The 49,432-nt window shown below is 61.7% G+C and carries 73 protein-coding genes and 1 tRNA gene (1 of these 74 cut by a window edge); 38 read left to right on the top strand and 36 right to left on the bottom strand.

What is annotated here, in order from left to right; translation table 11 throughout:
- Window positions 1–22: 22 nt before the first annotated feature.
- From ACSQ3E_RS20770 to ACSQ3E_RS20750, 5 genes are read left to right on the top strand one after another with little or no spacing between them, the layout of a single operon-like run.
- Window positions 23–703, top strand: coding sequence for a hypothetical protein (locus ACSQ3E_RS20770; RefSeq protein ID WP_436124130.1), 681 nt, complete (start codon window positions 23–25; stop codon window positions 701–703).
- A 13-nt stretch (window positions 704–716) separates the two neighbouring features.
- Window positions 717–1,163: a DUF5681 domain-containing protein gene (locus ACSQ3E_RS20765; RefSeq protein WP_436124129.1), complete on the top strand. Its 447-nt coding sequence runs from the start codon at window positions 717–719 to the stop codon at window positions 1,161–1,163.
- Window positions 1,160–1,387, top strand: coding sequence for a hypothetical protein (locus tag ACSQ3E_RS20760; RefSeq protein WP_436124128.1), 228 nt, complete (start codon window positions 1,160–1,162; stop codon window positions 1,385–1,387). The genes ACSQ3E_RS20765 and ACSQ3E_RS20760 overlap by 4 nt, the downstream gene beginning before the upstream one ends.
- Window positions 1,387–1,656, top strand: a complete 270-nt coding sequence (locus ACSQ3E_RS20755; protein ID WP_436124127.1) for a hypothetical protein — start codon at window positions 1,387–1,389, stop codon at window positions 1,654–1,656. Before ACSQ3E_RS20760 ends, ACSQ3E_RS20755 begins: the two co-directional genes overlap by 1 nt.
- 21 nt (window positions 1,657–1,677) lie before the next feature.
- Window positions 1,678–1,932 (top strand): hypothetical protein, encoded by a 255-nt coding sequence (locus ACSQ3E_RS20750; protein WP_436124126.1) that lies wholly within the window; start codon window positions 1,678–1,680, stop codon window positions 1,930–1,932.
- Window positions 1,933–1,945: 13 nt separating this feature from the next.
- Here ACSQ3E_RS20750 and ACSQ3E_RS20745 read toward each other — a convergent pair whose 3' ends face one another.
- Window positions 1,946–2,686, bottom strand: coding sequence for a hypothetical protein (locus ACSQ3E_RS20745; protein WP_436124125.1), 741 nt, complete (start codon window positions 2,684–2,686; stop codon window positions 1,946–1,948).
- Window positions 2,687–3,225: 539 nt separating this feature from the next.
- Between ACSQ3E_RS20745 and ACSQ3E_RS20740 the strand changes: the two genes are divergently transcribed.
- The gene (locus tag ACSQ3E_RS20740; RefSeq protein ID WP_436124124.1) at window positions 3,226–3,507 is read left to right on the top strand and encodes a helix-turn-helix transcriptional regulator; all 282 of its coding nucleotides are present in this window, start codon (window positions 3,226–3,228) and stop codon (window positions 3,505–3,507) included.
- A gap of 370 nt (window positions 3,508–3,877) precedes the next feature.
- Here ACSQ3E_RS20740 and ACSQ3E_RS20735 read toward each other — a convergent pair whose 3' ends face one another.
- Window positions 3,878–4,390, bottom strand: coding sequence for a hypothetical protein (locus tag ACSQ3E_RS20735; RefSeq protein ID WP_436124123.1), 513 nt, complete (start codon window positions 4,388–4,390; stop codon window positions 3,878–3,880).
- Window positions 4,391–4,901: 511 nt separating this feature from the next.
- Between ACSQ3E_RS20735 and ACSQ3E_RS20730 the strand changes: the two genes are divergently transcribed.
- The gene (locus ACSQ3E_RS20730; RefSeq protein ID WP_436124122.1) at window positions 4,902–5,294 is read left to right on the top strand and encodes a hypothetical protein; all 393 of its coding nucleotides are present in this window, start codon (window positions 4,902–4,904) and stop codon (window positions 5,292–5,294) included.
- A 694-nt stretch (window positions 5,295–5,988) separates the two neighbouring features.
- On the opposite strand, the gene ACSQ3E_RS20725 is transcribed toward ACSQ3E_RS20730, so the two are convergent.
- The 6 genes from ACSQ3E_RS20725 to ACSQ3E_RS20700 all read right to left on the bottom strand — a co-directional run bounded on the left by ACSQ3E_RS20725 (window position 5,989) and on the right by ACSQ3E_RS20700 (window position 9,386).
- Entirely contained in the window at window positions 5,989–6,483 is a 495-nt protein-coding gene (locus ACSQ3E_RS20725) for a hypothetical protein (RefSeq protein ID WP_436124121.1), read from the bottom strand.
- A 164-nt stretch (window positions 6,484–6,647) separates the two neighbouring features.
- Window positions 6,648–7,415, bottom strand: coding sequence for a hypothetical protein (locus ACSQ3E_RS20720; protein ID WP_436124120.1), 768 nt, complete (start codon window positions 7,413–7,415; stop codon window positions 6,648–6,650).
- Between the two features lie 265 nt (window positions 7,416–7,680).
- Window positions 7,681–8,166, bottom strand: a complete 486-nt coding sequence (locus ACSQ3E_RS20715; protein ID WP_436124119.1) for a thermonuclease family protein — start codon at window positions 8,164–8,166, stop codon at window positions 7,681–7,683.
- The gene (locus tag ACSQ3E_RS20710; RefSeq protein WP_436124118.1) at window positions 8,167–8,358 is read right to left on the bottom strand and encodes a hypothetical protein; all 192 of its coding nucleotides are present in this window, start codon (window positions 8,356–8,358) and stop codon (window positions 8,167–8,169) included. It abuts the gene before it with no gap.
- The gene (locus ACSQ3E_RS20705) at window positions 8,355–9,095 is read right to left on the bottom strand and encodes a helix-turn-helix domain-containing protein (protein ID WP_436124117.1); all 741 of its coding nucleotides are present in this window, start codon (window positions 9,093–9,095) and stop codon (window positions 8,355–8,357) included. Before ACSQ3E_RS20705 ends, ACSQ3E_RS20710 begins: the two co-directional genes overlap by 4 nt.
- 48 nt (window positions 9,096–9,143) lie before the next feature.
- The gene (locus tag ACSQ3E_RS20700) at window positions 9,144–9,386 is read right to left on the bottom strand and encodes a helix-turn-helix domain-containing protein (RefSeq protein ID WP_436124116.1); all 243 of its coding nucleotides are present in this window, start codon (window positions 9,384–9,386) and stop codon (window positions 9,144–9,146) included.
- A 143-nt stretch (window positions 9,387–9,529) separates the two neighbouring features.
- Between ACSQ3E_RS20700 and ACSQ3E_RS20695 the strand changes: the two genes are divergently transcribed.
- From ACSQ3E_RS20695 to ACSQ3E_RS20665, 7 genes are read left to right on the top strand one after another with little or no spacing between them, the layout of a single operon-like run.
- A complete protein-coding gene (locus tag ACSQ3E_RS20695) occupies window positions 9,530–9,808 on the top strand; it encodes a hypothetical protein (RefSeq protein WP_436124115.1) in 279 nt (92 codons plus the stop codon).
- 49 nt (window positions 9,809–9,857) lie between these two features.
- Window positions 9,858–10,289 carry a hypothetical protein gene (locus tag ACSQ3E_RS20690; protein WP_436124114.1) on the top strand — a complete coding sequence of 144 codons (432 nt, stop codon included), beginning with the start codon at window positions 9,858–9,860 and terminating at the stop codon, window positions 10,287–10,289.
- Window positions 10,290–10,291: 2 nt separating this feature from the next.
- Window positions 10,292–10,729, top strand: coding sequence for a hypothetical protein (locus ACSQ3E_RS20685; RefSeq protein ID WP_436124113.1), 438 nt, complete (start codon window positions 10,292–10,294; stop codon window positions 10,727–10,729).
- Entirely contained in the window at window positions 10,726–10,953 is a 228-nt protein-coding gene (locus ACSQ3E_RS20680) for a hypothetical protein (RefSeq protein ID WP_436124112.1), read from the top strand. The genes ACSQ3E_RS20685 and ACSQ3E_RS20680 overlap by 4 nt, the downstream gene beginning before the upstream one ends.
- Window positions 10,950–11,162: a hypothetical protein gene (locus ACSQ3E_RS20675; protein WP_436124111.1), complete on the top strand. Its 213-nt coding sequence runs from the start codon at window positions 10,950–10,952 to the stop codon at window positions 11,160–11,162. Before ACSQ3E_RS20680 ends, ACSQ3E_RS20675 begins: the two co-directional genes overlap by 4 nt.
- Complete coding sequence (locus tag ACSQ3E_RS20670; protein ID WP_436124110.1) at window positions 11,159–11,464, top strand: twin-arginine translocation signal domain-containing protein; 306 nt, start codon at window positions 11,159–11,161, stop codon at window positions 11,462–11,464. The genes ACSQ3E_RS20675 and ACSQ3E_RS20670 overlap by 4 nt, the downstream gene beginning before the upstream one ends.
- Window positions 11,461–11,670: a hypothetical protein gene (locus tag ACSQ3E_RS20665; protein ID WP_436124109.1), complete on the top strand. Its 210-nt coding sequence runs from the start codon at window positions 11,461–11,463 to the stop codon at window positions 11,668–11,670. The genes ACSQ3E_RS20670 and ACSQ3E_RS20665 overlap by 4 nt, the downstream gene beginning before the upstream one ends.
- A gap of 77 nt (window positions 11,671–11,747) precedes the next feature.
- Here ACSQ3E_RS20665 and ACSQ3E_RS20660 read toward each other — a convergent pair whose 3' ends face one another.
- From ACSQ3E_RS20660 to ACSQ3E_RS20640, 5 genes are all read right to left on the bottom strand, one after another.
- Entirely contained in the window at window positions 11,748–12,617 is an 870-nt protein-coding gene (locus ACSQ3E_RS20660) for a hypothetical protein (protein WP_436124108.1), read from the bottom strand.
- Between the two features lie 407 nt (window positions 12,618–13,024).
- Entirely contained in the window at window positions 13,025–14,614 is a 1,590-nt protein-coding gene (locus ACSQ3E_RS20655) for an SH3 domain-containing protein (RefSeq protein WP_067957202.1), read from the bottom strand.
- Between the two features lie 266 nt (window positions 14,615–14,880).
- Window positions 14,881–14,955, bottom strand: a tRNA-Glu gene (locus ACSQ3E_RS20650).
- Between the two features lie 89 nt (window positions 14,956–15,044).
- Window positions 15,045–15,449 (bottom strand): VOC family protein, encoded by a 405-nt coding sequence (locus ACSQ3E_RS20645; protein ID WP_436124107.1) that lies wholly within the window; start codon window positions 15,447–15,449, stop codon window positions 15,045–15,047.
- Complete coding sequence (locus tag ACSQ3E_RS20640) at window positions 15,446–15,826, bottom strand: fimbrial protein (protein ID WP_436124106.1); 381 nt, start codon at window positions 15,824–15,826, stop codon at window positions 15,446–15,448. Before ACSQ3E_RS20640 ends, ACSQ3E_RS20645 begins: the two co-directional genes overlap by 4 nt.
- Before the next feature lie 24 nt (window positions 15,827–15,850).
- Here ACSQ3E_RS20640 and ACSQ3E_RS20635 point away from each other — a divergent pair, with 24 nt between their 5' ends.
- Together ACSQ3E_RS20635 and rpoH are read left to right on the top strand one after the other, a co-directional pair.
- A complete protein-coding gene (locus tag ACSQ3E_RS20635) occupies window positions 15,851–16,879 on the top strand; it encodes an RluA family pseudouridine synthase (protein WP_310321341.1) in 1,029 nt (342 codons plus the stop codon).
- A gap of 186 nt (window positions 16,880–17,065) precedes the next feature.
- Window positions 17,066–17,965, top strand: coding sequence for an RNA polymerase sigma factor RpoH (gene rpoH, locus ACSQ3E_RS20630; protein ID WP_310321339.1), 900 nt, complete (start codon window positions 17,066–17,068; stop codon window positions 17,963–17,965).
- 104 nt (window positions 17,966–18,069) lie between these two features.
- Here the strand turns inward: rpoH and ACSQ3E_RS20625 are convergent, their stop codons facing one another.
- Both ACSQ3E_RS20625 and ACSQ3E_RS20620 read right to left on the bottom strand, forming a co-directional pair.
- Complete coding sequence (locus tag ACSQ3E_RS20625; RefSeq protein WP_067966084.1) at window positions 18,070–18,432, bottom strand: cell division protein ZapA; 363 nt, start codon at window positions 18,430–18,432, stop codon at window positions 18,070–18,072.
- Window positions 18,433–18,439: 7 nt separating this feature from the next.
- Complete coding sequence (locus ACSQ3E_RS20620) at window positions 18,440–18,712, bottom strand: DUF4164 domain-containing protein (protein ID WP_310321336.1); 273 nt, start codon at window positions 18,710–18,712, stop codon at window positions 18,440–18,442.
- Between the two features lie 283 nt (window positions 18,713–18,995).
- Here ACSQ3E_RS20620 and tkt point away from each other — a divergent pair, with 283 nt between their 5' ends.
- The 3 genes from tkt (at window position 18,996) to ACSQ3E_RS20605 (ending at window position 24,068) form a co-directional block, all read left to right on the top strand.
- Window positions 18,996–20,984 carry a transketolase gene (gene tkt / locus ACSQ3E_RS20615; RefSeq protein WP_436124105.1) on the top strand — a complete coding sequence of 663 codons (1,989 nt, stop codon included), beginning with the start codon at window positions 18,996–18,998 and terminating at the stop codon, window positions 20,982–20,984.
- Between the two features lie 22 nt (window positions 20,985–21,006).
- Window positions 21,007–22,017: a type I glyceraldehyde-3-phosphate dehydrogenase gene (gene gap, locus ACSQ3E_RS20610; RefSeq protein ID WP_436124104.1), complete on the top strand. Its 1,011-nt coding sequence runs from the start codon at window positions 21,007–21,009 to the stop codon at window positions 22,015–22,017.
- Between the two features lie 191 nt (window positions 22,018–22,208).
- Window positions 22,209–24,068, top strand: coding sequence for a potassium/proton antiporter (locus ACSQ3E_RS20605; protein ID WP_436124103.1), 1,860 nt, complete (start codon window positions 22,209–22,211; stop codon window positions 24,066–24,068).
- A gap of 152 nt (window positions 24,069–24,220) precedes the next feature.
- Here ACSQ3E_RS20605 and ACSQ3E_RS20600 read toward each other — a convergent pair whose 3' ends face one another.
- From ACSQ3E_RS20600 to ACSQ3E_RS20590, 3 genes are all read right to left on the bottom strand, one after another.
- Window positions 24,221–24,496, bottom strand: a complete 276-nt coding sequence (locus ACSQ3E_RS20600) for a hypothetical protein (protein WP_436124102.1) — start codon at window positions 24,494–24,496, stop codon at window positions 24,221–24,223.
- Between the two features lie 134 nt (window positions 24,497–24,630).
- Window positions 24,631–25,014, bottom strand: coding sequence for a VOC family protein (locus ACSQ3E_RS20595; protein WP_436124101.1), 384 nt, complete (start codon window positions 25,012–25,014; stop codon window positions 24,631–24,633).
- Window positions 25,015–25,145: 131 nt separating this feature from the next.
- Window positions 25,146–25,697: an AAA family ATPase gene (locus ACSQ3E_RS20590; protein WP_436124100.1), complete on the bottom strand. Its 552-nt coding sequence runs from the start codon at window positions 25,695–25,697 to the stop codon at window positions 25,146–25,148.
- Between the two features lie 152 nt (window positions 25,698–25,849).
- On the opposite strand from ACSQ3E_RS20590, the gene ACSQ3E_RS20585 reads away from it, so the two are divergent.
- The gene (locus tag ACSQ3E_RS20585) at window positions 25,850–27,046 is read left to right on the top strand and encodes a phosphoglycerate kinase (RefSeq protein ID WP_436124099.1); all 1,197 of its coding nucleotides are present in this window, start codon (window positions 25,850–25,852) and stop codon (window positions 27,044–27,046) included.
- A gap of 292 nt (window positions 27,047–27,338) precedes the next feature.
- Here ACSQ3E_RS20585 and ACSQ3E_RS20580 read toward each other — a convergent pair whose 3' ends face one another.
- Window positions 27,339–27,587 (bottom strand): cupin domain-containing protein, encoded by a 249-nt coding sequence (locus tag ACSQ3E_RS20580; protein WP_436124098.1) that lies wholly within the window; start codon window positions 27,585–27,587, stop codon window positions 27,339–27,341.
- Window positions 27,588–28,046: 459 nt separating this feature from the next.
- Between ACSQ3E_RS20580 and ACSQ3E_RS20575 the strand changes: the two genes are divergently transcribed.
- Complete coding sequence (locus ACSQ3E_RS20575; RefSeq protein ID WP_310321319.1) at window positions 28,047–29,072, top strand: class I fructose-bisphosphate aldolase; 1,026 nt, start codon at window positions 28,047–28,049, stop codon at window positions 29,070–29,072.
- Between the two features lie 76 nt (window positions 29,073–29,148).
- Here the strand turns inward: ACSQ3E_RS20575 and ACSQ3E_RS20570 are convergent, their stop codons facing one another.
- On the bottom strand, window positions 29,149–29,355 hold the full coding sequence (locus tag ACSQ3E_RS20570) for a sunset domain-containing protein (protein WP_436124155.1): 207 nt from the start codon (window positions 29,353–29,355) through the stop codon (window positions 29,149–29,151).
- A 240-nt stretch (window positions 29,356–29,595) separates the two neighbouring features.
- Entirely contained in the window at window positions 29,596–29,988 is a 393-nt protein-coding gene (locus tag ACSQ3E_RS20565) for a hypothetical protein (RefSeq protein WP_436124097.1), read from the bottom strand.
- Window positions 29,989–30,219: 231 nt separating this feature from the next.
- On the opposite strand from ACSQ3E_RS20565, the gene ACSQ3E_RS20560 reads away from it, so the two are divergent.
- Window positions 30,220–30,474, top strand: a complete 255-nt coding sequence (locus ACSQ3E_RS20560) for a DUF982 domain-containing protein (protein WP_184772527.1) — start codon at window positions 30,220–30,222, stop codon at window positions 30,472–30,474.
- 159 nt (window positions 30,475–30,633) lie between these two features.
- Here ACSQ3E_RS20560 and ACSQ3E_RS20555 read toward each other — a convergent pair whose 3' ends face one another.
- The 6 genes from ACSQ3E_RS20555 to ACSQ3E_RS20530 all read right to left on the bottom strand — a co-directional run bounded on the left by ACSQ3E_RS20555 (window position 30,634) and on the right by ACSQ3E_RS20530 (window position 32,784).
- Window positions 30,634–30,798 (bottom strand): hypothetical protein, encoded by a 165-nt coding sequence (locus ACSQ3E_RS20555; protein WP_436124096.1) that lies wholly within the window; start codon window positions 30,796–30,798, stop codon window positions 30,634–30,636.
- Between the two features lie 104 nt (window positions 30,799–30,902).
- Window positions 30,903–31,619: a type 1 glutamine amidotransferase gene (locus tag ACSQ3E_RS20550; RefSeq protein ID WP_436124095.1), complete on the bottom strand. Its 717-nt coding sequence runs from the start codon at window positions 31,617–31,619 to the stop codon at window positions 30,903–30,905.
- A gap of 90 nt (window positions 31,620–31,709) precedes the next feature.
- Window positions 31,710–32,015: a hypothetical protein gene (locus tag ACSQ3E_RS20545; RefSeq protein ID WP_310321308.1), complete on the bottom strand. Its 306-nt coding sequence runs from the start codon at window positions 32,013–32,015 to the stop codon at window positions 31,710–31,712.
- A complete protein-coding gene (locus ACSQ3E_RS20540) occupies window positions 32,012–32,245 on the bottom strand; it encodes a hypothetical protein (protein WP_436124094.1) in 234 nt (77 codons plus the stop codon). The genes ACSQ3E_RS20545 and ACSQ3E_RS20540 overlap by 4 nt, the downstream gene beginning before the upstream one ends.
- 68 nt (window positions 32,246–32,313) lie before the next feature.
- Complete coding sequence (locus tag ACSQ3E_RS20535) at window positions 32,314–32,490, bottom strand: hypothetical protein (RefSeq protein ID WP_436124093.1); 177 nt, start codon at window positions 32,488–32,490, stop codon at window positions 32,314–32,316.
- Window positions 32,491–32,589: 99 nt separating this feature from the next.
- A complete protein-coding gene (locus ACSQ3E_RS20530) occupies window positions 32,590–32,784 on the bottom strand; it encodes a hypothetical protein (protein ID WP_184772537.1) in 195 nt (64 codons plus the stop codon).
- A gap of 150 nt (window positions 32,785–32,934) precedes the next feature.
- Here ACSQ3E_RS20530 and ACSQ3E_RS20525 point away from each other — a divergent pair, with 150 nt between their 5' ends.
- Complete coding sequence (locus tag ACSQ3E_RS20525; protein ID WP_436124092.1) at window positions 32,935–33,408, top strand: ferritin-like domain-containing protein; 474 nt, start codon at window positions 32,935–32,937, stop codon at window positions 33,406–33,408.
- Window positions 33,409–33,425: 17 nt separating this feature from the next.
- On the opposite strand, the gene ACSQ3E_RS20520 is transcribed toward ACSQ3E_RS20525, so the two are convergent.
- The 3 genes from ACSQ3E_RS20520 to ACSQ3E_RS20510 all read right to left on the bottom strand — a co-directional run bounded on the left by ACSQ3E_RS20520 (window position 33,426) and on the right by ACSQ3E_RS20510 (window position 34,582).
- On the bottom strand, window positions 33,426–33,572 hold the full coding sequence (locus tag ACSQ3E_RS20520; protein ID WP_310321302.1) for a hypothetical protein: 147 nt from the start codon (window positions 33,570–33,572) through the stop codon (window positions 33,426–33,428).
- A 104-nt stretch (window positions 33,573–33,676) separates the two neighbouring features.
- The gene (locus ACSQ3E_RS20515) at window positions 33,677–34,147 is read right to left on the bottom strand and encodes a hypothetical protein (protein ID WP_310321299.1); all 471 of its coding nucleotides are present in this window, start codon (window positions 34,145–34,147) and stop codon (window positions 33,677–33,679) included.
- Window positions 34,148–34,183: 36 nt separating this feature from the next.
- A complete protein-coding gene (locus ACSQ3E_RS20510; protein WP_310321295.1) occupies window positions 34,184–34,582 on the bottom strand; it encodes a hypothetical protein in 399 nt (132 codons plus the stop codon).
- Between the two features lie 308 nt (window positions 34,583–34,890).
- On the opposite strand from ACSQ3E_RS20510, the gene ACSQ3E_RS20505 reads away from it, so the two are divergent.
- The gene (locus ACSQ3E_RS20505) at window positions 34,891–35,646 is read left to right on the top strand and encodes a sulfite exporter TauE/SafE family protein (protein WP_436124091.1); all 756 of its coding nucleotides are present in this window, start codon (window positions 34,891–34,893) and stop codon (window positions 35,644–35,646) included.
- 9 nt (window positions 35,647–35,655) lie between these two features.
- Here ACSQ3E_RS20505 and ACSQ3E_RS20500 read toward each other — a convergent pair whose 3' ends face one another.
- Window positions 35,656–35,826, bottom strand: coding sequence for a hypothetical protein (locus tag ACSQ3E_RS20500; protein WP_436124157.1), 171 nt, complete (start codon window positions 35,824–35,826; stop codon window positions 35,656–35,658).
- A 217-nt stretch (window positions 35,827–36,043) separates the two neighbouring features.
- Here ACSQ3E_RS20500 and ACSQ3E_RS20495 point away from each other — a divergent pair, with 217 nt between their 5' ends.
- Together ACSQ3E_RS20495 and ACSQ3E_RS20490 are read left to right on the top strand one after the other, a co-directional pair.
- A complete protein-coding gene (locus tag ACSQ3E_RS20495; protein ID WP_436124090.1) occupies window positions 36,044–37,954 on the top strand; it encodes a propionyl-CoA synthetase in 1,911 nt (636 codons plus the stop codon).
- 255 nt (window positions 37,955–38,209) lie between these two features.
- Entirely contained in the window at window positions 38,210–39,862 is a 1,653-nt protein-coding gene (locus tag ACSQ3E_RS20490; protein WP_436124089.1) for an alpha/beta hydrolase, read from the top strand.
- Window positions 39,863–39,982: 120 nt separating this feature from the next.
- Here the strand turns inward: ACSQ3E_RS20490 and ybaK are convergent, their stop codons facing one another.
- A complete protein-coding gene (gene ybaK / locus ACSQ3E_RS20485) occupies window positions 39,983–40,456 on the bottom strand; it encodes a Cys-tRNA(Pro) deacylase (protein WP_436124088.1) in 474 nt (157 codons plus the stop codon).
- 129 nt (window positions 40,457–40,585) lie between these two features.
- On the opposite strand from ybaK, the gene ACSQ3E_RS20480 reads away from it, so the two are divergent.
- Genes ACSQ3E_RS20480 through ACSQ3E_RS20460 form a run of 5 tightly spaced genes read left to right on the top strand, consistent with a single transcriptional unit; the run spans window position 40,586 to window position 42,469 of the window.
- Window positions 40,586–40,909 (top strand): ArsR/SmtB family transcription factor, encoded by a 324-nt coding sequence (locus tag ACSQ3E_RS20480; RefSeq protein ID WP_436124087.1) that lies wholly within the window; start codon window positions 40,586–40,588, stop codon window positions 40,907–40,909.
- Complete coding sequence (locus ACSQ3E_RS20475; protein WP_310321278.1) at window positions 40,906–41,316, top strand: SRPBCC family protein; 411 nt, start codon at window positions 40,906–40,908, stop codon at window positions 41,314–41,316. Before ACSQ3E_RS20480 ends, ACSQ3E_RS20475 begins: the two co-directional genes overlap by 4 nt.
- Before the next feature lie 35 nt (window positions 41,317–41,351).
- A complete protein-coding gene (locus ACSQ3E_RS20470; protein WP_310321275.1) occupies window positions 41,352–41,567 on the top strand; it encodes a hypothetical protein in 216 nt (71 codons plus the stop codon).
- Window positions 41,567–41,983, top strand: a complete 417-nt coding sequence (locus ACSQ3E_RS20465; protein WP_436124086.1) for a DUF1801 domain-containing protein — start codon at window positions 41,567–41,569, stop codon at window positions 41,981–41,983. Before ACSQ3E_RS20470 ends, ACSQ3E_RS20465 begins: the two co-directional genes overlap by 1 nt.
- A gap of 12 nt (window positions 41,984–41,995) precedes the next feature.
- The gene (locus ACSQ3E_RS20460; RefSeq protein WP_436124154.1) at window positions 41,996–42,469 is read left to right on the top strand and encodes a barstar family protein; all 474 of its coding nucleotides are present in this window, start codon (window positions 41,996–41,998) and stop codon (window positions 42,467–42,469) included.
- Window positions 42,470–42,543: 74 nt separating this feature from the next.
- On the opposite strand, the gene ACSQ3E_RS20455 is transcribed toward ACSQ3E_RS20460, so the two are convergent.
- Together ACSQ3E_RS20455 and ACSQ3E_RS20450 are read right to left on the bottom strand one after the other, a co-directional pair.
- On the bottom strand, window positions 42,544–42,864 hold the full coding sequence (locus ACSQ3E_RS20455; RefSeq protein ID WP_310321265.1) for a hypothetical protein: 321 nt from the start codon (window positions 42,862–42,864) through the stop codon (window positions 42,544–42,546).
- 266 nt (window positions 42,865–43,130) lie between these two features.
- Entirely contained in the window at window positions 43,131–43,514 is a 384-nt protein-coding gene (locus ACSQ3E_RS20450) for a hypothetical protein (RefSeq protein WP_436124085.1), read from the bottom strand.
- 12 nt (window positions 43,515–43,526) lie between these two features.
- Here ACSQ3E_RS20450 and ACSQ3E_RS20445 point away from each other — a divergent pair, with 12 nt between their 5' ends.
- A complete protein-coding gene (locus tag ACSQ3E_RS20445) occupies window positions 43,527–43,976 on the top strand; it encodes a GNAT family N-acetyltransferase (RefSeq protein ID WP_310321258.1) in 450 nt (149 codons plus the stop codon).
- 52 nt (window positions 43,977–44,028) lie between these two features.
- Here the strand turns inward: ACSQ3E_RS20445 and ACSQ3E_RS20440 are convergent, their stop codons facing one another.
- A complete protein-coding gene (locus tag ACSQ3E_RS20440) occupies window positions 44,029–44,508 on the bottom strand; it encodes a VOC family protein (RefSeq protein WP_310321255.1) in 480 nt (159 codons plus the stop codon).
- A 280-nt stretch (window positions 44,509–44,788) separates the two neighbouring features.
- Here ACSQ3E_RS20440 and ACSQ3E_RS20435 point away from each other — a divergent pair, with 280 nt between their 5' ends.
- The 6 genes from ACSQ3E_RS20435 (at window position 44,789) to ACSQ3E_RS20410 (ending at window position 48,701) form a co-directional block, all read left to right on the top strand.
- Window positions 44,789–45,439 (top strand): glutathione S-transferase family protein, encoded by a 651-nt coding sequence (locus tag ACSQ3E_RS20435; protein ID WP_436124084.1) that lies wholly within the window; start codon window positions 44,789–44,791, stop codon window positions 45,437–45,439.
- 102 nt (window positions 45,440–45,541) lie between these two features.
- The gene (locus tag ACSQ3E_RS20430) at window positions 45,542–46,327 is read left to right on the top strand and encodes an SDR family NAD(P)-dependent oxidoreductase (protein WP_436124083.1); all 786 of its coding nucleotides are present in this window, start codon (window positions 45,542–45,544) and stop codon (window positions 46,325–46,327) included.
- 95 nt (window positions 46,328–46,422) lie between these two features.
- Complete coding sequence (locus ACSQ3E_RS20425) at window positions 46,423–46,596, top strand: hypothetical protein (RefSeq protein WP_182573752.1); 174 nt, start codon at window positions 46,423–46,425, stop codon at window positions 46,594–46,596.
- Window positions 46,597–46,624: 28 nt separating this feature from the next.
- On the top strand, window positions 46,625–47,215 hold the full coding sequence (locus tag ACSQ3E_RS20420) for a DJ-1/PfpI family protein (RefSeq protein WP_436124082.1): 591 nt from the start codon (window positions 46,625–46,627) through the stop codon (window positions 47,213–47,215).
- A 205-nt stretch (window positions 47,216–47,420) separates the two neighbouring features.
- Window positions 47,421–48,137, top strand: coding sequence for a helix-turn-helix transcriptional regulator (locus ACSQ3E_RS20415; protein WP_310321246.1), 717 nt, complete (start codon window positions 47,421–47,423; stop codon window positions 48,135–48,137).
- Window positions 48,138–48,266: 129 nt separating this feature from the next.
- Window positions 48,267–48,701 carry a GFA family protein gene (locus ACSQ3E_RS20410; protein WP_436124081.1) on the top strand — a complete coding sequence of 145 codons (435 nt, stop codon included), beginning with the start codon at window positions 48,267–48,269 and terminating at the stop codon, window positions 48,699–48,701.
- Window positions 48,702–48,738: 37 nt separating this feature from the next.
- On the opposite strand, the gene ACSQ3E_RS20405 is transcribed toward ACSQ3E_RS20410, so the two are convergent.
- On the bottom strand, window positions 48,739–49,432 hold the 3' portion of the coding sequence (locus ACSQ3E_RS20405) for a class I SAM-dependent methyltransferase (protein ID WP_310321242.1). 110 nt of this gene lie beyond the right edge of the window; the window shows 694 of its 804 coding nt (coding positions 111–804); the start codon falls outside the window, past its right edge; its stop codon occupies window positions 48,739–48,741.

Below are 49,432 nucleotides of genomic sequence, written 5' to 3'. Positions count from 1 at the left end.
GTTGCCTGGAATGTGCGGGATAATGGCGGGCATCTCACCGCCAAAAATCGAGCTAGTAGCTCAGGCCGTCGACAACACCGACCGCTCGGGCTCTTACACTTTCGCCGGCCTAAGCTTCGGCCCGGAATTTACGAACCGCGCCATCATCGCTGTGGCAATGCTCGCCAACTCGGCAAACGCTGTCGTCAACCAGAGCGGGGCAACGATTGGCGGTGTGGCGGCCTCTGGGAACGATTCCGGCGATGCTGGCACTTCGCCCACGGGCGGCGCCAGTTGTGGCGTATGGGCTGCCAGGCCTTCGGGAACCTCGGGAAGCGTCAGCGTAAGTTTTGGCGCCACCTCTCAAGCATGCGCCGTGTTCGTATTTGCGGCAGAAATACTGTCAACGACCCGTTTCGCGGAATCTGTCGGCAGCGGCGGCGCCGGGGGCATAACAAGCGACCCAACATTCCCAGCGAGTGCCAGCGGGACCATCAACATTCCGCACGATGGAGTGTTGATCGGCGGAATAGCCAGAGCCAACACCACGGCCCCCATAACCCTTACTGGCTTCCATGGTCAGAGGGAAATGGCACTCGATACGGGCCACCGCATAGCGGTCGGCTGGAAGTGGAGCATGCCGGCTCAAACGGCTTACCCCGTTGGCTACACCACGAGTACGGGCGGCGTCATCTACGGCATGGAAGCGCACTCATTCGCCTAGAGGCTCTGAAGCATTGACCACTGATAAAACAGCAGAAGAACAGCGCGGGCGCCCATTCCAGCCTGGCCAGTCTGGCAATCCGAACGGCAGGCCTTCCGGCTCGCGTTCGAAGGTGCTGGTAGCGCTCGACGCTTTGGCAGAGGGCGAAGTGGAGGAGATTGCGCGAGCAATGATAACCAAGGCCAAGGACGGGGACGCAATCGCTGCACGAACAATCTTTGACCGTGTCTGGCCGCCTCGCAGGGGCGCTAGAATTCAATTCGATCTGCCAGAGGTCAACAAGGCCGAGGATCTGCCTGGCGCGCTCGCTGTGGTCAATCGCCAAGTCGCGGACGGCGAGATATCACCCGATGAGGCGGCGGTGGTTGTTGGCCTGCTGGAGGCCCAGCGAAAGGCTATCGAGACCAATGATCTAGCGGCGCGCATCGCAGCACTTGAGGAAAGGCAGGCGAAGAAATGACCCTTTCGGCTCGCTTGTCGCGGCTGGAGGTGCTTGCTGGCGGCGCTACGCAGCGGGCGACCATCATTGCGACCGACCAAGCAGATTACGAATACCAGCTCGAAGGTGTCCTGTTGCGGTCGCATCCCGGCGCAATGGAGGTTTCGGGCGCCATCGGCGGCGAACCCTTCAATCTATCTGTCGTCCTAAAGTCCCACGAGGAAAGCCTCGGGGAGTTAGGCTGATGGCCCTGCTATCTCGCCTGGAGCGTCTGGAGCAGCGAGCGCAGCCGGACCCCTACGCCCACCTGTCAGATTCGGACCTGGAAACAACCATCGCGTTGCTCAGGGCAAACATCGAATCGGCATCGGGAATGAGCGAGCCTGCCTTGGCGGCCGATTTTTCGCAGCGGTTGGTGGATGGCACGTTGCCACCCGACTTAGACCCCATAGCGGTCAGCAAGTTCATCCAGCTCATCCTCTCGGAAGTGAACGGCAAAACCCGGTCGGTATGACCACGATGGAGCGTTGATGCGATGCCAAACATACTCTCCCGCTTAGAGCGCCTGGAGCGCAGTTCGCCCGACACCAAGAAGCAGTGCCGGGTCATCAGGCTTGTTGCTAGCGATGAAGAGGAAGCGGAAGCCGAGCGCCTGCTGGAGGCAGAAGGCTTTGACCCCGCTAGTGGCGACATCGCCATAATCCGGCTCATTTGCGGGCTGAGTGGTAGCGAAAGGGAGCGCTACAACAAGCCTCCATACATTCTCAGCGACACGTCGCGCGCGAATTAAGATGGCCGGCGCCTCAGTTGTCACTAACGCGCATAGAGGACCAGAGCCGCTCCCGTAGTGATGTCAGCGTTAGTTCTTCGGCTATCCAGTCATTCATACCCTTCAATTCGCCGTCAATTTTTTCGTCCGGAGGGACATTCAAAGTCCCGTAAATATCAAGCTTTCCCGTCTCCTTTCGGTGTCTAGTTATCAATCGAACATATCTGTCTATAGTATCAGCAACTTCATCAAGCCAATTTTCAATATCAGTGCTAAATACAAAAGATGCCTTGTTTCGAATTGTGTCAAACTCTGAATACGATTTGTGGCCGTAATCTGAATTCGAATATTTTTTTCCAAAATCGCGTAATTCTTCGTATATATGGAATCTTCTCTCAAACAGCGACAACCTATAGGAGCGCTTTGCACTTTCTTCTGCTTGTTGATGCTGAATGTGGAGAAGATTGTTCTGTGCAGTAATGAATTCCATCTGTTTTCGAGTGATGGCTTGGCTTTCCGTGAACTGCTCGCGGGCTTCAGTTAGTTCTTGCCGCTGGGTTAAGACTGCGGCGATCAACCAGAAAACCGCGAGCGGAGCAAAAACCCCAGCAAGGAAGTCGCCCACTTCATTGAGATGGTTGTCGCTGACACGTAGGCCCAAATCGTCATAGGCCGTCCAAATTACGAGGCCTCCAACGTACACAGCCGAGGCGACCAGTGAGACCCAGAGCCAATTCCACGGCTTCTTGCCCTCGGCAGGTTTGCCATCGCCCATTGCTTTTGCCCCTCAATTGTAGCCGCCGCCCATGGCGGTGAGTCTCATACGAGCGAGAAAGCAGCGTAGGATCAATCGCCTTTGGTAGTTTTCCCGCCTCTAGGACGCCTTGCCTATGGTTTGGGGAATGGATGCCTCCATCCGTTACAATGGCCGCGTTCGTGGCGAAGGATAGCGCTGGGCGTTGCCCGCTTGTACGTCTCTGACGAGACAATCACCAGACAGTAGGATTTCGACACCGGGCGCGAGCAGCCGCGCAAGTCGAACAGGCGCCGAAGCCTCGGCCCGATCCGGTGGCATTCCTTCACGACCAGATGCTGTGGGAAGTACCGCACCTCCATCTTGCCAGGGAACGGATAATCGAACTCCGGGGGCGGATTCCAAGTCGGATCCTCCCGGCCAGCTAACGCATTAGAGGGGATAAACGACGCTGCAATGACAAGCGCAGCGATCAATTTGCCCGCCATAACCATCTGGATGTCTCCCATCGGAACCATTCAGTGTTATATAGGACGCAAATAAGTTCAGAAACAGACAAAATGTCAGGTATCGTTGCCAGATTGACTGCCGCTGAATACAACCCGGTTATGGAAGGCCGTCACATCAAAGCTGCCCGCGCCATGCTGGGCCTAAGCCAAACCGACCTGTGCAAACTGGCCGGGGTGAGCCGTGCGACGTTGAACGACCTGGAGAACGACACGGGCGATCCGCGCCGGTCCTCGGCCCTGGCTGTCGAAATGGCTTTGCGGGAGAAGGGCGCCAACTTCATAGACGACGGCGAGAAAATCGGGGTGACGATGCCCAAGGCACCCTTGTTGTAGAGAGGCCCCTTAGGGTTTAACGCTCGAAGCCTTTTTTGCCTCGCTTCGGCTTTCGAAGGTCAGCCGACATAGCGTCTAGCCTCGCCTGCATCATCTTCGAAATGCCCCCAGATGGCACTGCGGATGCGGCCTGCCTATCCCTCCAGACCCGATATTGTTCGAAGGTCTCAAAGGTTTCGGGATTATCTGGGTCGAACCCAATCCCTTGTTTCTGCGCCATTCCAGCAGGCATCAGACGCACAAAAACGTCTCCTATCTTTACCTCCGCGACGAACCCAGCCTTTGCGGCGCCCTTGCATATGGCTGTGACTTGCCGAGCGGTTAGGGCGAGCGTTCGGGTCAATGTTGGCGTCCTGTTTTTCGTCGATTGTCAACCGTCGGGGTCGAGTTCGGATTTGAAGTAGTACCCGATAATCGAGCTCTCCAGACGCGCTTCCTTATGGCAGGAGAACTCCAGATAGCGCCAGCTTTTGGTTGAGAGCATGGTGGCCGCAATCGGCAGCACATCATCTGGCATGATGATAACGCCTTCATATCCGCCATGTATCCTTGAGAGGGAGCCGACCGAGTCGAACTCTCGCTTGTCGTCGATCCTCTCGTCTTCCCTGAAACTCGGCCTTACGATGACGCGGATACTGACTGGTAGACCGGCCTTTGCCGGCCCGTCTGATTTGTGGACGCGGCATTTGATTTCTAGTGTCCGCGACTCCGAAAGGGGGTCCGAGGTCACCCTTGACCGGTCCCACGCCAAGGAAAGGGAATAATCCCATGACCAGCTCTCAATCGTCATGAAGAGCCAGAAGTCATGGCGATCAATCGGCGTGACAGGCTTAGCCTCAGACTGCGTTTCGCGCCTCCCCGGCAATTCGATGCGGCGTTTCAAGCGACACCTCAGTTATTGCAAATGGCGTCCAACATCATCGACATGAGCTTGTCACGCGCCTTAGCCTGTAGAGGTTCGGGTGGCTCTGAGGCGAGCAACTCGTCGATCGACAATCGCCGATAAGGCGGGCGTCCCGTGCCGACGTAAATCTGCCCTCGATCCCAATTTAAAACCAGCTTCCACTTTGCGGCCTCATCTTCGGCTAGGACGCACGTAAGCGGCTTCATCTAGATGCTCCCTTGAAAAGGAGAGACTGCCAAAGGCCTGAGAGTTCCGCTATCGCAAGATTTGACTATTGACAGTCAGCAATGGGAACCTCGGCGTCCTAATAGAGTTAGGCATACGACGTAGCTTTTCCCCTTTGGCATTAAATTAGAGAACTCTAAAACGCAGATCGGAGCAATTCGATCCTCTCGGTATGCGGGCCGTCACTCGTCTACTGTGTCAATGGCCGTCAGTCCGCGCACAATGTGAATTGACTCCCCAGGGCAGATGTTCCTATTTTGTTCTCATGACGTCCGCGAAGAAACGTGAAAACTCGAAGCGCTGGCATATCCGCAAGAACCTGCCGCACGCGGTGGCGCTGCCGAACGACCTGTGCTGCATGGAGAACTACGACCTGATAGCCGCCTTCTGCCGCCGCTTCGAAACGAAGCCCATGATGCAGCATGTCATGGCAAAGTGGCCGAACGGCAAAAGCGAGGATTTCCGGCTCTACTGCTTTGCGACCCGCGAGGATGCCGAGGTATTCGCCACCCATTTTGAGGGCGCCCATTTCGATCAGGTCAAGGACCGCGAAAAAGGGCGGATCAACGGCGCCTGGCTACGGACGGACGAATGGAAGCCTATCGAGCGCTGCGGCCCGTTGGAGTTGCCACGGTTCTTCCGTGAGTATGGGCGATAGGCACGGCGCCAGGAGGCGCGCGCCGTAGTGAGGCCAGAAATTCACACACAGGCCCGCCAGCGCGCGTTTGGACGGCGGAGTTGCTCGGCATCCCCAATGACCTTCCAGCATGGCGGAAAAAGAAGCGGGCCGTTTGGACGAACGCAACCGGCCGAGGGTTGCCGCTAGATAACGTCTTGCCTCCGGAGCGGATCTGATTGCAGTAGATGGGACAAATCCCTGCAGATTTGGATGAAATCTTCGGATTCGCCGTTGAAACTCGGTTGGGATCTTATCGATTGACAGATAGCTATGTGTGCGTGTGCCGGATGCTTTCCTCCGACTTGGTCGCATGTACATTCGTCAAGCAGGCAAAGAGCTCGACTTCCGTCGCTGGGACGTTGCAATTTTCGTATCTGACTGGCCTCGGCCCACACCACCGCAAAGAGCCTTCGGTCGCCTTGCTCTGCAATCATCCGATCGATCAGGTCGCTTAATGGGATTAGCGGCGATACACCCGCCAAACGCCAGACTGAAAGTTGATCTGCGAACAAGTCGCGGCGGGCGACAAGTCCCGTTCTGATCTTACGCTTTTGGGCTTCGCCTGCGCTCGGACTGAAAGCGGCTCTAGCGATGAGCTCTCCGGCCCCTACCGGACCAGGTGACGCCGTATCTCGTGTCGCTTGTTCAAGCGGGCAGATATCCGGACAAGTCATCATCTTCCGATGAAAGCAGAAATCGACTCAGTTTCAAGCTTTTCAGCAATTGCAATTTCGTCTTTCACGTTTGCCCGCCACGGTGGTTCCGCTGCATTCCACGGCGAAATAGTTCCAACCACCGTACCATTGCCGGTGAATGTCAGGCAGAACGAGCGTCCGCCGTTCTTCCATTCGAAAACAACAGTGCCATCCTCATCCACCTCAATGTCCGGCGCAACAAGAACTTTCTCCATAGAAACGGCGGCGAGGGAGATATCTCTAACAATCTCCTTCGATGGCGCTATGCTTTGTGGGCCGGCCCATCCGTTCCTGAGGCGCTCTAAATGTACGACAAAAGAATCAAAAAGGCTGTCGTTCGTAGTCTCGATAACTTCGTGCGTGCCGCCGAATACCGACACTTCCCACGCAGCCCTGTCAATCGCGGATTGCAGGTCTTCAAGGGGGTTACTGATTGCAACATTTGCAAATAGCTCTCGTCCCGGCAAATCCATTTGCGTCCATTGGGAGTACCAGATGGTGTCAACAGGCTTTAGGTTCCCTCCCGACTGTGAGGGTATACGTCGTTGAGTTTCTCGCCTCGGCGCCGCGGACTTAGGCAAAGCGTGGCGGAGCGCGCCAGCAAATTCGGTTGTCGTGTCGGCAAACAGAGTGGTTGTCATTGCGTTAGGCCTATTGTTCCCTGCATCTCATCGACGAGGATTCGACCGAGTAGGTCCTTATTCCTCTGATGTAATGTGGAGAAAATCCTATCCAAGTTTGCCGTAGCCTCTGCATACCCCACCGCCTGCGGTGGTCTAAATTGCTGGAAATGCTCCACCACAACATATTCAGCCTCGACGGCACGTAAAGTTGAGCGTTCGAATGCTGAGTCCCGCCGCCCCTGGACGTTAAGCGTATTCAACACCAGATCTGGACCAAGGTTGTCAAACCAGCCGACGTTTGAATGAAACACTGGGCCCAATTCAAAGGCGGCCTCAGCTATATATGGGTCATGGCGCAGGAGCGTCACCAGCTTTGCATTTTCCTTGGCCGCCCTGAACCGGTCGGTAACCCGCAGGGTTGGCGTGCCAAACAGTAGATCAGGGCCAATCGCTTCGCTACAACAGGCCATAGCATGGAGCAGCAGCGTACGCGTTGAATTCCACACTTTCTCCCAACGCGTGTATCGACGGCATTCTACCGTTATGCTGTTTCCACTGCCGCATCGGAGCAGCCAAGACGCCGATCCGTCAGGCCGCCGATAGGCAAATTCGGCTGTTGGCATATGAGACTCTGGCAGGGAAAGCGCGGGCAAATCTCCACGAATCTTATTGTGCCTTTCAACGAGCAATTGGATCGCATCTGGATCGATCATCGTTCCGGTCAGTACAGTGAAAATTACTGACTCTATTGCGTGGTCCTCGTTGACTGGTTGAAAGTCCATCGAATGCTGGAACTCCTGTGCCGCGAGGCGGTCTTACCGCGATTTCCGCGCATACTACAACACTACAGAAGCCGCGCCTGCAAGAATTTCAGATCCAGCAGTAGGCGCGCCTCCTCGGCGAAATCTCTCGACGATCCACGCAGGGCTCCACCCGGTCGCAGTCCCAGTATTGTCCGCGATAGCCTCGTCGGCCGCTTTGTCCCTAATGGGGCACGGTTGCGTCATTCAATGCTGAGAACAGCAGGGTAACAGCAGGAGCGCGCTGCTATCGTAGGCGGCGGGCTTCCCACGGTTCAAGAAAATCACCCTGCCACATGCCGCGCCGATCTGCCTTGGCCTCGGCCTGCTCTCCCGCATAGGCACCCCGGCTGTAGCGCGGCCAATCCAGCGCATAGCCGTTGCGAACAAGCCAGCGGGCAACGCTCTCGCCATCTGCCCGGTAGCAGTCCCCCACAAAGCGCTTGTAACGGTCGCGGCTATGGTATTCGCACCTTGTCGGGCGAGACGCAGCCAGGAATTCGTCCAGGGCGTTGGCTGCGGCTTGTCCGCACCGGTAGGCCTTACCGTTGCCATCGTGGCAAACCTGCCAGCTTTCAGGAGCATCAACGCCATTGAACCGGATACGCTCGCCGGCAATCTCTACCGTGTCGCCATCCACAACAGACGCCCGCCCGACGACGGGGCTTTGCGCCGCTGCCGGGGCGAGGCCCAGCAATACCGCCAGCAAGGCCAATGATGTCTGAGACATCATTCAAATATGCCGAGTGGCTGCTGCATTATCGGTGGCCTGCGCCGGAGACTTAGCAGGGGCCGGAGGCTCCATTTGCTGCGCCGCCATGTTTTCTTCCAGCTGCTTCCGAAGCCGAAGAGCCCAACGAGCCAGTGCAGCCTTGGAATTGCGCGTCTCTCGCCAATCTACCAGTGAAACAATCTCAGCGCTCATGCGGTGGTTTCCCTAGCAAGCTCAGTCTCCAAGAGTCTGCAAGCTCGTCCTGCGATAGGGTCGCCGTGAACGCGCTCTCCGTCACCGCAGAGTGGTTCCAACCGTTCATAAAATCGTTCTGCGTCTTCGGGGCTAAAACGCCGGCCTTTTTGGACCTCGCGGTCCAGCGCCGCGAGGAATGCATGGTCGGCTCCAATGTTCAGGAGTTTCCTTGCCACCGTTTCGTCAGACTCATCACCGTTTTCCTCTTCGAAAATGGTGCCCACCGGGAACACGGGTTCTTTCACCGAGTTCGTTACCGAGAGTTTGGGCGCAGGCTCTTGCGCCTCAGAGGCGCACGCTTTTGCACCGGAGAGGCGCACGCTCTTGCGCCCTCTCAGGTCACGTTCGGCGGGTGTAACCGGGGCGACACCCTCTTTCAAACGTTCTTCGTAGGTTCGTACTAGATCGCTCAGCTGTTGCCAATTTACCTGATAGGAAGTGCTTTCGTTCCCTCGCAGGCGGCGCTTGATTATCTGCTTCTTTTCCAACTCTTGCACGGCATATTGAACCGCGCGCCGTGAAAGCCCGGTTTCTGCCTGGAGCCGAGTTTGGCCGGGGTCGCACCGCCCCGAAGAGGCGTTCGCGTGCCACACTAGCCAGGCGCCGACCATCCGAGAACTGGGCTTCAGGTTCGGAATCCAATGCAAAGCGTAAAGCGCTTGCGTCTTTTGTCCCTTACCCGGTGCCTTGGACATTCCTTTTAGTCCTCGTGGTTCGATCCTGCCCGAAAACTGGGCGAGCCCCTAGTCTGGATTCTTCAATCGCACCCCTGATCCACCGCCATTCTTGGGAATGAAGACGATGCCGGCTGTTTCCAAGGCCGTTTGCACTGCCTGGACGTTGGCAGCCGAGCTGCGGGCGGGACCGATGTCATTGTCTTCCATGCGCCGAATTGTGGTCAGTGACAGGCCGGTGGCCTCCACTAGATCCGGCTGGGACCATTCCAAAAGAGCCCGTGCGGCCCTGATCTGTCTGGCGTCAAGCATGTCCGTTTCCCTCTACAATTGAGCGGTTAGGGTGCATATGTAAACATTTACATATCACGAATGAATGAAAACTGTTGACGCCATGCGGTGTAGATGCTTAGATATAGACAGAAAGTGTTTATGGAGCAAGGGGCGTACCGGTTATGTTCTCGCGTTCGGAAATCATGTCAGCCGCATGGGCCATGTATCGCCGCCACTTCGCCGCCCGGCCTAGCCTGACTTTCAAACTCAACCGCTCTGACTTCGGGTTCTACCTCGCCACCGCGTGGCGCAATGCCAAGGCCGCCGCCATGACGATTGCAGAGCGCCGCAAGGAAGCCGTGACCAACCAGATCGAAGCCTTGAGCTTCAAGACGCTCCGGTATGACACCGGCCCGATGCGCCGGGCTTTAGAAAGCCAGATGTCCGCGTTTTCAGCCTAGGCGCACAGCGCCCAACCTTAACTAAACTCAACATCAGGGAGACAAAACAATGTCCACGCGCAAGGTGGCAGCCGCCGAAGGCATGCCCGAAATCAGCCGCCGCACCGCTCTTGTTGCTGGTGCAAACCTCGCCCTCTCCACCGCCGTCCTTGGGGCGACTGCTTCCCCTTCCGAGGCCGCCGAGCCAGAACAGCCTTGGGTGAAGGCCCGTAGGTTGGCCCGCGAGCTCTCCGACACCCTGGCTCAATGCGATGACGGGCACACCATGGCCTACATCTACCCGGCGTCGGCAGGGTTTCACAGCAATATACTTTTTGGAGACATGGAGGGCTCTGCCGAGCACCGGCTAGAGTTTCACGCCAAGGCCTACGCTATGGCGGCCCGCGATATCGACCCCACTGCAACGTCGCTGTGGATGGGCCGCGCTGTCGATGACAGCAACCCGCAGCGCTTCAACGTCATCGTTGTGCAGGAGAGCTAACCATGGGCAACGTTGTGGCTCTGGCCGACTATATTGACCGCCCCCGCGCCGAGGTGCTTGCGGACTACGTTAAGCCGGTTGAGGCGTGGGAAGAAGGATGGGCGCGCTTCAAGATGTGCGACCATCAACGCGAAGTGGCTTGGTGGGCCTACCGGCTGGCAATGGCCATCCACGGCAAGAACAGTCTGGAGGTGATACAGGCCCGCCGTTACCGCGTGTCCGTCGAACGGGCTTGGGAGCTTGAGGCCGTCAAGCTTCTGTACGTCGCAGCTCCCGCCGTGCGCTTCCTCCGCTGGAAAGAGCGGATTGCGAGGGGAAACCGCTGGTGCCCCGAAGTCGAGGCCGCACTAGAGCGCGACCGGAAGGCGTTCGCGTGCCGCATCGAGGGGCAACGCAAGGCCGCTGCAACGCGCCGTGGCAGGAAGGCGGTGCAATCATGAGCCGCTTTGTTCCCCAAGAGGACATGACCGCCGACCAAGTGATGCAATGCAGCTACGAAGCTGCGGCCATCATCCGCCTGTGCGAGAGCGCGGCCTGGGCTATCCAGAACGGCGGCGACTCCACAGAGCTGTCCGACGCCATCGGCGCTGGACTGCGCACTGTGCAGGAACTGATTGGCGTGATGCACGACGCCCTAACGCGGCACGAAGGGAACGCGTCATGACCATCCACGCCCCCGAAGCCATCACCAAGAAATCAACCGAGTTGCATGCGCTCTTGGTTGTTTGCGAACAGGCCGCTCGCTCGCTGAATGACGTGGGCGACGGTGCCTACCGCGACAACCTCACGGCCAGCCTTGCCGATACGATGGAGCACGCCGCCGCCCTTACTCACGAGATCCACATAGCCCTTGAGCGGAGTGCGTTGAAATGAGCATCACCCGCCGCCTATTCCTGCGAAACACCGCCGCCGCGTCGGCTGCCGTTGCGACCGTTGCCGCCCCTGCTGTTGTGGAGGCCGCCACCATCCCGCCCGTGTCGGGCATGGACCGTATCAAGCTGGCGCTTGATGAACTTCGGGCGGCGATGGACGACCATGTATCGCCCCAACAAGGCGCGTGGGATGTGTTCTTGAATTGTGACCGTCGCCGGAAGGTCACGGCCATTTTGGTCGGTGGCAAGGTGTTTTTCCAAAGCGTCGATGCAGGGGATGCCTTAAGGGGCGGTGCGATATGACCGCCCGCCGCGCGCACATCGTGCCTACTCGCCGCAGCATCGAAGATGAGATTGAGCGGCTGATTGCCATGCTCGACGCATTCGACCCCGACCCCGATCTAGAGCCCTATTTGGGATGGACGGCGGGAGAGGCCGCGACCGAAACCCACTCGCCGGAAGGCGGGGCGGATCTGGAAGAACAGCACGACTTGGAAATGAACGAGTAAGACGGCGAAACGGAGCAACGGGCCGCCCTACGCCCACTCGTCTCACAGGTCAGCCCTTGTTGGCGCGGCCAACGCCATTAGGGGGTGCCCTGACGCGCCCTTCTATTGGTTCCCGAAAACACATCCAATTCTTCAATGAAGCGCATGCCGAGGTCGATCACCGTTCGATAATTGGCGATAATCATTGCATGGACAATTACGGGCCGCGAGCGTGGGTCGTGCAGCATCAGTGGACTTATTATGCCTAGCGCTCGTTGTTCCCCTGAGAGTTGGTCGAACGCCAGATCATCGCCGTTCAGCACCGCAGCATCGGCTGCAAGTTGCAGCGCATTGTGCCTTTCGACGTCGGCATGCTGGACGAAGTAAGGTGGAAGATAGGGTGGAATTCGATGCGCCAAGCTATGGCGGTAATCCTCCTGTTGTCTAAACCAACCGTCTATGCTCCGCAGGTGACCCAGCAGTTCAGTGGGCAATGACTCCCTAAATTCTGAATATCCAGGACCTAGCCCAATGCGTGAATTAGCGAAGGGCTTTCCTTTACTTGTGAGCAACCCGTTTTCATGGACCCAAATCCACGCTAAGTTGTCAAGAGACCCGGCGGTGTTAAAAATGAAACTCTGCAAATTTATCTCGGCATTTTCGAGATTTGTAGAGGAAAGCGGCTTACTTTGAGTTGGTGGGAAAAGGGCGAATACATTCTCCAGCGCAAGCTTAAGTAGACGAAGCCTTCGCAAGAACCCATTGTAAGCGTGCTCCCGTGCTAACGAATGGTGAAAATGATACTTTACTACCCGCAATCGAAGGGCGGTAGACTCACCTTCCGCCGCGCCCAAGGCATCTTCGATGTCAGATAGCTGCTGGGCAGAGTACATTGCCATAAGGAGACTCGCGCGTTGACGTTTGGCTCGACTAGGTGCGCCGTTCTTATATTTTTCAAATGAAATCAACTCATTTCGGCACCGTAACGATTGGTGCTGAGTTAATTGGCGGCATTGGCTCGATACACATATCGTGCACCCTGACGAGCTATCGGAGATGGCGTCAATGCCAAATGCCACAGCCCCCGGACACTCGCGCTGGAATGGCAGTGCTCTGAGCGGCACATACGGAACCTAATCGAGCGCGGTGAACTCAAAGCGTTTCACCTAGGCGGCAAGAGGATCGAGGCAGCAGAGGCCGAGGCTTTCAAGGCGCGAAACGCTACAATCCAAGAACCCGAACCATCCGAGACCGCACCGAAAATGGATGACGCCCCTGCTCAGCCGCAAAGGAGCCGGGCAGCTCGGCTCGATTACCCGTTGCGCCAACTCAAGGCTCAGGAACGCGGAGCCGAGGAGCCAGCAGAGTGAGGGGCTTATTGGCAGCAGACTTTGCGTGCGTAAGTGTTGCCATAGGTCATGTAGGCGTCGTCAGGAATTGTCCCGTTTTCCTTCATCACTTTGACAAGTTTTGAAGCCATTTGCTGGTCGTACGTGTCGTTCAGAGTCACCGCAAACCACCCATTCGTCGCTAGGTACGCGGAAAGCGGAATCTGGGATGCTTGAACGTAAGATTGAGCGTCCGCGAAGTTATCGAAACTCTTGACCTGAATGTGGCGTTCGCCAAAAGGCCCACTTTCATACTGGTCAACGTACACCCACGTGTCGTGCATATAGCCCATTCGGTCCCCCTGCCTGACACGGTACCACCGCTCCTTTTTCTCTAGGATGCTTACCGGCGTTCCGTTGCGTACGTTAGCAATCGTGGCCGATTTTCCTTCCGGAAGCGCTTTGATCGGGGCGGCACCTTGCGGGCGGCGAACACGCCCAGACCGTGGATCGGGCAAGCTGAGCTGGACGGACTGCGTACCTCCGCCCCCCAAGCTCGTTAGCCAGATATCAAATCGGTAGTTGTCATCGTCAGGTCGACCCAGCGTGATTGTTTGAGGGTCTTGATTGCGGTCAACGGGACCGACGATTGCTGTCAATTCGGATTCCGCCGTTTGGTAGGCGTAGTTCCTACGAGAAGGCGCTAAGCGGCTGTAGAATTTCATCTTGTTCACGCCGCTACATTCCGGGGCCCCCGACGCGTCGAAGTACCCAATCTGGGCCGGAACAAGGCGCATGCCGCTAAATGATTGACGTTCGATCCGTTGGCGCAGTTCTTCTGCCATCGGGTTGGGGTGCGAGCATGAGTTAATGTAGACCCAAGCAACCTCGCGCTTGTCGCCCGCCAGCGCAAACACTGGGACCTTCCGGCCCGCAGTTTCTACAGGCCTTGGCCCTACCGGCGGAGTCGTAGTCGGGAGTGTAGCCGGGACGGTCGGAGCAGTCGGGACCACAGAAGTTGAAGGCGGCATGGTTGGGACCGCTGCGGTCGGTGATGATTGCTCGCCCGTCGTAACGACTTTGAACTTTACCATCTCGCTCATCGAAAGGTAGCGAATGTCGGTGCTCTCATACTGGAGGGACAGCTGCAGCAGAGCAGGATCCACTCCCATCTCCACCATGTAGACGATGACGTCGGCCGTCATTTGCTGAACGGCTGAAACCGCGTCCGGGGCACTGAGGGGCATTTCGCCCGAGAACGACGCTTTATGAACTCCTATTGCGCCAGGCTCTGCATACCGAATTACGCCACCGAGGAACGCAAGTGAGCAGGCTGAAGCACACTCCGACTGTCGAGGCTGAACTGTGTTGAGCCCCATGCGGCGGAGAAGCCTTCCAAACTCCATTGCCTTCACGACATTTCCACCAGGCGAAAAGAACGTCACAGCAACGGCGCGGTTTGCGCGCGCTGCCTCCTCGAATGCCCTGAGGTCGTCACTAAAGGCAAACTCGCCTGAGACGGAGATGTAATTTAGGCCACCTGGAGTTTGGCCGGGATCGAACTTAAGTTCTGCTCGCGCGATAGGCGCGCCGAGAACAAACATCGCCAACAAGCAGACTACGCGCACTACAAGCATTGGAGACAACCCGACCCATCGAAAGATTACAGCCGAAGCGAGAATCTGTCGAATCGTCTCCCAAGTGCGTTGAGCTTAGATTGCTTCGAAAAAGCCGGACCTTTCCTTACGCCGGGGAAAAGCACCAACAGTCCCACATAGGCGCTTGGCCCCCGCCAGCGACAAGACAGGCCCGAATCTGGGGTTAATTCCGAGGGCCCCCGGAGCACATATTTGACTGATATTTGATGAGTTTTGGCGCAGGCCAGCTAAGTACCTGAAATCGTTGGTACGCCCAAGGGGAATCGAACCCCTGTTCCCGCCGTGAGAGGGCGGTGTCCTGACCGCTAGACGATGGGCGCAGCCGAGATCGGCGATATAGGCTGGCGTTTTCGAAAAAGCAACAGCCCGGCACGCGTTATTTGCGCTTGTGCCAGCTGCCGCAGGGGCATCAACGCTTCGGCTCGATCAGATCCCACAGATTGCCGCTGAGATCGGCGAACACGGCGACGGTGCCGTAAGCCTCGTGACGCGGCGCCTCGCGGAATTCGACGCCGTTGGCCAGCATCGTCGCGTGATCGCGGGCGAAATCGTCGGTCTCGAGGAACAGGAACACGCGGCCGCCGGTCTGGTTGCCGATTGCCGCCACCTGCCTGTCACCGTCCGCTTTGGCGAGCAGCAGCCTTGCACCCTGCCCGCTGCCCGGCTCGACGGTCACCCAGCGCTTGCCGCCGCCGAGGTCGACGTCCTCGGCAAGCGTGAAGCCCAGCTTGCCGACATACCAGGCGATCGCCTGGTCGTAGTCGGTGACGACCACCGAGACGGTGGCGACGCGGCGCCCGGCCAAGCCGCTCACTTGTTGCGGACCTGGAACTCGCCGATCAGGCGCCGCTCTGACATGTCGTAGAGGAAGATGGTCCGGCTGCCGTCGACGAGCTCGGCGTCGATCGAGATGCGGTTGCCTGACAGTGCCTGCGACATGATCTTGGCGCCCACCGGCAGGATGATCTCGCCGCTGATCTGGCCGCCCGCGGGCACCTGGATGTCGCCGCTCGCCACCGGGGCAACTGCCTCCGGCGTCCGCGATTTGTAGACAACGCCGCCAAGGACGGCCATAAGGGCGATGAACAACAGCCCTATATTGATGATGAAGAAGCGGACCAGTTTCCTGCGGACGCGCTCAACCGATGGGTCGAGCGGCTTGTCTTCTTCTTCGATTGCGGGCCGAGACATGGCAAAACTTCCGGAACAATTGTTATGAGCGCATCAGATAGCGAAGCGACAGGCACTTTGATAGTGCTCGAAGCCGACGCCGATGCCGCAGGTGTGCGGCTCGACCAGTGGCTGGCCGGGCGCCTCGCGCCCGATCTGTCGCGCAGCCGCGTCCAGGCGCTGATCAAGCAAGGTGCGGTCAGCATCGGCGGCAAGGTCGTCGAGGAGGCCAAGCGCAAGCTCGCCGCTGGCGACGAAGTGGCCATCGACATGCCCGAGGCCGAGCCGGCCGAGCCTGAAGGCGAGGCCATCCCGCTCGACATCCTTTATGAGGACGACGAGCTGATCGTCATCAACAAGCCGTCCGGCCTTGTCGTCCATCCCGGTGCCGGCAACTGGACCGGAACGCTGGTCAACGCGCTGATCCATCATTGCGGCGACAGCCTGTCGGGCATCGGCGGCGTCAAGCGGCCTGGTATCGTCCATCGCCTCGACAAGGAAACGTCAGGCGTCATGGTTGTCGCCAAGACCGACCGCGCCCACAAGTCGCTGTCCGAGGCCTTTGCCGACCATGGACGCACCGGCGACCTTGAACGCGCCTATGACGCGCTCGTCTGGGGCTTCCCGCAGCGCATGACCGGCACCATCGACGCGCCGCTCGGCCGCCATGCCGACCGCGTCCGCCGCGCCGTGGTGCCGGAACACCGTGACGACGCCCGCCACGCCATCACCCACTTCACCGTGCTGGAGCGTTTCGGCGCCGAGCAGGCGGAATTCACCACGGCAAGCCTCGTCGAGTGCCGGCTCGAGACGGGGCGCACCCACCAGATCCGCGTCCACATGGCCCATATCGGCCACCCTGTCGTCGGCGATCCCGATTACGGCCAGGCTTTCCGCACCAAATCGAACCGGCTGCCCGAGCCGCTGAAGTCTGCCGTCAAGGCATTCCCGCGCCAGGCTTTGCACGCCCGCCTCCTTGCATTTCGCCACCCGGCTTCCCATCTAATCATGCGGTTCGAGGCACCCTTGCCTCGCGACATGGGGGAGTTGGTCGAAGGCTTTCGCAATCTCTGAACCTTCGATCAGAAAACCTGACTCGTATTGTTCACTTAGGCGTGACACTCTGTTTCGCGTTGAACAAATCGTGTCTTTTCTGGTTTTGTTCCTGTATAAGACCCCATGGCGCGACAGGCATTCGGCAGCCGCGCCACATGCTCGCCTGGATCAGGGAGCATTTCTCGTGAAGAGGGAGGGCGCTTTATGGCCCAGTCACTACCCAGTATCGTTTCCGGCGAAGGCGGCCTCAGCCGCTACCTGGAAGAAATCCGTCGCTTTCCAATGCTCCAGCCGCAGGAAGAGTACATGCTCGCCAAGCGGTACAACGAGCATGAAGACACCACTGCTGCCCACAAGCTGGTCACCAGCCATCTGCGTCTCGTGGCCAAGATCGCCATGGGCTATCGCGGTTATGGCCTGCCCATCGGCGAGGTGATCTCGGAAGGCAATGTCGGCCTGATGCAGGCCGTCAAGAAATTCGAGCCGGAGCGTGGTTTCCGTCTCGCCACCTATGCCATGTGGTGGATCAAGGCCTCGATCCAGGAATACATCCTGCGCTCGTGGTCGCTGGTCAAGATGGGTACCACCGCCAACCAGAAGCGTCTGTTCTTCAACCTGCGCAAGGTCAAGGGCAAGATCCAGGCGCTTGACGATGGCGACCTGAAGCCCGAGCACATCACCGAGATCGCCACGCGCCTCAACGTCTCCGAGGCCGAGGTGGTGTCGATGAACCGCCGCCTGTCGGGCGACGCATCGCTCAATGCGCCGATCCGCGCCAGCGAAGGCGAGTCGGGCGAATGGCAGGACTGGCTTGTCGACGACCATGACAGCCAGGAAACCATGCTCATCGAGCAGGACGAGCTCGACAATCGCCGCGGCATGCTGGCGAGCGCCATGTCGGTGCTCAACGATCGCGAAAAGCGCATCTTCGAGGCGCGCCGTCTGTCCGACGAGCCGCTGACGCTGGAAGAGCTTTCGGCCGAGTTCGACATCTCCCGCGAGCGCGTCCGCCAGATCGAGGTTCGCGCCTTTGAAAAGGTCCAGGATGCGGTCAAGGCCGCCGCCAAGAGACAGGCCCAGGCGCTGCGCACCATCGACGCCTGAGCTCAGGCTTTCGCTTGAAACAAAAAACGCGCCGGCATGCCGGCGCGTTTTTCTTTTCGGTCTCCATCTTCCCCCGAAGGTGGAAGCCCGTCCCTAAACTTTCCCTAAGCCTTCTTCGTCAGGCTCAGCGCCAGCTGCTCCATGCGCTCGGCCAGCGAGCCCAGCGCACCCGTCAGCGCCGCATCGTTCTTGTCGGCCTTGGTCAAGGCGTCGTCGCGCGTCTTGCGCAGCGTCAGCACCTCGGTTTCCATGCCCTTGACGCGCTTCTGCAGCTCCGACAGCTCGTCCATCACCATGATGCCGGCCATCACGGTCAGGCGCTGGTCGCCGATCTCGCCGAACGAGTCCTTGAGATGCAGCACGTAGCGGTCGAAACGATTGGCGAGGTCGATGAGGTGCTCTTCCTGCCCCTCGTCGCAGGCCATGCGGTATTGCTTGCCATCGATGGTAACGGTGACTTGCGCCATCTCCACCCTACCTGTCCAGCACGGCGCGGATTGTCTCCATCGCCGTCACGAGTCGCCGCGAGACTTCCTTGTTGGCTTCTTCCAGCCGTTCGGCCCGGGCTTCGGAATTGTCGAGCTCCTGCGCCAGCCGCGCTCGGTCGGCATTCATGCGCTGGACCTCGGCTTCGGCTTCGCCGTAATCCTGATCATGCTCGAGCCGCGCGGCAACCGCGCCCTCAAGCGTATCGATCGCCTTGCCTAGCCGGCCAATGACTTCCCTGAGTGTCGTATCCCCGGTCATGGCTCTCGTAGACCCCCGCCCATCACCGAATCGCGCACGTTTCAGAACGCGTTATCAAGGAAACATTAGGCACCGGTTGAAGGAGGCGTCAACAAAGCTGTTTTGTCTTTCCCCCACTAAGCGTGTCCAGTCCGACACAGCAAAGTGGGTGGGGCGTGACTTCGCGCCGCAATGAGGGTGCGAAAACGCACCGATTTATTGACTCAAGCCCTGTGCCTGCTATGTGTCGCGCACTTTTCCGGGGCTCCCATCGCCCCAGTTTCCACGGCTTATGGGAGGGACGATGTCCTCGCGCGAAAAACACGACCGGATGGCCAATGCGATCCGTTTTCTGTCCATGGATGCGGTCGAGAAGGCCAACTCCGGCCATCCCGGCCTGCCGATGGGCGCCGCCGACATCGCCACCGTGCTCTACACCCGCTTCCTGAAGCATGACCCGGCCAATCCGCATTGGCACGACCGCGACCGCTTCGTGCTGTCGGCCGGCCATGGCTCGATGCTGCTCTACTCGCTGCTCTATTTGTCGGGCTACGAGGACATGACCATCGAGCAGATCAAGAATTTCCGCCAGCTCGGCTCCAAGACCGCCGGCCACCCGGAATACGGCCACGCCTCGGGCATCGAGACGACCACCGGCCCGCTCGGCCAGGGTCTCGCCAACGCCGTCGGCATGGCGCTCGCCGAACGCATCATGAATGCCCAGTTCGGCGACAAGCTCGTCGATCACTACACCTACGTGCTCGCCGGCGACGGCTGCCTGATGGAAGGCATCTCGCAGGAGGCGCTGTCGCTTGCCGGCCACCTCAAGCTCAACAAGCTCGTCGTCTTCTGGGACGACAACAACATCTCCATCGACGGTCCGATCTCGATGTCGGATTCGACCGACCAGTTGGCGCGCTTCGCTGCCTCGGGCTGGAACACGCTGGCCATCGACGGCCATGATCCGGAAGCCATTGCCGGCGCCATCGAGGCCGCCAAGCGCTCCGACCGCCCGACCCTGATCGCCGCCAAGACCACCATCGGCTTCGGCTCGCCCTCCAAGGCCGGCACCAACAAGGTCCACGGCTCGCCGCTCGGTGCTGCCGAAATCGAGGCGACGCGCAAGGCGCTCGGCTGGGAATACCCGGCCTTCGAAATCCCCTCCGACATCCTCGACGCTTGGCGCCTCGCCGGCCTCAACTCGGCCAAGAGGCGCAATGACTGGGAAAAGCGCCTCGCCGAGGCCGGCACGGAAGTCCGTGGCGAGTTCGAGCGCCGCATGCGCGGCGACCTGCCCGCCGGCTTCGATGCCGCGATCGCCGACTACAAGAAGAAGCTCGCTGCCGACAAGCCGAAGGTCGCCACCCGCAAGTCGTCGGAAATGGCGCTCGAGGTCATCAACGGCGTGGTGCCGGAGACCATCGGCGGCTCGGCCGACCTGACCGGCTCCAACAACACCAAGACCAGCCAGACCAAGAACATCACGGCCGACGACTACGGCCAGCGCTTCGTCCACTACGGCATCCGCGAACTCGGCATGTGCGCTGCGATGAACGGCATGGCGCTGCATGGCGGCGTCATCCCCTACTCCGGCACCTTCCTGTGCTTCTCCGACTATGCCCGCCCGGCCATGCGCCTGGCGTCGCTGATGGGCATCCGCGTCGGCTTCGTCATGACCCACGATTCGATCGGTCTCGGCGAAGACGGCCCGACCCACCAGCCGGTCGAGCACCTGGCGGCACTGCGCGCCATCCCCAACCACATCGTCTTCCGTCCGGCCGACGCCACCGAGGCGGCCGAGTGCTGGCAGCTGACGCTTGAGAACCACAATACCCCGTCGACGCTGGCGCTCACCCGCCAGAACCTGCCGGCGGTGCGCACCGAATATGTCGAGGAAAACCTCTGCGGCTATGGCGCCTATGAACTCGCCACCGCCGAAGGCGATGCCGAAGTCACCATCTTCGCCACCGGCTCCGAGATCGAGATCGCGCTCGACGCCCGCAAGCTGCTGCAGGCCGCCGGCCACCCGACCCGCGTCGTTTCGGTTCCTGCCTTCGAGCTGTTTGAAAAGCAGAGCCCCGAATACCGCAAGGCGATGATCGGCAACGCCAAGGTCAAGGTCGCCATCGAGGCCGGCATCCGCATGGGCTGGGACAGCTTCATCGGCACCGACGGCATCTTCATCGGCATGCACGGCTTCGGCGCCAGCGCCCCGATCGAAGAGCTCTACAAGCATTTCGGCATCACCGCCGAGGCCGCCGCCAAGGCTGCCACGGCACGGCTTCAGGCATAAGACGTCCCCCAGGAGAACCAACATGACCGTTAGAGTTGCCATCAATGGTTTCGGCCGCATCGGCCGCAACATCGTACGTGCCATCTATGAGTCGGGCCGCAAGGACATCGACGTCGTCGCCGTCAACGATCTCGGCCCGGTCGAGACCAACGCCCACCTGCTGCGCTATGACAGCGTCCATGGCCGCTTCCCGCACGAAGTGAAGGTCGAGGGCGACTCGATCAACATCGGCACCGACAAGTTCAAGGTCACGGCGATCAAGGATCCGTCGCAGCTGCCGTGGAAGGAACTCGGCGTCGACATCGCACTCGAATGCACCGGTATCTTCACCTCGAAGGACAAGGCCTCGGCGCACCTGACCGCCGGCGCCAAGCGCGTCATCGTCTCGGCGCCTGCCGACGGTGCCGACCTGACCGTTGTCTACGGTGTCAACCACGACAAGATCACCAGGGACCATATCGTCATTTCGAATGCGTCCTGCACCACCAACTGCCTGGCACCCGTCGCCATGGTCCTCAACAATGCCTTCGGCATCGAAAAGGGCTTCATGACCACGATCCATGCCTACACCGGTGACCAGCCGACGCTCGACACCATGCACAAGGACCTCTACCGCGCCCGCGCCGCGGCGATGTCGATGATCCCGACCTCGACCGGTGCCGCCAAGGCCGTCGGCCTGGTGCTGCCGGAACTCAAGGGCAAACTCGACGGCGTTTCGATCCGCGTGCCGACCCCGAACGTCTCGTGCATCGACTTCAAGTTCGTGGCCAAGAAGAACGTCACGGTCGAAGAGGTCAACGCGGTGCTCGTCGCTGCCGCCAACGGCCCGCTCAAGGGCGTGCTTGCCTACACCGACGAGCCGCTGGTCTCCATCGACATGAACCACAACCCGGCCTCGTCGACCTTCGCGCTCGACCAGACCAAGGTCATCGAGGGCAACCTCGTCCGCGTCATGTCCTGGTACGACAACGAGTGGGGCTTCTCCAACCGCATGGCCGATACCGCCGTCACCATGGGCCGCACCATCGGCTGATTGCCGCGCCCCGTTGGGGCAATAAGCTAACCTATTGGCAACGCCCGGCTTCGGCCGGGCGTTTTCATTTTGCCGCAATGCAAAAAACTTTGGTCCAAGCCGGCAAAAATCCATTCTTGCTTGGACATGGCCTTTTCTTCGCCGCACTCTCAACCGACGCAGCTTACAGGTGGTTCGCAGACGGGTCGGGGATGGAACAGGCGGTATATCTCATCACGCTGGTAGGCACCGCGCTGGTCGTGGCGGCGGCGTTTTCGAGCCTGATCGCCTTCCGCTTCGGCGCCCCGCTGCTGCTGTTGTTCCTGGGCATCGGTCTCGCCAGCGGCGTCGATGGCCTCGGCATCGTCTTCGACAATGCCCACATCGCCTATTTCGTCGGCTCGATCGCGCTCGCCGTCATCCTGTTCGATTCCGGCTTCGGCACGCCGCTCGGCGTGCTGCGCCAGGCCGGCATGCCGGCACTCACGCTCGCCACCATCGGCGTCGCCATTACCACCGTCATCTTCGGCATCGCCACCTACTATCTGACCGGCTTCACCTGGCTGGAATCCTTCCTGCTCGGTGCTGCCGTCGCTTCCACCGACGCCGCGGCCGTGTTCTTCCTGCTGCGCGCCGGCAACATCAATCTGCGCGAGCGCGTCCGCTCGACGCTCGAAATCGAATCCGGCACCAACGACCCCATCGCCATCTTCCTGACCATTACCCTGGTCGAGATCATCGCGCTCGGCGCCAAGCCCGACGCCGACCTTTTGCTCGTCGATCTCGCCATCGGCTTCTTCGTCCAGATGATCCTCGGCGCGGCAATGGGGCTGCTTGGTGGCTTCCTGATCGTCAAGCTTGTCGAGCGGCTCAACCTCGACCGTGGCCTGTTGCCGATTTTCGTTTTGACGCTGTCGCTGCTGGTCTTCGCAGCAGCCGGTGCGGTCGGCGGCTCGGGCTTCCTCGCCGTCTATCTCGCTGGCCTCGTCGCCGGCAACTCCGACATCCGCGCGGTGTCCACCCTCAAGCGTTTCCAGGACGGCATGTCCTGGCTCGCCCAGATCATCATGTTCCTGGTGCTCGGCCTGTTCGCCACGCCCTCGCAGTTCCCCGAAATCCTGGTCGCGGCACTGGTGCTTGGCCTGTTCCTGATGTTCGTCGCCCGCCCCGTTGCGGTCTGGCTCTGCCTCATCCCGTTCAACATCCCGCGCCAGGAAACGGCATTCATCTCCTGGGTCGGCCTGCGCGGCGCCGTCTCGATCCTGCTCGCCATCACGCCCGTGCTCGGCGGGCTGGAGAACGGCAGGGACATCTTCAACATCGCCTTCATCATCGTGCTGACCTCGCTCGTCATCCAGGGCTGGACGGTCGGCCCGCTCGCCCGTCGCCTCGGCCTGATCGTGCCGCAGCGCTTCGGGCCGCTCGACAAGGTCGAGCTCGAGCTGCCGGGCTCCGCTCACCACGAACTGCTCGCCTATCGTGTCGTGCCGGGTTCGCCGGTCGCCAGGGGCCAGCGCATCCCGCGCTGGGCGCGCCCGTCGCTGGTCGTGCGCGATGGCCGCTCGATGCGCTTCCAGGACATGGGCCGCCTGCAGGCCGGCGACAACGTCTACATCTTCGTGCCCGACCGCTACCCGCGCCTGCTCGACCGGCTGTTCGCCAGCCGCGCCGAGGTCGATGCCGAGGATGAGGATTTCTTCGGCGCCTTCACCGTCGACCAGACCCATCTCGCCGGCGAGCTGGAAGCCGCCTATGGCGCGACCGTCAAGGAAGAGGAGCGCAAGCTCACCATCGCCGCGCTGATCACGCAGCGCCTGCGCGGCCATGTCGAATATGCCGACCGCGTCTCGCTTGGCCTGATCGACCTGATCGTCCGCGACGTCGACGAAAAGGGCCGCATCGTCTCGGTCGGCCTGTCGATCGAACCCGCCCCGCCCCCGCCACCGGTGCCTGTCTTCCTCAGCGGCGGCGAAATCGGCGACCGCATCAAGCGCTTCTTCGCCAAGCGGCCCAAGAAGCAGGCAAAGACGGAGACGTCGACGACCTCGGAAGGGTTGTCAGAGGACGCGTGAGCGCGCCAAGGTTCCCCTCCCCCTTGTGGGGAGGGGTTAGGGGTGGGGGTATCGTCACTCGACGCCCGCAGACACCCCCACCCTGTATCCCTCCCCACAAGGGGGAGGGAGGGCGACGTCGCGCCTGTCAGGGTCCCAGCCGCACCTTTACGCTAGGCCGCCGGCTCTTGAACGGCTTCGTGAGCGGCTTGCTCCAGCACTACGTGGATCGATATGTTGGCAGCGGAGTAATCTGTGGCAGCCGCATGGATGACGTCCTGAACTCGATACCTTCCAGCACGGTAAACATCATCGGCATCCCGCTTGCGGCTAGGCACAAGAGCAACAGACTCGCCAATTCTTGGAACCTCCAAGAATGAAAATACCGGAGTCCAACCCGGCGAGTTTCCCTCTTCATCACCAACGAACTTGACATAGCAGTCTGTCATTTATGCCTCCAATGCTATTGAGGCGAATTTACATGACATATACCTAAAAATGACTTCCTGCAGACAGCAACCGATTCCTCGGCAAGCCTTGCTCTGACGAAGAACATTTCAGTGCGACGCTGCGCCTTGCAGCCTCACCCGTTGTAAACCACCGCAAGCTTGTTTCCCGCGGGATCGCGGACATAGGCGGAATACCAGTCCGGGCCGTAATGCGGACGCGGGTTCGGCCCGCCTTCATCGGTTCCGCCATAGCGTATGGCTGCCGCGTAGAACGCGTCCACTTCGGCGGTGGACTTGACCATGAAGCCGACCATCGAGCCGTTGCCGCCGCTGGCAGTTTCCCCGTCGAACGGCTTGCAGACCCAGAGCACGAAGCCATCCCCCTTGCCGCCCTCCGAATAGGCGCGCCAACCTGGGAACTCGGTGTGCTTGCTCCAGCCGATCGTCGCCAAGGTCGCGTCATAGAAGGCGTTCGACTTGGCATCGTCGTTCGCACCAACAGTGATGTAAGCAGTCATCGTCGTTCTCCAGATTTTGTGAAGCAACGTATCAATAACTTAAGAACATATAAAGAACAAACGAGGTTGAGCAACGCACAGGTTCAGCATCCAGAAACCTGCAGTCGGCGCAGCAAGCTCTGCAGCCGTTCTCACCCCGCCACGATGCCTCCAAGCCGCGCCAGCCGCTCCGCCCGCGTGCCGCGCAGTTCGAGAACTTTGGGACCGCCTTCGAGCAAGCCGAGCTCGTCATTACGGATGATCGCCTTCAGTCGTGCATCTACCTTGCTGCGCAGCCGGGGAAGCTCGATCGTCACGTCGATCTCGTCCGGCCGCAACAGCGGCAGGAAGACCACAAGCCCGAGCGAGGCAAGCGCCTTCTCGATCCTGCCGAGCAGCTTGCCGCTCGGCGTCCACTCGAACCCCTCCTGTGCTGCAACCACCTCCAGATAGGCTATGAAATCGAGCGGGCAGCGGTCATAGACGATGTCGGGTGAAGCAACCGACGCCAGGATCATCGCGCAGCTCTGCTCCAACTGCTCCTCGAGATCGGCCGATGTGGCACCGTCGGCGAATGGCGTGCCTTGCTGCGCCAGCGCCCAATAGGGCTCCTGCTCGTGCTCATAGCCGGGATATGCCGCGATGAAGTCGTCGACGAGGGTCGTCTTGCCGCTGCCGTGCGTGCCGGTGACCGCGATGCGCATGCTTCCCCCTCGTTTCCCCGGCGATAGCCACTCATAGCCGCAACCGGAAGAGCCCTCAGCATCAAAATTTCGCCCGCGCGGCCGCGCAAACCTTGCATCCGCGCCCGCGATTTGTATGGTCCGCGCCATCTCTCCAAGCGAAAGGCAACCCCATGGCCGCTTTCAAGACCCTCGACACCATCGGCAACGTCAGCGGCAAGCGGGTTCTCGTCCGCGTCGACCTCAACGTGCCTGTCGCCGACGGCAAGGTGACGGACGCCACCCGCATCGAGCGCGTCGCGCCCACCATCCTTGAACTCGCCGACAAGGGTGCCAGGGTTATCCTGCTCGCCCATTTCGGTCGCCCCAAGGAAGGCCCCGATCCGGCCCTGTCACTGGCGCCGATCGCCACCGCCACCGCTGAAGTCATCGGCCGTCCGGTCGGCTTCGCCGCCGACTGCATCGGCGACAAGGCGGCGGCTGCCGTCGGCGCCATGAAGGACGGCGACATCCTGCTTCTCGAAAACACCCGCTTCTACAAGGCCGAGGAAAAGAACGATCCGGCCTTCGTCGAACAGCTCGCCGCCAATGGCGACATCTTCGTCAACGACGCTTTCTCCGCCGCCCACCGGGCGCACGCCTCGACCGAAGGCCTCGCCCACAAGCTGCCGGCCTATGCCGGCCGCACCATGCAGGCCGAGCTCGAGGCACTCGAAAAGGGCCTCGGCAACCCGGTCAAGCCGGTCGTCGCCATCGTCGGCGGCGCCAAGGTGTCGAGCAAGATCGACCTGCTCATGAACCTGGTGAAGAAGGTTGACGCACTCGTCATCGGCGGCGGCATGGCCAACACCTTCCTCGCCGCGCGCGGCACCGATGTCGGCAAATCACTGTGCGAGCACGACCTCGCCCCCACCGCCAAGCAGATCATGATCGAGGCAGCCCAATCGGGCTGCGCCATCATCCTGCCGTCGGACGGCGTCATCGCCCGCGAGTTCAAGGCGGGTGCCGCCAATGAGGTCGTCGCCATCGACGCGGTGCCGGCCGATGCCATGATCCTCGACGTCGGCCCCAAGACGGTCGCTTCCGTCAACGACTGGATCGACCGCGCCAACACGCTGGTCTGGAACGGTCCGCTCGGCGCCTTCGAGATCGAACCTTTCGACAAGGCAACCGTGTCGGCAGCCCGGCATGCGGCCGCGCGCACCAAGGCCGGCAAGCTCGTCTCCGTCGCCGGCGGCGGCGACACGGTCGCCGCGCTCAACCATGCCGGCGTGGCCGACGATTTCACCTATGTCTCCACCGCCGGCGGCGCCTTCCTCGAATGGATGGAAGGCAAGGAACTGCCGGGCGTCGAAGTGCTCAAGGCCTGACGCTCTGCGATCGTCCTCCCTCGCATGGCGAGGGAGGACTTCTTTCTCCACGACAATCAGCTTGGCTTGCGCCAGGCCCCCCTCTCCGCCTCGCTGCGCTCGGCACCTCTCCCCAAAGGGGCGAGGAAGCCGGTCCTGCAACCGCGGCTCACCGGCGGTCGAAATTGGGCGCGAGGCGCCTCCAGCCCGTTCCTCGCCCCTCTGGGGAGAGGTGGCCCGAAGGGCCGGAGAGGGGTCTCCTCTCGACGTTACCATCCCTTTCTAGACGCAGAACGACCGCGCCAAAGCTCCCCTACGCCGGCTTGGCATACTGCTCGGCGCTCATCACCTCGATGCAGGTGAAACGTTCGTTGCCTTCGACCCAGGCGTCGTGGCCGGGCGGGATGGTGTAGGAGCTACCCTTGGTCAGCGTCTTCTGGGTCCCGTCATTCAACCGCACCGTCAGCGTTCCCGAGACGACATAGCCGACATGCGAGACCTGGCAGCTGTCGGTCTTGACCACCGGCTTCACGCATTCCGACCAGCGCCATCCCGGCTCCATGTTGAGCCGGCCGAGCGTGAAGCCTGTCAGCCACTTCGACGCGGGTCTTGTCGGGCGAGCGGACCTCGTCCGGCTCGTTGTGGGACTTGAACTCGAATTTCGAGACGTTCATTGCGCCATCAGCCATGGCAGCCTCCCATCATCGTCATGCGCAAAGGCGCACGCGGCGGGGTAATATTTTAGCACGCACTTATATAATAGATAGGCGAGCGACGAGACCGCCCCCGGGCGACCGATGCCACCCGATCGCGTGAGTCGATCTGGTCACATCAGGAGCTTCAAAAGTGTACTTTTACCTAGCTGCAAATCTATAAGTTCAAACCCACAACAACCGTTCGTTGATCTTGCCCGCGAGCTAAAACGATTGAAATAATTTCAATCGGTTATAGGCTTGTTGCCGGCATTCCGTTCGGGAAAACCATCTGCTATGCGCGCCGCATCTGACCAGGAGGTAATTGTATGAGCGAACGTCTCGAAGACATCGCCGTCGCCATGGTGGCGAACGGCAAGGGCATTCTGGCTGCGGACGAAAGCTCCGGCACCATCAAGAAGCGTTTCGACGTCATCGGCGTCGAGTCGACGGCCGACAGCCGCCGCGACTATCGCGAGATGATGTTCCGCACCAAGGAGGCGATGACCAAGTACATCTCCGGCGTCATCCTCTACGACGAGACCATTCGCCAGTCCGCCGCCGACGGCACCCCGCTGGTCGAGCTCATCAAGGCATCAGGCGCCATTCCCGGCATCAAGGTCGACGCTGGTGCCAAGGGCATCGTCAACTTCCCCGGCGACACCATCACCGAAGGCCTCGACGGCCTGCGCGAGCGCATGGCCGAGTATTACAAGCTCGGTGCCCGCTTCGCCAAATGGCGCGCCGTGATCGACATCGACACCACGAGGAACGTGCCTTCGGCCTATTCGCTCTCGGCCAACACCCAGGCTCTCGCCCGCTATGCGGCGCTGTGCCAGGAAGCCGGCATCGTGCCGATCGTCGAGCCGGAAGTGCTGATGGACGGCGCCCACGACATCGACACCTGCTACGACGTCACCAAGGCGACGCTGGTCAAGCTTTATGACGAGCTCTACGCCGCCCGCGTCGTGCTCGAAGGCACCATCCTGAAGCCGAACATGGTCATCTCCGGCAAGAAAGCCGCCAGGCAGGCAAGCGCCGAGGAGATCGCCGAAAAGACCATCAAGCTGTTCCGCGAGACGGTTCCGGCGGCGGTCCCGGGCATCGCCTTCCTGTCGGGCGGCCAGTCCGACGAGGAGGCAACCGCCAACCTCAACGCCATCAACGCCATCGGCCCACATCCGTGGAAGCTGACCTTCTCCTACGGCCGCGCGCTGCAGGCAGCCCCGCAGAAGGCATGGTCGGGCAAGGTCGAGAACCTCGCCGCCGGCCAGGCCGCCTTCACCCACCGCGCCCACATGAACCACCTGGCCGCACTCGGCCAGTGGAAGTCGGCGCTGGAAAAGGCTGCGTAAGGCGAGCGTTCAGGCACGAAATGAAAAAAGCCCCGGAACGATCCGGGGCTTTTTTTTGTTTGGCGAGGGATCGGCTTCAAGACTTGGATTTGCGCCAACCAGCCGCGCGGGCTTCACTTTCCGAACAGAACCATCGCTCACCAAACTCGGGGCGGATTATGGTCTCGGAGTAATGCTCTTGGCCACGCACGTGAAAGATGCGCTCGCCAGTGTTTATGCTGACATTACCCTTGATATCGCAATTTCTGGACAAACTGCCGGATGAGCTTGCGAAACTCGGCATTGAGATTTCATCGACGAAGTATCCAGCACCAGCCGAACCTGCCAGTGCCAAGACAACCGGTGCGCTGAAGAAACTTCGCGAGCGTCTCATAGGCACATCTTAGCGGGGCCTTACCCACAGATTGGCAAACATTGGTCGGTCAATTTTAACGAATACCTGTTTTGCGGGCAGGCGTTTTCACGCCGCAATAGCGTGCCCGGCCGACGTCAAACGCCGCTTGAGATCAGCCAGCCAGCCCGCTCAATCCTGATACGTATACGACGCACACATGTCGGCGCTGCTTTCCGGCGGTTCGTCGCCGGTGAACACCGCAACGATCGTCAGGCCGTCGCCGCCAGACCAGCTTGCGAGATAGGTCACGTCGCCCGCGCCGCAGAGCCTGTTGCCATTTTCCAGTTCGGGATCCGCTGGGTCCTCGACGCTGTAGACCGACGCGTTGACCCGTTCTCCGTCGACGACGAAATGGTCGCCCAGCAATGCAGCAAACTTCAGGGATTCGCCATTGGCGAAGGTGATCGAGAAATCGTCCATCGAGATGTCGCCGGTAATGCTCTCGGCGGTGGTGCTGAAGGCCCGGTAGCGGTCGCCTTCGGCCAATACCGGCGCGGTCGTGGCAACCAGCAGGCCAAGCATGGCAGGCAGTATCCGTTTGGTGTTCATGCTTCCCCCTCGTGGCGTATCCGGCGCGATGGTGGCAGCCGGTCTCGTGGCCTGCGCTGTCACGCCGGGCAAGCGCCGACAAGGCCCAAGCGGGATGTACCGCAAGCGCCTCTCGACCTGCGGCAGGCCCAAGCCAATTCCCCCTCTTCAACCACGAGGCGTTATGCGGCTCGCTTCCCCCGGCAGTTTGGCGTATGAGCGGCGATGGAAAACGTCAGGTTCGAAACTCCCATCACCGTGAAGGCCGATCCGGCCGGCACCCCGCTTCTCCTGCGCACCGCAAAAGAAGCATCCGCCTTCCTGCTCAACAGCTGGCCCGGCAAGCGCAGCCCGAAGCATCGGGCGGCACTTCAGGCCTGCTCGGATGCCATGTCGGGCGAAAAGCCCGTCATGTCCGCGCGACGCGCCTTCATCGCCGCGGCGCGCGAGGTCAACGTCTTCATCAACGACAAGGACTGACCCGGCCCTGACTTCAAGGGCCGGATACGCTGCCGGCAACAAATGCCCTGCCCCTGCAGCATCTGGAACACGATCCGACAAGCGGGCCGGTTATCGGAAACGATCAGGCCCCGACAAGGACATTCAGCCCCATTCCGATTGGATCGGAATGGAACAGGCTCAATCCTGCGTTTCGGTTTCGCCTTCCGGCTCCGACTCCAGCTCCGTGTCGGACTTGCCGCGCTGCTTGGCTTCGGCCTTGGCCGCCAGCTTGTCGGCCTTTTTCGCCGCCTTGGCACGATCGCGGTCGCGGCGTTCCTGATTGTAGTTCGTCGGTCTGGGCATCTTTGTCCTCTTTTTCTGGTTTGTGCCTGCCTAGGGCGATACGCCCACGAATACAACCAGCCATGTCGGCCATTACCGACAACAGGGACAAAGTGGGCCGCGCCTCAACGGCCGATGGTAGCGAAGAAATTGTCGTTGATGCGGCGCGCGGTCTTGCGGAATGCCGGCAGATGCGGCGCCACAGTCTGCGCCAGCCGCCCGGCCTCGTCCGCCCCCAGCGCCTGTTTCAGGCTCGCGGCATACTCAGGAATCTTCGACCAGTCGCCGACGGTGCGTTCGGTGATCTCCATGTGATACTGGAAGCCGTAGGCGTTTTGGCCGACCCGCATCGCCTGGATCGGGCAAGCGGTGTTTGCGGCAAGAATTTCGCCGCCCTCCGGCAGCACCGAGACCTCGGCGCCATGCCATTGCAGCGTTTCGATCACCGGATCGACGCTGTCAAACAACCGGTCGCCGCGACCGGCGTGCGTCAGCTCGACAGTCGCCAGCCCGACCTCCGGCGCCTGCATCAGCCCGACCTTGCCGCCCAGCGCGTCGGCCAGAAGCTGGTGCCCGAGGCAGATGCCGAGATAGGGCCGCTTGAGATCGCGCACCCAGCGCCGGATCGCCGCCTTCTCCGGCTCCAGCCAGGGATGCGCCTTCTCCTCCCAGACATCCATCGGCCCGCCCATGACGGCCAGCATGTCGAAGCCATCGAGATCGGGAATCGCCTCGCCCTCGTCCAGCTCGACGATGTGCTCGCTATGCCCGGCGTCGCGCCAGAACTCGGCGAAGATGCCGCTGTGCTCGACGCGCAGATGCTGGAAAACAAGGATTTTCATTCCGCCCTCGCGGCCGCTTCACCGCGCCCATCTGAAAACAATCGCGGCAGCGAGGCATGGGGCACGGCGGCAAAAGGGTTGAGGCAGGGCTCACATCTGGTCGTTATACGGCTCCTTCATCTGGCCAACCATGCGGGCCAGCGCCGAGAACGACGGAATGTCGGCTTCCGGCTGGCATTGATTGGCCAGCTGCAGCAGCCGGATCGGAAAATTGATGGCATCGCGGTGCGACGACGACAACTCAGGGGAACGCTCCTCCGCCGTCTCGCTCGCCTCGGCCTTGCGCAAGGCAATGTCGATCTCCTCGGCCGACAAGACGCCCTTGCGGACAAGGATATGATTGATGGTGGCGATGGCCATCAGCAGGCCCTCGAGTTGCAGGTTGGCGACGTTCACGGGGTTTGCTCCTTTCGGGAGACCCCCGCGCGCTCCGAGGCCGGCGGGTTCTGGCCGTCCGAGTGCCTGACCTTTTCAGGAGCCTCATCGACAGGCTCGGTGTTGCCATACCTGTCTGCGGGCTTCTTGTTGGTGGCCGCGTCTTGGGAAAACGCATCGCGGGGGTCGGGGCCACGACGAATTTGCGGCGCGCGTGCACCGGTTTCACGGTTGTTGCGGTTTGCCGACATGATTGAACGTCCTCTCGATCGTTTTGGAAACGCCCTGATCAACGAGCTCGAGGCGTCGAAGCGATAATTCATTGCTTGCGCCCGGAAATCTGCTCGTGGATCGCCTGGAAGCACGTGTCGAGATCGCGATGCAGGCGCTCGCCGGCGCCGCTGGCAGCCACCTCGTCCGGCACCGCGTCACGGGCATCCTCGGCCGGCTGGCCGTACCAGGCCGTAACCAGCAGGTTCTGCAAAAGCTCGTACATCGCGGGTTCCAGTTCGTCTCGTCATGAGACAACACCTGATCCGGCAGAGCGTTCCATTGCGGCCATGCAAAACGGCATGGTGGCCACGGAAGCGCCCCGCTACTCTTCCTCGTCGTATCCGAGCAGGGTCAACAGCTGGTCGACGAGCAGTTCGGCCATCGTGCGGTTGATCGCAAGCTCGACGGCCCCGTCATCGGTCTCGAGGTTGAGCAGCGCCAAGAGCGGCTCCTCGTTCACCACCATCGTATCGACAGCCAACACCCGGTTCGGGGCCGTGTTCGTCAATCTCGCCATGGCGCATCATTCCATCAACCCAAGACCGCAGCAATGGACATCTTGACCGCGGCAGACGCGCAACCGCGCCCATCACCCCACGGCACGCGGGCAGGAACCTTTAGGCCGCCCACCGCTTACTCCCCCACTGAAACCCAGAGGAAAGACATCATGAAGACCCTTGCCGAACTGTTCGAACACACCTTGCACGACATCTATTACGCCGAAAATGCCATCGCCAAGGCACTGCCGACAGTGTCCAAGGCGGTGACCGACAGCAAGCTCAAGCAGGCGTTCGACGACCACCTGGAGGAAACCAAGGGTCACGTTCAAATCCTGAAGAAGGTGTTTTCATCCGTCGGCCTCAAGCCCGAAGGTGAAAAGTGCGACGCCATCGAGGGGCTGCTGAAGGAAAGCGCCGGCCTGATCGAAGAGACCTCGGGAACGGCGCTCAACGCCGGCTTGCTGGCAGCGACCCAGGCCGTCGAGCATTACGAGATCGCCCGTTACGGCTCGCTCAGGGAATGGGCGAAGGTCCTTGGCCATGACGAGGCGCACAAGCTGCTGAGCGAGATCCTCGACGAGGAAAAGGCAGCCAACAGCAAGCTGACCAATCTCGCTGTGGCCGGCGTCAACAAGAAGTAGCCACCGCTCGGCGGCGATTACTTTTCCTGGACCGAAATGCCGGTTTCGTCGATGCGCAGCTCGACGCCCTTGGGCTTGGTCTCTTCGCGATAAATGTAGATGCCAAGCGCGATGACGGCAGCCGCAAGTACACCAATGATGAGGTAGAGGTTGTTCTGCTTCATCAGGCAGACGTAGCGGCCACCAGCCGGCAAGTCCAGCAGCTGGGCTGCGGGAACATGATCGACCAGGGCGCAACAATCCGCCTAGCCGGCGGATCGGCCGGCCCTCAGTCGGAGCCGACGATGCCATTGCCGATCGTAATCGGTGAACGGTCAGGCCAGAACCAGATGTAGGCGGCGACGACAGTTGCCACCAGCTGTGCCAGCACCACGGCGCTCTCAGCCAGCGATCCAGCCTGCAAAAGCTTCGCCAGCCCGGCTGCCGCCAGCACCGCCAGCGCATAAAACACCGCGCGCGGCATATAGGCGGCGAAGGCGAGGTCACAGACCACCCGCGCCGCCCAGACACCGGCGAACCCGCCTGCCGCGGCTCCGATCATGGCAGCAAAAATCTGGACATAGCGCGACTGCCTGAGCGTGCCCACGATCAGATCGCCGAGCATCGGCAGCCACCCGACAGCAATGGTCAACGCAGCGATCACGAAATAGGCGACGAGCGTGCAGATCATCAGCGAAAGAACGATTGCGGCAGCCGTCGTCGGCCCGAACGGGACTTTGGCAACACCTTGGGAATTCATCAGCCCGCTCCGATGGTGGACGTCAAGGCTCGTCCACTAGCACTCTTGGTGGTGTATCGGGCAGTGGGCCTCCTGGCTACCATCCACGTAGCTGACAAGAAATGCGGGATTTTCTTGCCACCGATCTGATTTGGGCAGTTCGGCATCCTTAGACCAGTCGATGCTCGAAATTCTGGATAGCTCGAATTCGCGGCTCCATTTGGTTGAGCCATCTGGATAGACAACGTGCATCTGGACCGTCGCACCGGGGCTGCTCATCAAATCAGGAGAATCCTTTCCCAGAAGCCTACAATCCCGAATTCCGGTTGTACCGGCTGCTGCAACGCGATTTTCTGATGAGCTAGATGCAAATCGTAGTTCGATTACAGTACCACGATGCGTGTAAATCGTCTGATCAGTCGGATTTGTCGGGCGTTTAGCGTTTTCGTCGGACATCTTCCCCTCCTGCTTGAGAACAACCATAGGTAATCATCAACAGCGACGGCGGACAAGCAGTGCTTGTTGCAGTACCAACCTCATCAACCGAGGTGAATTGCAGCCGCATCCAGGTTCATCCTGTCCCAATCCGACACAGAAACAGCTGGCACGCATCCTGCTTAGTATTACTTGCCGGCGGTAGCCGGAGCCTGGCCTGCGCGGCCAGGTAAGGTCCGCCAGGGTTGGGATGGGGTTTTGCCCTGGCGGATCCCCCATAACACCGGGGGCACTTGCCTGCATGTCAGGCACCATTGCATTCTCGCCGCATGCCCGACCCCTGTCTGCTGATCATCGTCGTCGGCGCCGTCTTCGTCCTTGCCGGGCTGGTCAAGGGCGTGGTCGGGCTTGGTTTGCCGACGGTCGCCATGGGGCTGCTCGGCCTCATCATGCTGCCGGCCGAGGCCGCCGCCATCCTGCTCTTGCCCTCCTTCGTCACCAACATCTGGCAGCTGCTCGCCGGTCCCGACATCACGGCGCTCGTGCGGCGCCTGTGGCCGATGATGCTGGCCGTTTTCGCCGCGACGCTCGCCTCCACCGGCCTGATCACCAGCAGTTACACATCAATCGTCACCGCAGGGCTCGGGCTGGTGCTGCTCGCTTATGCGGCACTCGGCCTGCTCAGGCTGAAAATGTCGGTGCCACAAGCCGCCGAGCCCTGGGCCGGCCCGGTCGTCGGCGCATTCACCGGCATCATGACCGGCGCCACCGGCGTCTTCGTCATTCCGGCCGTGCCTTATCTCGGTGGGCTCGGTCTTGGCCGCGACGATCTCGTCCAGGCGCTGGGACTATCCTTCACCGTGTCGACGCTCGCACTCGGCATCGGCCTGTGGGCCAACGGCGCGGTTCCGCTCCATCAGCTCGGCATGTCGGCCTTCGCCATCCTTCCGGCGCTCGCCGGCATGTGGCTGGGCGGCTGGCTGCGCGGCCGCATCGCGGCTGAGACCTTCAGGCGCTGGTTCTTTGCCGGCCTGGCGCTGCTCGGGGCGCACATCTCGTGGCAGGGACTGGCGCCGGCCTTCTAGCTGCGCGCACTAGTGCCCCAGCAGCGCGGTCACCGAAATCGCCGCCAGCGCCAGCACCGCAAGCTTCCAGAAATCACGTCGCTGCCTGAGCCCCGGCAAGCCGAGCGGCTTGATCAGCTGGATCGCCATGATGGCAAGGATGATGAGCGACAGCGCCTTCGACATGCCGTCTTTGATCAACTTCGCGCGCCCCTGTCAAAGGCGACGGCCCGATCTGCTACAGTGGCACTGCGGCACTACGATTTGAGAACAGCGGCAGTGCACCGAAACGCGTCGAAAACGGCATTTGCGGACAGCTTCTTAAACCAAGGTCAAATGGACGCCCCCGCAGCCCGGCGGGTACAAACTGGGCCAACAATGACGGCCTCAAGGGCCACTGTCCTGGGAAGGAAACGCCATGCCATCTCGCTATCACGAGGTCTATGACGGTTGGGCCCACGATCCGGAAGCGTTCTGGGCCGAGGCTGCCAGGGCGATCGACTGGTTCAAGCCCTGGGACAAGGTTTTCGACGCCGAAGGTGGCGTCTACGGCCAGTGGTTCGCAGGGGCCGAATGCAACACCTGCTACAATGCGCTCGACCGCCATGTGCTGGGCGGTCGCGCCGAACAGGTGGCCCTCATCCACGACAGCCCGATCACCGGCACGCAGCAGAAATTCACCTATGCCGGGCTGCTCGCCGAAGTGAATGCGCTCGCCAGCGTGCTGCAGGACCAGGGCGTGCGCAAAGGCGACCGCGTCATCATCTACATGCCGATGGTTGCCGAAGCGGCCTTCGCCATGCTCGCCTGCGCCCGCCTCGGGGCCATCCATTCGGTGGTGTTCGGCGGCTTTGCCGCCAAGGAGCTCGCCACCCGCATCGACGACGCCACGCCCAGGCTGATTATCTCGGCGTCCTGTGGCATCGAGCCGGGCCGCGTCGTCGCCTACAAGCCGCTGCTCGACGGCGCCATCGAACTCGCCAGCCACAAGCCGGAACGCTGCGTCATCCTGCAGCGTCCGCAGCTGACCTGCGATCTGATCGCTGGCCGTGACCTCGATTATGCCGCAACAGTCGGTGCCGCCAAGGCCGCCGGCCGCACCGTCGAATGCGTCCCCGTCGCCGCCACCGATCCGCTCTACGTGCTCTACACCTCGGGCACGACAGGCCAGCCCAAGGGCGTGGTCCGCGACAATGGCGGCCACATGGTCGCGCTCAAATGGTCGATGGAAAACGAGTTCGGCGTGAAGCCGGGCGAGGTGTTCTGGGCGGCGTCAGATGTCGGCTGGGTCGTCGGCCACTCCTACATCGTCTATGGTCCGCTGTTGCACGGCGCCACCACCATCCTGTTCGAGGGCAAGCCGGTTGGCACGCCCGATGCTGGCACATTCTGGCGTGTCATTTCGGAACACGGTGTCGTCGCCCTGTTCACCGCCCCCACCGCCTTCCGCGCCATCAAGAAGGAAGACCCGCAGGGCCTGTTCGTGCCGCAATACGACCTCACGAAATTCCGCACCCTGTTCCTCGCCGGCGAACGCGCCGACCCCGAAACCATCAAATGGGCCGAAAACAAGCTGAAGGTCCCGGTCATCGACCATTGGTGGCAGACCGAAACCGGCCACCCGATCAGCCAGAACCCTGTCGGGCTTGGCCTGTTGCCGGTCAAATACGGCTCGCCCTGCGTGCCGATGCCCGGCTACGACGTGCGTGTGCTCGACGACGCCGGCCATGAGGTCGGGCGCAGCACGCTCGGCAATGTCGTGGTCAAGCTGCCCTTGCCGCCCGGCTGCCTGCCAACGCTGTGGCATGCCGACGAGCGCTTCTTCAACGCCTACCTCGCCGAGTTCCCCGGCTACTACAAGACCGCCGACGCCGGCTACATCGACGACGAGGGCTACCTCTTCATCATGGCCCGCACCGACGACATCATCAACGTCGCCGGCCACCGCCTGTCGACGGGTGGCATGGAGGAGGTCGTGGCCGAACACCCCGACGTCGCCGAATGCGCCGTCATCGGCATCGCCGACGCGATGAAGGGCCAGATCCCCTGCGGCTTCATCGTGCTCAATTCGGGCGTTTCCCGCGACACCACTGCAATCGAAAAGGAAGTGGTCGGCCTCGTCCGCGACCGCATCGGCCCGGTCGCCGCCTTCAAGATGGTGGTCACCATCAAGCGCCTGCCCAAGACCCGTTCGGGAAAAATCCTGCGCGGCACGATGCAGAAGATCGCCGACCGCGAGGACTGGAAGATGCCGGCGACAATCGACGACCCTGCAATCCTCGACGAGATCACGGAAGCGCTGAAGGCGCGCGGCATAGGCGTGCCTTGACGCCCTCGCGATGGCACCAAATTCCGGGATGCATCGGCAAGACACTTCGGTAGCCTCGCGATAGCAACGGCGACTCAACAGCCCTCATAGTGAGCCTATCGAACCACGAGGGCGCCAGGCGCTGCAGTCGGCACGCAATGAGCTTGTCGAGCGACCGGGCAACGCCCTGCGCTCCCCCGTTGATTTGCCCCAGCGCCATTGCCTGGACGCCTAGCCCACGGCAAGCTGCCCCCTGATTTCATGAGGGGTATTGGCATGCTGCGCAACTGGGCCGTCCGCTACTGGTACTCGTTCTCGACCACCGGCCTGCTGCTCGGCACGCTGTTCTTCGCGGCGTCGCTGACGCCGACGCTGATCCCGCGCAACTACCTGACCCAGGGTGTGCTCTCAGGCCTTTCCGCCGCCGTCGGTTATGGCTGCGGCTTCTTCCTGCGCTGGCTCTGGCGTTATCTCGAACTGCCCGAGCTCCGCGCGCGCATCCTGATCGCCGGCAAGCTCGTCGCCGCCATCGCCTGCGGCATCGTCGGCCTCGCTTTCCTGTGGCAGGCCTCGGAATGGCAGAACTCGATCCGCCGGCTGATGCAGCTCGACCCGGTCGACACCGCCCATCCGCTCGAGGTCGGTGCCATAGCACTCGTCACCTTTGTCGTGCTCGTGGCGCTTGGCCGGCTGTTCAAGCTGACCCTTGTCTTCGTCTCGGAAAAGCTGCGCCGCTTCGTGCCGACCCGCGTCTCCTACGTTATCGGAACCACGATTGCGGTGTTCCTGTTCTGGTCGGTGGCCGACGGCATCATCTTCCGCTACGGCCTGCGCGTGATGGACAGCTCGTTCCAGCGCCTCGACGAACTGATGCCGGCCGAAACCCGGCAGCCCTCGGAGCCCGCCAGGACCGGCAGCGCCGCATCGCTGGTGCGCTGGCAGGATCTCGGCCGCATGGGCCGCTCCTACATCGCCACCGGCCCGACCGCCGCCGACATCGGCAAGCTCACCGGCAGGCCGGCCAAGGAGCCCATCCGCGTCTATGTCGGACTGCAGTCGGGCGACACGCCGCAGCAGCGCGCCAAGCTTGCGCTGGAGGAGCTGAAGCGCGCCGGCGGCTTCGAGCGTTCGACACTCGTCATCGTCACGCCCACCGGCACCGGCTGGGTCGACGAGCAGGCCATCGACCCGATCGAGTTCCTGCACAATGGCGACGTCGCCAGTGTCTCCACCCAGTATTCCTACCTCGCCAGCTGGCTCTCGCTGCTGGTCGAGCCCGGCTACGGCGCCGAGCAGTCGCGCGCGCTGTTCAGCGAGGTCTATGGCTACTGGCACACCTTGCCCAGGGAAACGCGCCCGCAGCTCTATCTCTTTGGCCTCAGCCTCGGCGCGCTCAGCACCGAGCTGTCCAACGAGCTGTTCGAGGTCCTCGGCGATCCCTATCAGGGCGCCCTGCTCAGCGGCCCGCCCTTTGCCAGCCGCATCTGGCACTCGATCACCGACGACCGCAATCCCGGCTCGCCGGAGTGGCTGCCCGAATTCCGCGACGGCTCCTATGTCCGCTTCACCGCGCAGAAGAACGCGCTCGACATTCCGGGCGCGCAGTGGGGCCCGCTGCGGCTCGTCTACCTGCAGTATGCCTCCGACCCGATCACCTTCTACGAAACGCACGCGCTCTACAGCGAGCCCGACTGGATGAAGACACCGCGCGGCCCCGACGTCTCGCCCGAGCTGCGCTGGTACCCAGTCGTCACTTTCCTGCAGCTGACGCTAGACCTCGCCATGGCCACCACCGCGCCCATGGGCTACGGCCACGTCTATGCCGCCGAGCACTATATCGACGCCTGGGTGCAGGTCGCCGACATCAAGGACTGGCCGCCGGACGAAATCGCCAGGCTGAAGCAGCATTTCATAGACAAGCGGAAGTAGCGCGTCTCGGCGCTTCGCACGAAAGCGGTACAGTGGGGCCTGTCGAACCGAGGCAGCGACAGCCCGCGTTGGACTGGACAGCCGGCCGGCCGGCCGGACCAGCGCCATAACGTCGAACCTTCAGCGGATCAGATCGGCCGCCTTGGCATTGAGCGCGGCGATCAAATCGTCGGGCCGCATGCGGATCTGCAGGCCACGCTGGCCGCCGTTGAGAAAGATCTCGTCCTCGAGCGTCGCCATCTCCTCGACGGCCGTCGGCACCTGCTTGCGCTGGCCGAAGGGCGAGATGCCGCCGACCTTGTAGCCGGTCAGCCGCTCGGCAGTGTCGGGTTTCATCATCTGAGCCGCCTTGCCGCCAAAGGCAGCGGCCACCTTCTTCATGTTGACCTCCTGGTCGGAGGGCACCACCACGCAGGCCGGCTTGCCGTCGACCTCGACCATCAGCGTCTTGAGCACGATGCCGGGTGAAACCCCCATCGCCTCGGCCGCCTGCAGCCCGACGCGCTCGGCGCCTGCTTCATAGTCATAGGTCGCGAGCGCGAACGGAATGCCTGATTTGGTCAGCGCCAGCGTGGCGGGAGTGGTCTTCGACATGCCCTGTTGTGCAACAGGGTCCGGGGATTTCGCAAGGGTTGCGGCCGCTGGCCCAAAGACGAAACCACCCATTGACAATCCCATACCCGATTGGCTATGTGTCATCGCATAGCCAATCGGGTATGAGATATGACCGAGCCCCAGGACGCAATCTTTCGCGCGCTTTCCGATCCGACACGCCGCGGCCTGTTCGAGCGTCTCTGCCGCAATGGCGACACGACAGTCGTCGGCCTGCTGGGCGAGGCCGGTGTCTCTCAGCCGGTGGTCTCCAAGCACCTGAAGATCCTGAAGACGGCCGGGCTGGTGCGCGACCGGCAGCAGGGCCGCTACACCTATTACAGCGCCGAGCGCGATGCGCTCAGAACCCTGGTCGACTGGACGACAGAAATGTCCGGTTTCTGGAACGACCGCTTCGACGATCTCGACACTTTACTCAAGAGGATGGACCAATGACCGAAACAATGGAAACCACGCGCTCGGTCGTGGTCGAACGCGATTTCCCCTACCCGCCGGAAAAGCTCTGGCGCGCGCTGACCCAGCCGCATCTCATCGCCGAATGGCTGATGAACAACGACTTCATCCCGGTGGCCGGCCGCCGCTTCACGCTGTCCGCCGATTGGGGCCAGGTCGACTGCGAGGTCGAGACGGTCGAGGAGCACCGCGCTTTGTCCTATCGCTGGGACACCAAGGACCTCCGGAGCATCGTCACCTGGACGCTCGCCCCCACCGCCTCGGGCACAAGCCTGCGCATGGAGCAGCGCGGCTTCACCACCGCCCAGAAGGCCTACTTCCAGGGTGCTACCGTCGGCTGGCCGCGCTTCTTCGACCAGCTCGGCAATGTCATAGCCAAGCTCGACTGACCGCAGCGACGCCATCGATTTCAGGGAGTAATGCAATGAACCAAGTGATCCGCATCATCCATCGCTGGACCTCGCTGCTCTTCAGCCTGATTGTCGCCTCGATCTTTGCCGGCATGGCCCTCACCACCTTGCCAGAGTGGTATTACTACCTGCCCCTGCCGCCCCTCTTCGTGCTGATCCCGACCGGCATCTACATGTTCTTCGCGCCCTACTTCAGCGGCCGTCAGGAGACCGCCAGGGGCCGAGCCTGATGGCCAAGGACGCAGCTCCCAAGCTGCTGTCCGGCGGCAATCCGCAGATTGCGAAGGGCTATGGCGACGCCGTCGTCCAGTCCTACATCGACGCCATGCCCGGCTGGAAACAGGACGTCGGCCGGCGCATCGACGCCCTCGTTACCGAGGCAGTGCCGGGCGTGGTGAAAGCGGTAAAGTGGAACTCGCCCTTCTACGGCATGGAGAAGGACATCTGGTTCCTCGGCTTCCACTGCATGACCAAATACATCAAGGTCGCCTTCTTCAAGGGCGCGCAGCTCTCGCCGCTGCCGCCCGGCGCCTCCAAGCAGGCCAATGTGCGTTATCTCGACATCTATGAAGGCCGTCCCTTCGACGAGGCGCAGTTCTCCGACTGGGTCAGGCAGGCAAGTGCTTTGCCCGGCGAGAAGATGTGAGCGAGAAGCAGGCTGGGAATTGCGCAAGCGCGGGGGTGTGATACCAACCGAGACCTGCCCCTCGGCAATCTGAAAGGCCGCCTGCGTGACAACCGAATACACGATAGACGGCTCCGCATCGGCTCTCTTGAAGAGTTCTACGACGAGATCAGCGGTGTCCTGATCCCCGGCCATCGCTGGGGCCGCAATCTCGACGCGTTCAACGACATCCTGAGAGGCAGCTTCGGAACGGCTGAAGGCTTCACGCTGAGGTGGTCCCACTCCGAGCTATCGAAGGCCAGGCTGGGTTACCCTGAGACTGTCAGGCAGCTGGAACTCCGGCTCGCACAATGCCATCCCGATAACCGAGCCCAGGTGGGCCAAGAGCTGGCCGATGCGCGTGCCGGCATAGGTCCGACGGTCTTCGACTGGCTTCTCGACATCTTTCGAAGCCACGGCCCGGGCGGAGAGGAAGCCAAAGACGACGTCCAGCTGGTGCTCAAATGATCGTGACGCTGACTTCGGATACACGCCCGAACTTCACCTGAGCGCGGGCTGCACGAAAAATGGCTACCGGGGCGCTACGAAAACCCTGCGCAATCGCGCTCGAAAATAGCTTTGGCTGCCTCATACCCCTCCTCGGAGCAATTCAGAAATTCAACTGCCTTGCGCCAGTTTTCCTGCCGAGCAGTAATCTTATCGTCATGCGCCTGCCATTCGAATGCTAGCATGACGTCCTCGATCGCGCTTTGTTGCCATTCAGGTACTGACGGGTCGCAAGACTGGCCACCCGGAAAGTAGTTGTTGCAGCACCAGAACGACATCTCTTCCGTGCTTATTTTCCCGCAGCCCCATTCCTCCATCAGCGCGATTAGTCGCGACTTAGGTATGTAATCAAGCATGGAAGGCCTCCGACGCCGCTACCATGCTTGTGGCGGCTCAGTTTGTGCTCAAACTGCCCTGACGAACTAACAGCTGCAATAGGCCCAGCAGACGCGGTTGGCGTCTCAGCCGCGCCGCATCGCCTCGATCACGGCCCGGACGGAGACGGGGCCGAAGACGACGTCCAGCTGGTGCTCGACTGATCTCCCCTGCCCAACTGGCATGCCCTCGGTATTCGCCGCTGCTTGCATGAGCAGCAGCGAGTTCTAAGGAGCCTTGCAGCTGCTCAATATTCTAGGAATTCCCATGAAATCTCTTTTTTGAACTTCGCGATCGATTCCTCCAGATACTCCAAAGGAACATCCTTCCTGTAGAGCGTAACTTCGCGCGCCTTCTTCGTGTCGTCGCGGAAAATCTCAAGAACAAGATCGCCATCGACGTAAAATTCGACGCCAATTCCGTCTCGGTCGGCGACATCGCTCGCAATCACCCAGTACTTTTGTGGTTCTACGGTCATTATGAACTCCGAAACATGCGAGCAAACAAGCATATCCTCGCTTGCAAAGCGCAGCAAAGGGGCAGAAACAGGCGCACCATTGTTTGCTACTGGCTTCACCTGCCATTGCGCCACTGCAATCCTTGCGTCAAAAAATCTGGCAGGGCCACGCATAAGGAAGTTGCAATGACCGTCAGCATCCGCCCCGCTCGCACCGAGGACGGGGATGCCCTCGGCGCACTCAAGCTGCGGTCTTCGCTGGCCTGGGGAGACCATGTCGAGGAACTGCTGGCGATGCAGGAGGCGAGACAGGTTCCGGCCGCGCACCTGCCGCATATCGCGGTCGCCGAACTGGCCGGGCAGATCGTCGGCTTCGTGACTGTCCTTCCTGGCGACGACGCCGCTCGGGCCGAGCTGGAGGATCTCTTCATCGTACCGGAAGCATGGCGCAAGGGCATCGGCAGCCGGCTTGTCGCCGAAGCCGAACGCCGCGCCATAGCGCTCGGCGCGCGGTCGCTAAGTGTCGTCGCCGGCGCGCGGGCGCGTCCGTTCTACGAGGCCGCAGGCTTTCAGTTTGCCGGAACCGCCCAGACGGAGTTGGCACTGGCCATCCGGCTGCAAAAGAATGTTTGCTAGCCGGCTTTGTGCCTGGTCGGACAAGCTGCCGGCAAGCCCGACAGCCATCGCCTCACCCCCTCCGCGCTGCCTCGATCGCCGCGACGTCGATCTTCCTCATGTCCATCATCGCCGCGAAGGCTCGCTTGGCTTCTGCGCCGCCGGCAGCCATCGCATCGGTCAGCACGCGCGGCGTGATCTGCCAGTTGATGCCCCATTTGTCCTTGCACCAGCCGCAGGCGCTTTCCTTGCCGCCATTGCCGACGATGGCGTTCCAGTAGCGGTCGGTCTCTTCCTGGTCGTCGGTGGCGATCTGGAACGAGAAGGCCTCGTCATGCGTGAAGGCAGGCCCGCCATTGAGCCCGATGCAGGGGATGCCGGCGACGGTGAATTCGACCGTCAGCACGTCGCCCTCCTTGCCGGAGGGGTAGTCGCCCGGCGCGCGATGCACGGCCGTGACCTTGCTGTCGGGAAACACCGTCGCATAGAACCGGGCCGCGGCCTCGGCATCCTTGTCGTACCACAGGCAGATCGTGTTCTTGGCAACAGGCATTATGCGCTCCTCTCGCTTGCAGCCAGTTCGGCGTTAACCCACCCGCCCTTCCGACATAGGGGGGCTGTGGCCATTGTCCACCCCGGCCACCGGCGATGAAAGGCCACGGCGGTTGTCTGCTGACAAAAGCGCCACGGCCGTGCGCGATTGGAGCTTCAGAACGCGAATGCCCAAGCTCAAGAAATGACCCAAGAAAATGCGGCGAGGCTGTCGGCAACCCTGCCCGCCATTCGTCCTCTGGAGGCACCATGCAAGGACATGCAACAGCCGGAGCCTGCCGATGACCCCCACCATCACCGCTTTCGAGGCTTCGCCCGACCAGGGCCAGGGAATGGCGCGCGACATGCGCGTACGCTGGGCGCTCGAGGAAGTGGGCCAGCCCTACGAGGTCCGTCTGGTTTCGTTCAAGGCGATGAAGCAGCCGGCGCATCTGGCGCGCCATCCCTTCGGGCAGATCCCGACCTATGAGGAAGGCGATCTCGTCCTGTTCGAGTCGGGCTCGATCATCTTCCACATCGCCGAGCGCCAAGCCGGGCTGCTGCCGAAAGAAGCCAACGCCCGGGCGCGGGCAATCACCTGGATGTTTGCCGCGCTGAACACAGTCGAGCCGCCGATCGTCGAGCTCGAACAGGCGCCGTTCGTGGAAGGCGACAAGCCCTGGCTCGCAGAGCGGATACCGATGCTCAAGGATCGCATCCGCGTCCGCATGGACCAACTTTCCAACAGGCTCGGCGATGCCGAATGGCTCGATGGTTCGTTCAGCGCCGGCGACCTGATGATGGTGATGGTGCTGCGCCGGCTGGAGGGGGACGGCATAGTGGAGGATTATCCAAACCTCGCCGCCTATGTCGCCCGAGGCCAGGCGCGCCCCGCCTACAAGCGCGCATACGACGCTCAGCTGGCGGTCTTCACCGCCGCATCGGGCGGCTGAGCAGGACGGTGGTCGTCTCCCCTCCCCGTTGACCCCGCCTGTCCTTCCCGCCAGTGTCCGCGACTGGATTCGCCTTCCCGGCGACAAAGGCAGGAGCGGACAATGAAGCTCGACGGCAAGACGGCGATCATCACCGGCGGCGCCAGGGGCATCGGCTATGCCATCGCCGAGCGCTTCCTGCGCGAGGGCGCACGCGTCGTCATCGCCGACATCGACCAGGAAGAGGGCAACGCCGCCGAGCGCGATCTCGAAAAACTGGGTGAGGCGCGTTTCGTCCGCGCCGATGTCGGCAAGCGCCTCGACGTCCACAATCTCGTTGCCTCGACGATCGACGCCTTCGGCGACGTCGACGTTTTGGTCAACAATGCCGGCATCGACCACCAGGCCGATTTCCTCGACCTCGCCGAGGACGATTTCGACCGCGTTCTGAGGGTCAACCTCAAGGGCGCCTTCCTTGCCGGCCAGGCCGTCGCCCGCATCATGGTCGACAGGGTCAAGGCGGGCGGCGCGCCCGGCACCATCGTCAACATGTCGTCGATCAATTCGGTCGTCGCCCATCCCGACCAGGTGCCCTATGCGGTGTCCAAGGGCGGCGTCGGCCAGCTGACCACGGTCATGGCGCTCGGCCTCGCGCCCTATGGAATCCGCGTCAACGCCATCGGTCCCGGCTCGATCTCGACCGACATGCTGGCCCGCGCCAAGGCCGATCCCGCGGCCAAGGCCCGCATCCTGTCGCGCACCCCGCTCGGCCGCATCGGCGAGCCGGAGGAGATCGCGGCGATTGCGGCATTCCTCGCTTCCGACGACGCTTCCTACATCACCGGACAGACGATTTTCGCCGATGGCGGGCGGCTCGCGCTCAACGGCACGGTTCCTGCCAAAGCCTGACGGAAACATAGTCGAAGACGGCCGCGGCCTCCTGACAGACTGCTGTCAGGAGGGGTGTGCGATACTCCTTCCAGTCAAGATAAGGAGGACCCGCCATGAACACGTTTACGCCTGTCATCTTTCGTACCATCAGGCATTATGCTGGCAAGGTCAGGACCATGCACAATGAGATCCGCACCGAGCGCCTCATGAATTCTCTGCCGACAAGCATCCGCAAGGATATCGGCTGGCCCGACCGTTTCGACGCTCGTCGCACCGACCGCAACTGACACATCGCCCGACAGAGGGGACACGCTCATGACCGCACCCAAGACAATCGGTGTCCTGTTCATCGAAGGCTATGCCGACTGGGAGTATGGCCTTCTGGCTGCCTCGGCGGCCGAATGGTTCGGCGCGCGGGCGATCGCGATTTCGCCGCACAAGGCACCGCTGACCTCGATCGCCGGCTTCGCCCTGTCGCCGACGCGCGGCGCCAACCCCGCGGAAAACATGGATCTCGACGCCGTCGCCGTGATCGGGTCGGACGGCTGGGCGGGCAAGGACGCGCCCGACATCTCGCCGCTGCTCAAGGCTGTCGCCGCGCGCGGCGGTGTCGTCGGCGGCATCTGCGCCGGCACGCTGGCGCTCGCCCGCGCAGGCCTGTTCGAAGGTGTCTCCCACACCAGCAACGGCCGCGACTGGATCCTGGAACACGAGCCGGCCTACGCCGGTGCTGCGGGCTACCAGGACGTGCCGCACGCCGTCGCCGACAACAACGTCGTCTCCGCTCCCGGCTCGGCACCCGGCACCTTCGCCGCGGCCTTCCTCGAGACGCTCTATCCCGAGCTGGTCGGTCAGATCGGCGAGATGCGTGCCATGTTTGCCCGTGAGCATACCGGGGTCGCATAAGGCCATGGTGACGCCTCCTGACAATACGCTGTCAGGAGCCCTGTGCGATGATAGGATGAAGAGGTTCGCATTCCGCTGTCACCTGTGCCGCCCTGCGCCAGCGCATGGCGGCATGCCGGACTGACTTTTTGGACGACGCGCATTGTCATCGACGCCAGGCGCCCCCACTTGGCCAAGAACAGCGCGATACTTTGAGGGGTAATCGATGAGACGCGCCGACAGGCTGTTCCAGATCGTACAGCATCTCCGAGGTGGCCGCCTGGTCACCGCGCACAAGCTGGGCGCGTGGCTCGAGGTTTCCGAGCGCACGATCTATCGCGACATCGCCGACCTGCAATCGACGGGTGTGCCGATCGATGGCGAGGCCGGGGTGGGCTATATGATGAGGGAGGGTTTCGACCTTCCGCCGCTGATGTTCACACGAGACGAAATCGTCGCATTGGTTGCCGGCGCCCGCATGGTCCGCGCCTTTGGCGGTGCCGCCATGGCGCGCGCCGCCGACGAGGCGCTGGTCAAGATCGGCGCTGTCCTGCCCGACTCGGAAAAGGACCGCATTGCCCGCACCGAGATCCACACGCCGATGTGGGTGGTCTCAGACGCCGACCGCGAGGCGATCGACCTGATCGAACGCGCCGTCGAAAAGCGCCAGGTGCTCAAGCTCGACTACAATGACGAGGCTGGCCGCGGTTCGGCCCGCGAGGTCCGCCCGCTCGGCCTGTGGTTCTGGGGCAAGGTCTGGACGCTGATTGCCTGGTGCGAGATGCGCAACGACTTCCGCGCCTTCCGCATCGACCGCATCTCGTCGGTAGCCCTAGCCAGTCGCAGCTTCAAACCCGAGCGCGGCAAGTTGCTCGTCGACTACTACCGCAGCGTCGAGCGCAGCGAATCCTACGGCACCCACGACCGCAGTTCCGGCGCCTGACGCCACAGCTTCCCTCCCCGACCGCTCCCAAATTGTCCCGGTGACAAGCCGGGACTTTCTTTTGCCCGTCGCAGGCAATACCGGCATGCTGGCATGCTTGGTAATATGAAGCGGGAAGAGAGACGGCTCATGGACATGGATATCCGCGAAATCAACGGCGCCTGCCATTGCGGCACGGTTCGCCTGCGCGTCAGGCTGTCGGATGGCCTGCGCAGCGCGCGGCGCTGCACCTGCTCCTACTGCCGGATGAAGGGCGCTGTCGCGCTCTCGGCCGAGCTTGGCGGCGTCGATGTCGTATCGGGTGAGGAAGCCCTCACCCTCTATCAGTTCAACACCATGGCCGCGAAGCACTATTTCTGCTCGAAATGCGGCATCTACACCCATCACCAGCGCCGCTCGAACCCCAACCAGTTTGGCGTCAACGCCGCCATCCTCGATGGCATCAGCCCGTTCGACTTCACCGAAATCCCTGTCATGGACGGCATCAATCACCCGTCCGACCGCAAGGGCGGCACAGCAGGCTCGGGCATCGCCGGCATCCTGAAGTTCATCGCGAGCGAGTAGGCCGGCTGGCAGGGCCAGCGCCGGACAGTTCCGCCGCTCAGCCTTGCCTGCTCGCCCTGACCATCCAGGCGCGCGCCAACAGTTCGATCGGCCCCGTTGATCCCAGCTTCTGGGCCAGGCGCGCCTTGAGCTTTGCCCGCTGATACTCGTTCAGGCTCATGCAATAGCCAGGCGCCGGCCCGGCACCCAGCGTGAACGGTTGCCAGAACGCCTCGAAATCCGCGAACCGGGTTTCAATCTCCATCGGCGCGATGGCGATGTCGCGCAGGCCGGCCTCCTGGCACAGCGCCAGCAGCCCTTCCCTGGTGCAGAACGGGAACCGCTTGCCTTCGCCCAGCTCCGCCGCGGCCGGATCGATGGTGATGGCTGCCTGCCAGAACTGGCGGATGAAGCCGATGCCGCCGCCCGGATAGTCCCAGACATAAAACGACACCAGGCCTCCCGGTTTCAGAACCCGCTGCATTTCGGCAAGGGCCGCCGGCCTGTCAGGAACGAAGTTGAGCACCAGGCCGGAGGTGACGACGTCGATGCTTGCCGGCTCGGCCGGCAGCTTCAGCGCATCCGCCACCTCGAACCGCACGCGTCCGTCACCGATTGCTTTGCGGGCGTGCGCGACAAAATCGGCGGACGGGTCGATAGACAGTATCGAGCGCGGTGCCGCACCCGCCAGCACGGCTGACGTCAATGCGCCGGTGCCGCAGCCGATCTCCAGCCATGCGGCCTGCTCGGGC

It is taken from the genome of Aminobacter sp. LjRoot7 (assembly GCF_964252895.1).
Taxonomy (GTDB): Bacteria; Pseudomonadota; Alphaproteobacteria; order Rhizobiales; family Rhizobiaceae; genus Aminobacter; species Aminobacter aminovorans_B.
Note: the sequence above shows the minus strand (reverse complement) of the source record. Positions and strands in the feature narration are given on the sequence as shown.

Coding starts and splice junctions, on each gene's coding strand:
- ACSQ3E_RS20770 (WP_436124130.1), top strand. CDS start 23: ATGGCGGGCATCTCACCGCCAAAAATCGAGCTAGTAGCTCAGGCCGTC.
- ACSQ3E_RS20760 (WP_436124128.1), top strand. CDS start 1,160: ATGACCCTTTCGGCTCGCTTGTCGCGGCTGGAGGTGCTTGCTGGCGGC.
- ACSQ3E_RS20755 (WP_436124127.1), top strand. CDS start 1,387: ATGGCCCTGCTATCTCGCCTGGAGCGTCTGGAGCAGCGAGCGCAGCCG.
- ACSQ3E_RS20750 (WP_436124126.1), top strand. CDS start 1,678: ATGCCAAACATACTCTCCCGCTTAGAGCGCCTGGAGCGCAGTTCGCCC.
- ACSQ3E_RS20745 (WP_436124125.1), bottom strand. CDS start 2,686: ATGGGCGATGGCAAACCTGCCGAGGGCAAGAAGCCGTGGAATTGGCTC.
- ACSQ3E_RS20740 (WP_436124124.1), top strand. CDS start 3,226: ATGTCAGGTATCGTTGCCAGATTGACTGCCGCTGAATACAACCCGGTT.
- ACSQ3E_RS20730 (WP_436124122.1), top strand. CDS start 4,902: ATGACGTCCGCGAAGAAACGTGAAAACTCGAAGCGCTGGCATATCCGC.
- ACSQ3E_RS20725 (WP_436124121.1), bottom strand. CDS start 6,483: ATGGATTTGCCGGGACGAGAGCTATTTGCAAATGTTGCAATCAGTAAC.
- ACSQ3E_RS20720 (WP_436124120.1), bottom strand. CDS start 7,415: ATGGACTTTCAACCAGTCAACGAGGACCACGCAATAGAGTCAGTAATT.
- ACSQ3E_RS20715 (WP_436124119.1), bottom strand. CDS start 8,166: ATGATGTCTCAGACATCATTGGCCTTGCTGGCGGTATTGCTGGGCCTC.
- ACSQ3E_RS20710 (WP_436124118.1), bottom strand. CDS start 8,358: ATGAGCGCTGAGATTGTTTCACTGGTAGATTGGCGAGAGACGCGCAAT.
- ACSQ3E_RS20705 (WP_436124117.1), bottom strand. CDS start 9,095: ATGTCCAAGGCACCGGGTAAGGGACAAAAGACGCAAGCGCTTTACGCT.
- ACSQ3E_RS20700 (WP_436124116.1), bottom strand. CDS start 9,386: ATGCTTGACGCCAGACAGATCAGGGCCGCACGGGCTCTTTTGGAATGG.
- ACSQ3E_RS20695 (WP_436124115.1), top strand. CDS start 9,530: ATGTTCTCGCGTTCGGAAATCATGTCAGCCGCATGGGCCATGTATCGC.
- ACSQ3E_RS20690 (WP_436124114.1), top strand. CDS start 9,858: ATGTCCACGCGCAAGGTGGCAGCCGCCGAAGGCATGCCCGAAATCAGC.
- ACSQ3E_RS20685 (WP_436124113.1), top strand. CDS start 10,292: ATGGGCAACGTTGTGGCTCTGGCCGACTATATTGACCGCCCCCGCGCC.
- ACSQ3E_RS20680 (WP_436124112.1), top strand. CDS start 10,726: ATGAGCCGCTTTGTTCCCCAAGAGGACATGACCGCCGACCAAGTGATG.
- ACSQ3E_RS20675 (WP_436124111.1), top strand. CDS start 10,950: ATGACCATCCACGCCCCCGAAGCCATCACCAAGAAATCAACCGAGTTG.
- ACSQ3E_RS20670 (WP_436124110.1), top strand. CDS start 11,159: ATGAGCATCACCCGCCGCCTATTCCTGCGAAACACCGCCGCCGCGTCG.
- ACSQ3E_RS20665 (WP_436124109.1), top strand. CDS start 11,461: ATGACCGCCCGCCGCGCGCACATCGTGCCTACTCGCCGCAGCATCGAA.
- ACSQ3E_RS20655 (WP_067957202.1), bottom strand. CDS start 14,614: ATGCTTGTAGTGCGCGTAGTCTGCTTGTTGGCGATGTTTGTTCTCGGC.
- ACSQ3E_RS20640 (WP_436124106.1), bottom strand. CDS start 15,826: ATGTCTCGGCCCGCAATCGAAGAAGAAGACAAGCCGCTCGACCCATCG.
- ACSQ3E_RS20635 (WP_310321341.1), top strand. CDS start 15,851: ATGAGCGCATCAGATAGCGAAGCGACAGGCACTTTGATAGTGCTCGAA.
- rpoH (WP_310321339.1), top strand. CDS start 17,066: ATGGCCCAGTCACTACCCAGTATCGTTTCCGGCGAAGGCGGCCTCAGC.
- ACSQ3E_RS20625 (WP_067966084.1), bottom strand. CDS start 18,432: ATGGCGCAAGTCACCGTTACCATCGATGGCAAGCAATACCGCATGGCC.
- ACSQ3E_RS20620 (WP_310321336.1), bottom strand. CDS start 18,712: ATGACCGGGGATACGACACTCAGGGAAGTCATTGGCCGGCTAGGCAAG.
- tkt (WP_436124105.1), top strand. CDS start 18,996: ATGTCCTCGCGCGAAAAACACGACCGGATGGCCAATGCGATCCGTTTT.
- gap (WP_436124104.1), top strand. CDS start 21,007: ATGACCGTTAGAGTTGCCATCAATGGTTTCGGCCGCATCGGCCGCAAC.
- ACSQ3E_RS20605 (WP_436124103.1), top strand. CDS start 22,209: ATGGAACAGGCGGTATATCTCATCACGCTGGTAGGCACCGCGCTGGTC.
- ACSQ3E_RS20600 (WP_436124102.1), bottom strand. CDS start 24,496: ATGACAGACTGCTATGTCAAGTTCGTTGGTGATGAAGAGGGAAACTCG.
- ACSQ3E_RS20595 (WP_436124101.1), bottom strand. CDS start 25,014: ATGACTGCTTACATCACTGTTGGTGCGAACGACGATGCCAAGTCGAAC.
- ACSQ3E_RS20590 (WP_436124100.1), bottom strand. CDS start 25,697: ATGCGCATCGCGGTCACCGGCACGCACGGCAGCGGCAAGACGACCCTC.
- ACSQ3E_RS20585 (WP_436124099.1), top strand. CDS start 25,850: ATGGCCGCTTTCAAGACCCTCGACACCATCGGCAACGTCAGCGGCAAG.
- ACSQ3E_RS20580 (WP_436124098.1), bottom strand. CDS start 27,587: ATGGAGCCGGGATGGCGCTGGTCGGAATGCGTGAAGCCGGTGGTCAAG.
- ACSQ3E_RS20575 (WP_310321319.1), top strand. CDS start 28,047: ATGAGCGAACGTCTCGAAGACATCGCCGTCGCCATGGTGGCGAACGGC.
- ACSQ3E_RS20570 (WP_436124155.1), bottom strand. CDS start 29,355: ATGCCGAGTTTCGCAAGCTCATCCGGCAGTTTGTCCAGAAATTGCGAT.
- ACSQ3E_RS20565 (WP_436124097.1), bottom strand. CDS start 29,988: ATGCTTGGCCTGCTGGTTGCCACGACCGCGCCGGTATTGGCCGAAGGC.
- ACSQ3E_RS20560 (WP_184772527.1), top strand. CDS start 30,220: ATGGAAAACGTCAGGTTCGAAACTCCCATCACCGTGAAGGCCGATCCG.
- ACSQ3E_RS20555 (WP_436124096.1), bottom strand. CDS start 30,798: ATGCCCAGACCGACGAACTACAATCAGGAACGCCGCGACCGCGATCGT.
- ACSQ3E_RS20550 (WP_436124095.1), bottom strand. CDS start 31,619: ATGAAAATCCTTGTTTTCCAGCATCTGCGCGTCGAGCACAGCGGCATC.
- ACSQ3E_RS20540 (WP_436124094.1), bottom strand. CDS start 32,245: ATGTCGGCAAACCGCAACAACCGTGAAACCGGTGCACGCGCGCCGCAA.
- ACSQ3E_RS20535 (WP_436124093.1), bottom strand. CDS start 32,490: ATGTACGAGCTTTTGCAGAACCTGCTGGTTACGGCCTGGTACGGCCAG.
- ACSQ3E_RS20530 (WP_184772537.1), bottom strand. CDS start 32,784: ATGGCGAGATTGACGAACACGGCCCCGAACCGGGTGTTGGCTGTCGAT.
- ACSQ3E_RS20525 (WP_436124092.1), top strand. CDS start 32,935: ATGAAGACCCTTGCCGAACTGTTCGAACACACCTTGCACGACATCTAT.
- ACSQ3E_RS20520 (WP_310321302.1), bottom strand. CDS start 33,572: ATGAAGCAGAACAACCTCTACCTCATCATTGGTGTACTTGCGGCTGCC.
- ACSQ3E_RS20515 (WP_310321299.1), bottom strand. CDS start 34,147: ATGAATTCCCAAGGTGTTGCCAAAGTCCCGTTCGGGCCGACGACGGCT.
- ACSQ3E_RS20510 (WP_310321295.1), bottom strand. CDS start 34,582: ATGTCCGACGAAAACGCTAAACGCCCGACAAATCCGACTGATCAGACG.
- ACSQ3E_RS20505 (WP_436124091.1), top strand. CDS start 34,891: ATGCCCGACCCCTGTCTGCTGATCATCGTCGTCGGCGCCGTCTTCGTC.
- ACSQ3E_RS20495 (WP_436124090.1), top strand. CDS start 36,044: ATGCCATCTCGCTATCACGAGGTCTATGACGGTTGGGCCCACGATCCG.
- ACSQ3E_RS20490 (WP_436124089.1), top strand. CDS start 38,210: ATGCTGCGCAACTGGGCCGTCCGCTACTGGTACTCGTTCTCGACCACC.
- ybaK (WP_436124088.1), bottom strand. CDS start 40,456: ATGTCGAAGACCACTCCCGCCACGCTGGCGCTGACCAAATCAGGCATT.
- ACSQ3E_RS20480 (WP_436124087.1), top strand. CDS start 40,586: ATGACCGAGCCCCAGGACGCAATCTTTCGCGCGCTTTCCGATCCGACA.
- ACSQ3E_RS20475 (WP_310321278.1), top strand. CDS start 40,906: ATGACCGAAACAATGGAAACCACGCGCTCGGTCGTGGTCGAACGCGAT.
- ACSQ3E_RS20470 (WP_310321275.1), top strand. CDS start 41,352: ATGAACCAAGTGATCCGCATCATCCATCGCTGGACCTCGCTGCTCTTC.
- ACSQ3E_RS20465 (WP_436124086.1), top strand. CDS start 41,567: ATGGCCAAGGACGCAGCTCCCAAGCTGCTGTCCGGCGGCAATCCGCAG.
- ACSQ3E_RS20455 (WP_310321265.1), bottom strand. CDS start 42,864: ATGCTTGATTACATACCTAAGTCGCGACTAATCGCGCTGATGGAGGAA.
- ACSQ3E_RS20450 (WP_436124085.1), bottom strand. CDS start 43,514: ATGCGTGGCCCTGCCAGATTTTTTGACGCAAGGATTGCAGTGGCGCAA.
- ACSQ3E_RS20445 (WP_310321258.1), top strand. CDS start 43,527: ATGACCGTCAGCATCCGCCCCGCTCGCACCGAGGACGGGGATGCCCTC.
- ACSQ3E_RS20440 (WP_310321255.1), bottom strand. CDS start 44,508: ATGCCTGTTGCCAAGAACACGATCTGCCTGTGGTACGACAAGGATGCC.
- ACSQ3E_RS20435 (WP_436124084.1), top strand. CDS start 44,789: ATGACCCCCACCATCACCGCTTTCGAGGCTTCGCCCGACCAGGGCCAG.
- ACSQ3E_RS20430 (WP_436124083.1), top strand. CDS start 45,542: ATGAAGCTCGACGGCAAGACGGCGATCATCACCGGCGGCGCCAGGGGC.
- ACSQ3E_RS20425 (WP_182573752.1), top strand. CDS start 46,423: ATGAACACGTTTACGCCTGTCATCTTTCGTACCATCAGGCATTATGCT.
- ACSQ3E_RS20420 (WP_436124082.1), top strand. CDS start 46,625: ATGACCGCACCCAAGACAATCGGTGTCCTGTTCATCGAAGGCTATGCC.
- ACSQ3E_RS20415 (WP_310321246.1), top strand. CDS start 47,421: ATGAGACGCGCCGACAGGCTGTTCCAGATCGTACAGCATCTCCGAGGT.
- ACSQ3E_RS20410 (WP_436124081.1), top strand. CDS start 48,267: ATGGACATGGATATCCGCGAAATCAACGGCGCCTGCCATTGCGGCACG.